Genomic DNA, 57,671 nt, shown 5'->3' with positions numbered 1-57,671 from the left:
TTCAACGACGAGTCGTCGTGGAACGACCTCAAGGTGTACGAGAACGTCGCCCAGGCCGCCGGCGGCGCCGCGTCCACCACGGGCTTCTGGGACGGCCCGCCGACCATCAGCGGCTCGGCCCTCGGTGACAGCAACACCGGCATGCACCTGCTGATCGGCCTGCTGACCGCGATCATCCAGCGCAACGCGACCGGTCTGGGCCAGAAGGTGTCGGTGTCCATGCAGGACGCCGTGCTCAACCTGACCCGCGTCAAGCTCCGTGACCAGCAGCGCCTGGCGAAGATCGGCTACCTGGAGGAGTACCCCCAGTACCCGCACGGCGAGTTCGGCGACGCGGTGCCCCGCGGCGGCAACGCCGGCGGCGGTGGCCAGCCCGGCTGGATCCTGAAGTGCAAGGGCTGGGAGACCGACCCCAACGCCTACATCTACTTCACGATCCAGGAGCAGAACTGGAAGCGCACCGCCGAGGCCATCGGCCACCCCGAGTGGGTCGAGGACCCGGACTACACGACCGCCCGTGCCCGCCAGCCGCGCATCATGGAGATCTTCGGCGAGATAGAGAAGTGGCTGGCCGACAAGACCAAGTACGAGGCGGTCGACATCCTGCGCGAGTGGGAGGTGCCCTGCGCCCCCGTGCTCAGCATGAAGGAGCTCGCCGAGGACCCCGACATGCGCAAGAGCGGCACGATCGTCGAGGTCGATCAGAAGGAGCGCGGCACGTATCTGACCGTGGGCAGCCCGGTCAAGTTCTCCGGCTTCAAGCCCGACATCAAGGGTGCGCCGCTGCTCGGCGAGCACACGGACGAGGTTCTCGCGGACCTCGGCTACGACGCGAACGACATCCGCAGGCTGCACGAGGGCAAGGTCGTCGCCTGACCCGCTGATCCGGTGATCCGGATCCGGTGATCCTCGTCCGGTGTCCGGTGATCCTCATCCGAGCGGCCGATTTCCCGGGTGCCCCGCGCGCGATCCCGCGTGCAGGGCACCCGTACGCGTGCGGGGTGCGTACGGGAGGACCTCCCGGCCCGGGACCGTTCCTAAGCTGTGACCGTTGCGGCTTCGCGAACCGGGAGGGCCCTGATGACCCGCGAGAACGGCAAGACCCACAAGAGCCACGAGAACGACGAGAGCTACGACGCCGTGGTGATAGGCGCCGGCGTCCTGGGCTGTTCCGTGGCCTACGCGCTGGCCCAGGACGGACGGCGCGTCTGCGTGGTCGACCGCAACGCCTCGGCGGGCAGCGGATCCACGAGCGCCTCCTCGGCGGTCGTGCGCTTCAACTACTCGACCTTCGCCGGTGTGGCCGGCGCCTGGGAGTCCGCGCGGATCTGGCAGAACTGGGCCCACCACCTCGGCGCCGAGGACGGCGCGGGCCGGGCCCGTTTCATCAGGACGGGCGGACTCTCCCTGGACGCCCCCGGCCAGGACCGGCGGAAGGTCCTCGCCCTCTTCGACCGTGTCGGAGTGCCGTACGAGGTGTGGGACGAGGCCCTGCTGCGCGAGCGGATGCCGCTGCTGGACACCGGACGCCACTACCCGCCCAAGGCGGTCACCGACGACGCCTTCTGGGACGAGCCCACCGGCACGCTCACCGGCTACTGGACACCGGACAGCGGCTTCATCGACGACCCGCAGCTCGCCGCCCGCGATCTGATGGCCGCCGCCGAACGCCACGGCGCCCGCTTCCGGTTCCGCTCCCCCGTCGTCCGCGTCGACCGCGCCGACCGTGTGACGGGCATCGCCCTGGCCGACGGTACGGTCCTGGCGGCGCCGGTCGTGGTGAACGTCGCCGGACCCCACTCGGGCGCCGTCAACGCACTGGCCGGGGTGGAGGACGGTTTCCGCGTCCACACCCGCCCCCTGCGCCAGGAGGTGCACGAGGTGCGCGCCCCCGAGGGGTACGGCCGGGACGGAGCGGGCCCGCTGGTGGCCGATCTGGATCTGGGCACCTACTTCCGGGGCACCCCCAGCGGCGGCGTCATCGTCGGCGGGACCGAGCCGGAGTGCGATGTCCTCCAGTGGCTGGACGACCCCGACGCCTACAGCGTCCACCCCAGCAAGGCGGTCTACGACGCCCAGCTCCTGCGCGCGGCCCGCCGTCTGCCCACCCTGACCGTCCCGGGCACGCCCCGCGGCACCGCCGGGGTGTACGACGTCTCCGACGACTGGATCCCGATCTACGACAAGACCGATCTGCCCGGCTACTACGTGGCGATCGGCACCAGCGGCAACCAGTTCAAGAACGCTCCCGTGGTGGGCCGGTACCTCGCGGCGATCGTCGCCGCCTGTGAGAACGGCCGTGACCACGACACCGACCCGGTCCAGGTGGAGCTGCCCCACACCGGTCACCGGGTGGACCTGTCGCACTACAGCCGGCTGCGTACCGTCAACCGCGACAGCAGCTTCAGCGTGATGGGCTGAGCACCCGGACCGCGGAAAGCGGCCCCACCGGCGAGGGGGTGCGCCGGTGGGGCCGGGGAGCCTGTGCGGCCGGGGGGGGTGGCCGCGATCTTGACTCAACAGTGCCCCTGCCCCCGGCCGGACAACATATGCGTGGCGGTCGGCCACTTGTTCTCGCGGCTTCTCCCGCTACTTCTGGTTCCTGGCCGTCTGGGGCACGTACAGCTTGATGTCCGTCAGGCTCGCGCTCCCCTCGTACACATTGGTGTACAGATCCCCGATGACGAAGGAGTCCGGGTACGCGGAGCCGGCCGGCCACTGGTCGGGCCACCGCGCGCTGCCGTTGTTGTCGTTCTGGACGAGCGCGTTGTTGAAGCGGCCGTCGTACTCGCCCGGCTTGACGTTGTAGTGCCAGATCGGCTGGTTGTTGACGACGAAGTTCCGGTGGAAGCGCAGTGTCTTCTGACCGACCCGGGCGAAGTTGCCGCTGGCCTCCAGGGTGTAGCCGGTGGCATCACGCTCGATGGCGAAGACATAGTCCTGGTTGGGCATCAGCTCGGGCTGGAGCTCCGCCGCCGAGGTGAGCTGCTGCTCCGCCACGCCGCCCGAGCAACTGGACATGAACCACTGGGAGTTGCCCGCGAGACCGCCCTTGCCCGGCGTCCAGTTCGGAAGCCCGCTGATCCACATGTTGACGGTGTTGAAGCTGCTGTCCCGGTAGTTGTAGTACGTGTTGGTGCTGGAGTTGCAGACCCGGCCGCCGGTGCCGCTGCCGACCCGGTCGGGATGCTGGGAGAAGGAGTCCATCAGCACCTTGCGGCGGTAGTGCCAGAAGTGGTTGTTCCGTGGCGCGGGATCCGCGAAGTCGACGATCGACAGATAGTGGAAGCCGTTGTAGCCGTAGTTGCCCTCGCGGACGTCCTGCCATTCGCAGTACGGCGCCGACGCGTCACCCTCCCAGCCGGGGCTGTTGGAGCCCTCGCCCCAGGGGTGCTGGGTCTTGCAGCCGTCCTTGCTGTATCCGTTGGTGCGGTTGTCGTAGTCGATCGTGCCATTCCGCTTCCCGCCGAAGTCGATGGTCTTCAGCCGGTATTCGACGCGGTACTGGTCGGGAAGCTGCTCGGTGGGGCGGAAGATGGCGCCACCGGTGTGATCGGGGACCTTGAGCTGGGCGACCGTCTTGCCGGCCGCCCTGCCGTTCGTGATGGACGGCGCCTTCTCGATTTGGCCGTCCTTGTTCCAGTCGCGGGCGGAGAGCGAGGCGGTCAGCCAGCCTCCGTCGCCCACCGGGAACTCCTTGCGATAGGTGTCGAAGGAGTTGAACGCGGTGTTCCAGGCGGGGCCGTAGTCATTGGCGTACCACTGGCCGTTGTCGTCCATGATCGTGTCGAAGGGCTCGGCGTAGGTCTCCCGCGTCCACGGGGCACCGCCGGGGTCGAGCCTCTTCGAGAAGTTCTCGGAGTGCAGCAGCCGCCAGGCGGCCTTGGGACTCTTGCCCTGCGGCTCCGGCGCCGCGGACGCGGTGTCGAGCGAGAGCGGCAGGAGGAGCGCGCCGCAGACGAGGCCCGTCAGCGCGTAGTGGTGCTTGCGCCGCAGCCGTGAACGGGCGGGGCTCGTGGGGGTATGGGGTGCGGGGGCGGGGCTCAGGGGAGTGCGGCTCATCAGAAGTTGCCCTTCGGGTCGTAGTATTTCTCCGCGTTCTCCTTGGTGACACGTGGTGAGGGAACGACCGTGTCCTTCTCGGTCTTCTTGCCGTCGAGGATGTCCACGGTCCTGTCCAGGCCGAGACTGCCGATCACATCGGCGTCGTTGAGGCCCGTGACCAGGTAGTTGGTGCCGTCGAGGATGGCCTTGAGCGCTTCCGCCTGGCCGTCGACCCCCGCCAGCACGATGTCGCCGTCGCGGCCCGCGTCCTTGATCGCGCGCTGCGCGCCCAGGCACATGGCGTCGTTCTCGCAGAACACGGCGTCGATGTCGGAGTGTGAGGCGAGCAGGCTCTCCATCACATTCAGTCCGCCGTCGGAACTCCAGTTGCCGAAGTCGGGCGCCTCGACCAGCTCGATACCGGGGGCGCCCTCCAGGGCCGCCTTCACCCCGTCCGTACGGGCCTGGCCGATGCTGTTGTCGGCGGGACCGCCCTTGACCAGGGCGACCGTGCCGCCGTCGGGCAGCCGGCCGGCCAGGAACTCCCCGTTCTGCTTGCCGATCGCCTCGTTGTCGGGGCCGATCCAGCTGCTGTACGTACCGGTGCGGAACTTGCGGTCGACCAGGACGGCGGGCTTGCCGGCCGCCTTGATGGAGTTGAGCACGGCGGGCGCCGACTCCAGCGGGCCGCCCGAGACGATCACCGCGTCCACGTCCTTGCTGAGCAGGTCCTCCACGTTGGAGGCGAGTTTGGCCGCGTCACCGCCCGCGTCGGTGCTGACGATCTCGACGTTCTTCTTCTCCGCCTGGGCCTTGATGGCCCGGTCCATACCGTTGAAGTAGGGCCCGCTGAGGGTGAAGTTGGCGACACCGATGGTGTACGAGCCGTCTCCCGCTCCCGCGTCGCTGCCGGAGGAGCAGCCGGCCAGGGCGGCGGCGAGGGCTCCGGTCACCAGCACACCGGACATTTTCTTCATGATCATGACAGTCTTGCCTTTCCGGGGTCCACGGGGTTCGGTGCGCCGGCCGTACGGGACCGTCCGGTGCGCTGTACGAGAATGACGGCGACGATGATCAGGCCCTTGAGCACCTGCTGCCAGAAGCTCTGCACGTCGTACAGGTTGAGCAGATTGTTGATCAGCGCCAGGACGAGCACTCCGGCGAAGGTGGCCCGTACCGATCCCTTGCCGCCCGCCAGACTGGCCCCGCCGATCACACAGGCCGCGATCGCGTCGAGTTCGAAGGCGGTACCGACGCTGGGCTGGGCGATACCGACCCGGCTGGCGAGGATGACACCCGCGAGTCCCGCGCAGGCGCCGCTGATCGTATAGGCGAGCACGATATGGCGGCGGACACCGATACCGGCCAGCCGCACGGTCTCGGCGCTGCCGCCGATCGCCACCAGCGAGCGGCCCGCCGGAGTGCGGCTGAGGAAGATCCCGCCGACCAGGAAGACGGCCAGCATGATCAGGGTCGAGACGGGGAGCGGGCCGAGCACCGCCGAGCCCAGTTCGAAGAAGCCTTCCTTCTCGGGCGCGACGGGTGTCTCCGAGTAGACGAAGGCCAGCCCTCTGATGGTGGTGAGGGCCGCCAGTGTCACCACGAACGGCGCCAGTTGGAACCGGGCGATCAGCGCCCCGTTGACCAGGCCGAAGCCCGCCCCGGCGGCCAGACCGATGAGCATCGCGAGCGGGACCGGCAGCCCCGCCGAGAGCCCCGCGGCGACGATGCCGGAGAAGGCGACCACCGAGCCGACCGAGAGATCGATGCCGCCGGTGAGGATCACGGTGAGCATGCCGAAGGCCAGCAGTCCCGTGGTGACCATCTGCTTGAGCAGATTGGTGAGATTGCCCTCGGTGAGAAAGGCGTCCGTGGTCGAGCCGGCGATCGCGACGAACGCCACGAACAGTACGGCGAACCCGGCCTCCAGGGTGAGATCGCGTCCGGCGACGACCAGCCGGGGCAGCCGGGGCGGCCGGCGGCCGGCCGGAGCGGGCCCGCCGGAGTCGGCCGGGTCCGCGGGCTGGGCGGAGGTGGTCAGTTGGTCGGTCATGCGGTGTGTCCGATCGCGTGGGCGAGGACGGTGTCCTCGGTCGTACGGTCAGAGGGGAGGTCCGCGGTGAGGCGCCCCTCACGCATCACCAGCACCCGGTCGGTGGCGCCGAGCACCTCCGTCAGATCGGAGGAGATGAGCAGAACGGCCATTCCGGCGCGGGAGAGTTCGTCGAGCATCCGGTAGATCTCCGCGCGGGTGGCCATGTCCACGCCCCGGGTGGGCTCGTCGAGCAGCAGCACGCGCGGCCCGGTGAGCAGCCATTTGGCGAGCACGGCCTTCTGCTGATTGCCGCCGCTGAGGGTACGTACGGGCAGCTTGGCGCAGTGCGCGGGGCGGATGTCCAGCCGCTCGACCATCGCGGTGACATCCCGCCGCCGTCTGCCCGTGTCCAGCAGCGGGCCCCGGGTGGTGGTACGGAGCGTGGTGAGCCCGATGTTCTCCGCGGTGGTCAGGCCGAGGACCAGACCGGTGCGCTTGCGGTCCTCGGTGACCAGGGCGAGCCCGGCGGCGATCGCCTCGCGCGGGGAGCGGAAGCGCCGGGCACCGCCCGGTGCGCCGAGGCCTTCGAACGTACTCCCGGACGTACCTCCGCCCCCGGACACACCGACGCCTCCGGACGTGGCGCCTCCGGACGTGGCGCTTCCGGACGTGGCGCTTCCGGACGTGGTGACATCCGCGGATGTGACGCCGCCGGAGGTGGTGACGCTTCCCGCGTGGGCGGGCTCGGCGCCGAAGACACAGCGCGCCAGTTCGCTGCGGCCGGAGCCGACCAGCCCGAACAGTCCGGTGATCTCGCCCGCCCGCAGGGTGAACGAGATGTCCCGGAACTCCCCCGGGCGGTGCAGTCCGGAGACCGTGAGCAGCGGCTCACCGGGGTCGGTGCGGCGGGCGGGATAGAGCCGGCCGGGCCCTCTGCCCGCCATCAGCCGGATGAGTTCGTTCTCGTCGGTGCGCTCGGGCACGGTCTCGGCGACGACCCGGCCGTCCTTGATCACCACGATGGAGGTGGCCAGTTCCGTCACCTCGGCGAGACGGTGCGAGACGTACACGATCAGCACGCCGCGCCGCTGGAGCCGGCGGATCAGTGCGAAGAGCGCCTCCAGATCGCTGCCCGCGAGCACCGCCGAGGGCTCGTCGAGCACCAGGACCCTCGGCTCGCCGCCCTCGCTCACCAGCGCCTTGGCGATCTCCACCATCTGCTGTCTGGCCACGGTGAGCCGGCCCGCCCTGGTCCGCGGGTCGATCGCGCCGTAGCCGATGGACTCCAGCAGATCGCGGGCGCGCGCATGGGCCGCCCGCCAGTCGATGAGACCGCCGAACCGCCGGGGGAAGTGGCCCATGAGGAGGTTCTCGGTGACCGACAGCTCCGGTACGAGCGTCAGTTCCTGATGGACGGTACGGATGCCGTGCGCGTGCGCGTCGTGCGGTGAGCGCAGTTCGACGCGCTCACCGTCGAGCCGGAGCTCACCGGCGCTCATCGGTTCGGCGCCCGCCAGGATCTTGATCAGCGTGGACTTGCCGGCTCCGTTGGCGCCGACCACGGCGAGCACGTCACCGGCCCGTCCGGTCAGGTCCACGCCGTGCAGTACCTCGGTGGAGCCGTACGCCTTGCGCACCCCGCGGATCTCCAGAGCGGTCCGGGCGGTGCTGCTCACCCGAGGGCCTCCATCACCACGACGGTCTTCTGCCGGGTGAACTCCAGGGCTGTGTCGTGCAGGCCCTCGGCGGAGCCTCCGGTGTCCCGGGGGCCGCCGAAGGGGAGGTTCTCGGCGCGCAGCGCGGTGGAGCCGTTGATGATCACACCGCCGACGTCGAGCCGGTGGGCGAGGGTGAAGGCGCGCTGGATGTCCCGGGTGAAGACGGCCGCCTGGAGTCCGTACGGGGACTCGTTGGCCATCCGTACGGCGTCCAGCGGATCGGTGAACCGGGCGACCGGCGCGACCGGGCCGAAGATCTCCTCGGCGAGCGCGGGGCTGTCCGGCGGTACGTCGACCAGGACGGCCGGGGTGCTGAAGGCGCCGCGGCGGGGGCCTCCCGCCACCTTGCGCGCGCCGTCCGAGACAAGGGCCGCGACCGCGGCCTCCACCCGCTCCGCCGCCTGCTCGCTGATCAGCGGTCCGACATCGGTGCCGTCGGCGAGCTGGTCCCCGACGGTGAGCTTGGCGGCGCCCGCCAGCAGGGCGTCCACAAAGGCGTCATGGACACCGTCCTGGACGTACACCCGTTTCACCGCGCAGCAGATCTGTCCGTTGCCACGGGCGAGCCGGCCGAGGACGACCGCGTTGGCGGCCTCCTCGACATCGGCGTCGTCGCAGACGATCAGCGCGTCGTTGCCGCCGAGTTCGAGATGGACCTTCTTCAGGGTGTCGGCGGCGCGGCGGGCGATCTCACGTCCCGCGAGGGTGCTGCCGGTGAGGCTGACGGCGGCCGTGCCGGGGCGGGTGGCCAGCTCCTGGGAGACCTGGACGCCGCCGGTGAGCATCTGGTGGGCGCCTTCGGGAACGCCGGCCCGTTCCACGAGCGCGCCGATCCGTAACAGGGTGAGCGGGCAGCGTACCGGCGGGTGGACCAGGACGGCGTTGCCCGCGGCGAGCGCGGCGGCGGCCTTGTGGGCGTACAGCTCGACGGGGTAGTTGAAGGGCACCAGCGCGGCGACCGGGCCGAGCGGTTCCCGGATGGTGACGGCGAGATGGCGCTCCAGGCCGGGGACGGCGCCGAGCGGGATCTGCCGTCCGAACAGCCGGGTCGCCTCGCCGGCGAAGCCCCGGAAGATCCGTATCGCCGCTGCGACCTCCTCGGTCGTCTGGAAGAGCGGCTTGCCGTTCTCGGCGGCGAGGAGCCGGGCCAGCTCCCCGGCCTCGGCCTCGATCAGATCGGCCGCGCGCAGCAGAAGCCGGGCGCGGTCGTAAGCGGGCATGGCGGCCATGGCGCGCTGCCCGCGCGCCGCGGCGGCGAGTGCGTCGACGACACGGTCGGAGGTGAAGTCCTCGATATCGCCGAGGTGCTCGCCTGTTCCTGGATTGTGCACGGACAGCGGTGCGGTACGGGTCGACATGCGTCGCTCTTCCTGTACGGGCTGTGGCAAGTGCGGGGTGCGGGCTGTGGCAGGCGGGTGCGGGTCGGGCACCGCCGGTCGGGCACTGCGGAAAGTGCTGCGATGGTGGCCCGCCGTGAGTAATTCGTCAACACCTTTAACAAAATGGCCGGAGGCCTGGCTCAAGGGCATCGCTCCGCAGGCGGGGGCCCGTACGGCACCCATGGCGCGGACGGACGCGCGGGCGGGGATTCCCGCCCGGAAGACGCACGATGAGTGACCGTCACGGTCCCGCCGACGCGGGCCGCGCCGGTGACCGGCCGCCGCGGGTGACGCCTGTGCCGTACCGGGTGCCGCCCGGTGACACGTCATTCATCGGCAGGCATCGACCCGGTGCGCGCCATCGGAAGGAAGCTAGGGTCCCGTCCGCCGGTCCGTCAACCGACCTGCCGGCACAGGGGAACACGGCCGCCAGAGGCCTGTACGCTCCGCAGCCACCGCTGCCGGCCGCCGGTTCCTGCCCGCCGCGACGGGCGCCCTCGGCATTTCGGCGTGATCAGGACTGGCGCGGGGAACGGCCTCCGTACTCACCGACGGCGGCCGGCGGGGCGTACGGGGTGCGTTCCTCGGCGGGAGGAGGGACCCGGGGACCCGTTCTTCCGTTGGCCGAAAGGCTTCTGTACGAACCTCACCGCCCGCACGGACCATCGATTGGATGGGCATACGGCACTGAGGTCGGTCGGAGCTCGCTGCCGCCCCGTGAGCCGTATCCAAGGTACCGGCCCACCCTGGAAGGTAGACATGGCCTCTGCGCGCATGAACATCCTCTTACGCACCCCGGCCCCGCGCGGCGACTCACGCGTGCCGAGAGGCCGGACCCTGATGATTCACCCGCCCTATGTGCACGACAACTACCTGGCCCGCGAGGACACCCCCTTCGCCCCGGACCGGCTTCCGTTCCTGCCGGTCGCCCCGCTCTACGCGGCCGAGCTGCTGGAGCGTCATGGGCTGGCCGAGCCGACGCTCTTCGACTGCCAGCTCCACGATCTGCGCGACATCGCGGACCTGGAGGAGTACGACTCCTTCGGTATCGCGGTCATGGGCGCCCAGAACATCGCCCCGGCGACCCATGTCCACCGCTATCTCACCGTCGGCCGCGGACTGCCGGCCGATCGCGTGCATGTCGGCGGGCAGGGCATAGAGCGGCTCTCCCGGGAGGAGTTCGGACGGATCTTCCCCGGCGCGCACAAGACCGACCGGCAGGCGCTGTCCGCGCTGCCCGGGGCCATGGACATCGATCTGGAGCGTCAGCTCGACAAGCTCCCCGAGTCCGACCTGCGTGTCTATCTCGCGCATGAGATGACTCTGCCGTTCAGCCAGGGCTGTATGTTCGGGTGCAGCTTCTGCGGGGCGCAGACGCGCAAGCGCGAGACCTTCTTCAACGTCCGGGCCCATCTCGATCTCGCCTGCCGGCTCGCCGGACGCTTCGGGGTCTCCTCGCTGAACCTGTACTGCACCTCGCTGGACTTCTTCCAGCAGGCCCTGCCCGGCGGCGACATGGAGCAGCTCACCGCGCAGCTCGAATCGGTCGTCGAACTCAAGGAGCGGCACCCGGGTCTGGACATCGGGCTGCACGCGCTCACCCGGGCCGACTCCTACAACGCCGCGATGGTCTCGGACCAGGTACGCGATCTGGTGCTGCGCGCGGGCTTCGACCGCTTCGGCTTCGGTGCCGACGGCGCGGCCTCCGTCGAGGTGCTGCGCGCGATGCGCAAGCACGCCGACAGCCTGCGCTCCGATCTCATCACGGCCTTCCAGCACATGGAGGAGAACGGTCTGGTCCCGGAGATCCTCTATGTGTTCGGCGTTCCCGAGGAGACCGCGGAGACGCTCGCCGAGACACGCGATCTGTGCGGTCTGCTGCTGGACACCTTCCCGACCTCCGAGTACCGCGGCTTCCCCGCGAAGAACGAGATCCCCGGCAACGCCAACTGGAACCGCGCGGGGTGGAAGGGCTCCGCCGCCCATCAGCGGCTGCTCGACGAGCCCGACCACTTCCTCAACCTCGGCTTCGAGACGCTCGCCAACGAGATCTCCCACGCGGACCCGGAGATGCGGATGATGGTGAACCGCTACGCCGTGGACATGAGCCGCCACGCGCACGACCTCGGGCGCGTGCGCAGCTATCTGACGGTCCCCGTCGCCTCGCCCGGCGCCCAGGTCATGGACGACCGTACACTGGACGGCTTCCGCGAGATCGTCGCCCACTACGCCCCGGAGGTGGCGGAGGGGCTGAACGCGGGCAACCTCGCGGAGCGCCGTGCCGCGCTCAACTCCGCGATCCCGAAGGACTACTGACCGGCGGAAAGGACCGCTGCCCGGCCGCGGGGCCACCGCCCGGCCGGGCGGTGACCGCCCGGCGGCCTCAGTGGGGCAGTTCGGCGTGCCGTTCCAGGAACGCGGCCACTTCCGCCGGGTCCTCCAGCGGGAGGGGGTAGACCACCAGCCGGTCGACGCCCAGGTCGGCGTACCGCCGTGCCGTGTCGGCGTCCACCGGGGAGAGCTGGGCGAAGGTGATCTCCAACCGGCCCAGCCGCTCGGGGCGTTCGACCTCGGCGGCGGCCTTGCGCAGCCCGGCGAGATGTCTGACGAGATCGTCCGGACCGTCTCCGTTGCCGAACCACCCGTGGCCGTGGACGACCGCCCTTCGGAAGGCGGCCGGGCTGTGGCCGCCGATCACGATCCGCGGTCCGTCCTCCCCGACCGGCCTCGGGTGCGCGTCGACGCCGTCGAAGGCCACGTACCGGCCCTGGTAGGACGGCGCGGGCCGGGTCCACAGTGCCCGCATCGCCTCCAGATACTCGTCGGTGCGCCTGCCGCGTTCCGCGTAGGGCACCCCGACGGCGGTCATCTCCGGTTCGAGATATCCGGCACCGACCCCCAGCAGCAGCCGGCCGCCGCTGAGCACATCGAGGCTCGCGACCTGTTTGGCGAGCACCAGCGGATTGCGCTGCGGCAGGATGACGATCCCGGTGCCGAGCTCCAGCCGTTCGGTGACGGCCGCGACATAGGCGAGATGCACCAGCGGATCGAGGATCGGATCCGTCGGCTCCATCGGCGCGGCCGGTACCCGTGGGCTGGGGAGTACGACATGTTCACCGGCCCACCACGACCGGTACCCCAGCTCCTCCGCCAGCCGGGCCAGCCGGACCGTCTCCGCGGGTCCCAGTGTGGCCTTGGCGTTCAGCCCCGTGACACCCAGTTCCATGGGCGCCCACCTCCATCCGATCCGGGCGGCAACCGGTGGGCGGCGTACGCCGGTTGCCTGTGCGTGTGCGTGTGCGCTGTGCTCCATCGTCGTGTGCTCCCTCATGGGATCACACGCGCGTTCCGGCCAAGAGCCGGGGACCACCGCGACGGCCGGACCCACCAGGGCCCGGCGTCGTCCTCACCGGATCGCGACCAGTACATAGCTCTGGCCGAACTGCCAGACGGGTGCGGCATGTTCGAACCCGGCCCGGTGCAGCAGTTCCGTATGACGGGACAGCGAGATCTCCTCACCGGCGCCGATGATCGGGCCACGGCGGGCGCGTTCGGTCAGCAGGTCCGCGAACTCCGGCTCCCGGGCCGCCGCCGCCCACCAGGACTCCCAGTCCTCATGGGCGAACGCCCGCCGGCGCCGGGCCCGACAGCGGCCCACATGTGCGGCGATCCGGGAGTGCCCGGCCTCGTCGTGGGGCAGGTGGTCGGCGTTGACGAGGACCCCGCCGGGGCGCGTCAGCCGGGCCAGCTCCGTGTAGGTACGGCTGAGGGCGGCCTCGGGGAGATAGTGCAGCGCGGTGGTCGAGACGGCCGCGTCCAGGGGCTGTTCCAGCGCCAGGGCCCGCGTCCAGCCGTCCGCCCCGATCTCCGCGTCGACATAGCGGGCGGCGTCCGCGTGGTGGGTACGGGCCAGTTCCAGCAGCAGCGGATCCATGTCCACCGCCACGATCTCCGCCCGCCGCAGCCGGGCGGCGAGCCGGGCCGCCAACGACCCCGGACCACAGCCGAGATCGAGGATCCGCGGACGCGGCCGTCCCTCCGTCACCCGCTCGACCACATCGGCGATCACCCTGAACCGCTCCTCGCGGTCGACCGCGTACCGCTGCTGCTGCCGCTCCCATCGCCGCACCCACGACTCGGCTGTCGCCATGCTCAGACCCATGTGACCGTGCCGCCCTCACTGTCTCGCTTGTCCCCGCGTCCGACCGACACCGCCAAATCTACATCTGAAAACGGTTCCCATTCTCCTCCGATGGGTGAGCTTCACTCCAGCGTGGCGAGAACGGCGAGCAGCCGGTCGATTTCCTCGGGCGTGTTGTACACATGCGTGCTCACCCGCACCGAACTGGTCTTCTCCCCGGCGGCGCCCTGGCAGTGGCCGTCGGTGCGCACCATGAAGCCATGGCTGAAGAGGATGAATCCCAGATCGCTCGCGCCGATGCCGTGATGCCGGAACGTCACGATGCCCTGTCGGTGCTGTACGCGGCTGTCGAGCGCCAGACTCCGCTGACAGCCGAGGATCTCGTAGGCGCCGAGATGCCGCAGCCCGTCGGTCAGCCGCAGCGCGAGAGCGGTCGTCCAGCGCTCGATCCGGTCCGGGCCGGCCTCCCGCAACCAGTCGAGGGCCGCCGCGAGGGCCGCGATACCCGTGGTGTTGGGTGTGCCGCTCCAGCCGCCGGGGACGAACCGGGGCCCGCGCGTCTGCCGGGCCCAGAGGGCACCGGAACCCGGCAGCGCCAGGGCCTTGTGTCCGGAGAACGCGACGAAGTCGACATCGAGGTCGGCGACGGAGACCGGCAGATGGCCCACGCTCTGGGCGGCGTCGAGACAGATCGGCACATCCGGCCCGACGGCCGCGCGGATGCGCTGGACGTTCATGTCCGCGCCGTACACATGGTGCACATGGGTCGCCGCGACGAAGCGGGTCCTGGGGCCGACCGTCGCGGCCAGCGCGGCCGGATCGTAGTCGCCCGAGGACGTCTGGTACGGCATCTCGCGTATCCGTATCCCGATCCCCCGGGCGGCCAGCAGTTCGCGGGCGTCCAGCCACGGGACCAGATTCGCCTGGTGGTCCGCGAACGGTACGACGATCTCGTCCCCGTCCGTGAGGTGGGCGGGCAGCCAGTCCTGTGCGACGGTACGCAGCCCCTCGGTGGTGCCGCTGGTGAAGTGGACGGTGGACCGCTCGGGGGCGGGGTCGCGGAGGAAGGACTTGATCCGCTCACGGGTCCGCTCCACCAGTTCGGTGGAGGCGTTGGCCCAGGGGTAGGTTCCGCGGCCGGCGTTGGCGTTGGCGGTGGTCAGATAGGTCTCGACGGCCTCCAGTACGGCCCGCGGCTTCTGGGCCGTCGCCGCGCTGTCCAGATAGACCAGATCCGGATGCCCCGTGATGATGGGGAACATGGCGCGCAGCGGACGCTGCCAGGGGATCAGATCGTCCGGAAAGGCGGCTTCGGCACGGCCGCGGGGGATCGTCCCGCTCATCGCGTCACTCCCTGACCAGGGGCGCGCCGGCATCGCGCCAGGCGATGATCCCGCCGTCCAGGCTGCGTGCGTCGGAGTGTCCCATCCGGGTGAGCAGCGCCGTGTACCGGGCGGATCTGTCGCCGACGGGACAGGTCAGCAGGACCGGTTTGCGCCTGCTGAACGGAAGACCGCCCCGGACCAGCTCGGCGAACAGCTCGTCGGTGATGTTGACCGCGCCCTCGATATGGAGCGCGGCATACGCGGACGGGCCGCGCAGATCGATCACCAGGGGCCGCTCCCGCGCGATCCACTCCCGCGCCTCCCGCGCTCCGATGGTCGCGGCGGACGCGATCTCGGCGGCGGACACATCCAGAAGCGAGTTCTTGCGGGCGGCGAGACCGATCAGTTCGGGACGGCGCTGTTTCACATAGCTGAGATAGCTCTCGATACGGTCGCAGACGATGAAGACGGCGACCTGGCGCCCGTCACCGTCGGCCAGCGCGGCATCGACGGGCCGCAGTCGGCGCACCGTCCCGGAATAGGCGGCCCCTCCGGTGGGTCCGGCGAGGATGCCGCAGCGGCGGGCCAGGGTGAGCATTCCGTCGATGGCCTCGTCGGCGGTGACCGTCTCCATCGTGTCGTAGGTGGCCGGATCGAAGAGACCGACCTCGTGCACTTCGTCGATGGTGCGGATCCCCGGTATGAAGTCCGACTTGTCCGCGACCAGCCCGACGACCCCGACCCGGGAATCGTGCTCGCGCAGCGCCCTGGCGACACCGGTGGAGGAGCCCGCGGTGCCCACACACGCGATGAACCAGTCGGGTACGCGTCCGTCCAGGTCCTTCACGATCTCCGGACCGGTTCCGAGGGCGTGCGCCTCGGTGTTACGGGCGTTGAAGTACTGGTCCGTGTGCAGATAGGCGCCGCCGGGGTCGGAGAGGGCGCGGTGGAAGAGCGTCAGCGGGTCCTCGGTGTCGGTCGGGTCGAGACACTCGCTCCGACCGGGCAGTTCCTCGATCTCGGCGCCCAGCAGAAGCAGCAGATCCTTGATCTCCGGGATCCGCATGCGGTTGGTGACGCTCTTGAACGACAGTCCGTGCATCCCGGCGATCACCGACAGCGCCTTCGCCGTGTTCCCGCTCGACAGTTCCACGAGCTGGCTGCCGCGCTCCACGGCGGTGGCGAGGCCGGGGCGTGCCATGTTCCACGCGGCCCGGTCCTTGACCGAACCGAAGGGATTGAGCATCTCCAGTTTGGCGTAGAGGTCGATGTGCCGCAGGCCGTGCACCTCCGGATCGATGCGTACCAGCGGGGTGTTGCCGATGACCTGGGTGATGCTGTCGTACCTCATGCCCTGCCCTCCTGGCACAGCGTCGGCCAGTACTGCTCGTCCAGACTCCATCGCCAGATGCCGTCGCTGTCCCGCCACGCGGCCACTTTCCGTCCGACGGGGAGGTGCTGTGCCCGGCTGGCCTGGAAGTCCATGCAGTAACCGGCGGTGTTCACAAAGCCCAGCAGATCGCCGGGGCTCGGGAGGCGCGGCAGGAAGACCATCCTGCGCGAGATCAGATCGGCCTCCAGACACAGGCCGCCCGCAAGATAGACCCCCACCGCGTCGCCGCCGCTGTCGGTCACGCGGCCCCCGTCACGCCCGATGACAACAGGGTCCATGACGATTCCATGGTCCTCAAGACCTATGTCGTCGGCCTTGGCGGCCAGGCGTACGAGGGGCTCCCCCGCCTCGGTGCGCCGCACTTCGAGGACCCGGGCGAGGGTCAGTCCGCACTGGTCGGCCAGGGCCCGGCCGGGCTCCGTGTAGAGGTCGTACAGATTCTCCAGGAGCACGGTGGACAGCGTCCGCCCGCCGAACGACGCGGCGGGGGTGGAGAGCAGTCCGTCGAGATAGTGTTCGGCCGCGACGGGACGGTGTCCCGGATAGAGCGCGAGCGACCCGCGCAGGGTGCCCGCCTCCTCGCGCAGGCCGTATCCGTGGCCGCGCCAGGTCATGGCCGGCCGCCGGCCGAGGACCGCCCTGGTGAGTTCGGTCGTGTACCGCTCCCACTGCTCCTGGTGCGCGAGGTAGTTGACGCCGTAGCCGCCCCCGATGTCCACGACACGTGGTCTCAAACCCCGGTCCCGCAGCGTGTCCATCGCCCTGACGCACCCTTCGAGCGCCACGGCCTTCTCGGCCACGCTGGTCGTGTCCAGGTGGAAGCCCACACCGAGGAGTTCGACGGCGTCCGCGTGCCGTTCGACGGCGTCCGCCAGGCCGTCGAGGTCCCCGACCGGGGTGCCGAAGCGACTTGTCCTGCTCAGCACCCTCACTCCGGGAACCTTCACCCCCGGTGCCTTCACCCCGGAAGTCCCGAACGCGGAGAGCCGCAGCAGGATCCGTACCCGGGGCAGCGCGTACGAGCGGACGATCTCCGCCAGGCCGTCCAGTTCCGCGCGTCCGTCGATATGGACGGTCACTCCCGTACGGGCGGCGAGCCACAGGAACTCCGGGCTCTTGGGACCGGTGGCCATGACCCGGTCGGGGGTGAACCCCGCCCCGAGCGCGTGCTGTAACTCGCCCACCGACGCGACATCCACGGCCGTGCCGGTGGCGGCGAGTCGGCGCATCAAGGCGCAGGAACGATTCGCCTTGTGTGCGAACCAGACCTGACCGCCGAGTCGGTGTTTCCGGTACACGGCGTGGAAGCGTTCGGCGTTGTCGGCCATCTGATCGGGGAGCACCACGCCGAGGGGCGACCCGAGCGCGTCGACGAGCGAGCGTGTGAAGTCTTCCGCCTGGAGCAGCGCCGCCAGGCGTGGCTCTGTGCGTGGCTCCAGATACAGAGGCTCCGGGTTGGGCAGAGCACTCACGAGTCCCCTCCTCGTACGGGCGTATCGGCCCGCCGTCCTCTTTACAAGCGACATTCATTTCCCTTTTCGGGAGCCGTTACGCGCCGCGCCGACGAGGAAGGCCGGGAGAGTCCGGCGGCGCGGGGGCCGTACGCGCGGAGCGAGCCGCTCCGCGCGTACGGGGAGCGGCTCGCCTCGGATCGTGGGCAGGTTCCCTGGGCCTGGGCTCAGTGGTCGTCCCAGTGCCCGTTGTGGTCGGCGTGCCGGTGGCCGTCGTGGACATAGTCCACATGCCCGTCGTGCGGCACGGCTACATGCCCGCAGCCCTCACCGTGGCGGTGCGGGTGCTCGCCGTGAGCGGTGTGTCCGGCGTGCTCGCACTCGTCCACATGGTCCGCGTGGACGCGATGCAGATGGCCGTCGTGCTCGTAGTCGACATGGCTCTCGTGCGGCACGGCGACATGCCCGCAGCCCTCTCCGTGGTGGTGCGGGTGGTCGGTATGAGGAGCGTGTGCGGTGGTCATGGCTCCTTGCCTCTCTCCCAGGGGCCCCGATACGGGCCACGCGGTCCTGGTGTTCCGGGCCAGTGGCTCAATGGCCAGTGGCTCAATACTGCTCTCCCGGGCGCGGTCCCGCAGTTCCCCTCACCCGCGGATCACCGTCCGTACACGGGGGCGCAGCCGGCGCGGCCCCGCCACCCGCCCCGAGCCCAGCCGACGGAACACGCGGCTCCGGCGCCGCGGCCCCAGGGGACAGGTCGTCTCGAATGGCCTAGCGGAGCGCGCATGCGTCCGGGATGCCGTATCCGTCACTGGGCCGGGCGAGTGGGATCCACCGGGGCGCACGGTCCGGCCCACGCCGGACACGGGGGCGAAGCCGGATGAGCACGCTCGTACGAGCCATGCCACGTCGCGACCGTGACGATCAAGGCCAACGCCGCGAGCAGCAACTGGACCGACCCCGCGTACGGATGCCCCGAACGGAGGAAGACCACGGCGATCACCAGCACGGCCAGCGTGAATCCACCGAACCAGAGCGTCGGCGGCCAGTCCATCGGCGGTGGCTCGGCGCGCACCTTGGCGGTCATGTACGCGTTCGACCGACCCCAGCCACGCAGCACCAGCGCCAGGCCCAGCATCAGCGCGACAGGGATCTCCAGAAGCAGCACGAGCAGACTGATACAGCCGCCCTCGAATCCGTCGCCCCGGGTGTCCGAGCGATGCGGGGGACGTCGGCCTCGCGGCGGACGGGGCACGGAAGGGCGGGGCGTCAGGGCCATGGCCGTACATTCGTACGGAACTCCGCGATCCGGGCCGGCGTTCGCCGAACCGAGATCAAGCCGTGCCGCTTCCGGGAGGAATCGGAACGGATGGCGTCCCGCATTTCCATGACGCCGCGCACGACACGGCTCCGGGGTGAGGCGTCCGGCCCCGGACAGCGGAGAGTTGCCTTCGGCGAACCGTCGAGACAGGTCACGCAAGGGTCGCGCCGCTCGGACATCACTCGGCGTGTCCACCCAACTGCCGTGCGCCGAGCCGCCATTGACAGCGTTGAAGAGTTGTCCAATCATCATCAACAGCGTGAAGCGGAATGACGCGAGGGACGCGAGTGAACCAACTCGCGTACCGAGCGAAGCGGTTGGTCGAGGGGCGTCGGTTCGCGGCCGGTACGCCCCGATGTGCGGTACACCGATCGGCCACCCGGGCCGGTCCGCCCGTGCGGCGTGGCGAGAGGAGCTAGTGCTGTGACGGTCGGCCCCGTGACGGGCCGGACGCCAGACGGAAGATCATCCCCCTTCGCACCGACCTCGGACAGTTCCCCGAGCATCCGCGCTGATTCCCGTACCGGTGGGTGGCGCATCCCGGCGTGACAACGATGTCCGCTCCGGCATGTCCCGGAGGCGTACGTTCTCCGCGCCCCTCCGTATCCCCCACCCCCGTCTCCACCGTCCCCCCACACTCCCGCCCGTCCTCAGGACTTCCCAGGACGACGGCGCCCCACTGTGATCCCCAACTCCGTACTGAGCCTCCCCCAGGGGAAAGGGCTGGTCTTGTCGGCGATACGCGGTTCTCAGAGCATGACCACCACACCGCCTCGCGCGGTACCGGTACCGACCACGGACGGCCCGCCGACGGACGGGCCGCCGACGGGGAGCGGAACGCCCCCGGCGCTGTCGTGGGCGCAGCAGCGACTCTGGGTACTGGCCCAGATGGACGGCGCCGGCGCGGCGTACAACGAGCCGATGGGCTTCCGTCTGCGGGGTCCGCTGGACCGCGCCGCACTGGACCGCGCGCTCGACGCGCTGGTCGCCCGGCACGAGACGCTGCGCACCCGGCTGGTGTCCGCGCACGGTGAGCCGTACCAGCGGATCGATCCGCCGGACACCGGCTTCGCCCTCGCGGTGGAGGATCTGACCGGATGCCGGGACACTGACGCGCGCCTCGCCCTGCGGCAGCGCGAGGAGTCCTTCACGCCGTTCGACATGAGCCGGGGCCCGCTGGCGCGCGGCAGGCTGCTCGTCCTGGGCCCGGATCAGCACATCCTGCTGCTGACGGTGCATCACATCATCTTCGACGGGCGGTCCCGGGACATCATGCTCCGGGATCTCGGCGCCCTCTACACCGCCTTCCAGCAGCGGAGGGAGGCCGAGCTTCCCTCCCTGACCTGGCAGTACTCCGACTACAGCCGCTGGCAGCGGCAGTGGACGTCCGGCGACGAGCCCGCCGGGCAGGCCGCGTACTGGACGGCGAATCTGGCCGGTGCCCCGCCGCTGCTGGAGCTGCCGACCGACCGGCCGCGACCGGCCGAGCAGGACTACAGCGGCGGCCGGGTGCGGCTCTCCCTCGACGCCGAACTCACCGCCGCGCTGAAGACCCTCGCCCGCCGGCACCGCGTCACCCTGTACTCCACCATTCTGACCGGCTGGTCCGTGGTGCTGTCCCGGCTGTCGGGCCAGTCGGACATCGTTGTCGGAGTCCCCACGGCGAACCGCGCGCGCGGCGATGTATCGGAGCTGATGGGCTTCTTCGTCAACAGCCTGGCGGTGCGCACCGATCTGTCGGGCTCACCGACGGGGACCGAACTGCTGGGGCGGGTGCGTACCGCCCTCCGGGGTGCCCTCAACCATGTCGACCTGCCGTTCGAGCGTGTGGTGGAACTGGTCGCTCCACCGCGCAGCACCGCGCACACCCCGCTGTTCCAGACCATGTTCGCCTGGGTTCCGCCGCTCAGGGGGCGGCTGTCTCTGCCGGATGTGGAGGTTGAACCACTCGTCGTGCCGCACGCACCCGCCAAGTTCGATCTGGCGCTGGCGCTGTTGGAGGAGGACGGCCGGGTGGTCGGCGATCTGGACTACGCCACCGCGCTGTTCGACCACGGTACGGTCGAGCGCTACGCGGGCTGTCTGACGCGGGTGCTGTCGCAGATGGCCGAGCGGCCCGACCGTGAGGTCGCGGATCTCACGCTGATGGACGCGCGGGAGCAGCGGGAGCTGCTGGCGAACTGGAGCGGCGTCGGGCGGGGCGCGCGACGGCCCGTCTCCCGGCCCGAGGGCGGGGAGGAGGGCGGGGAAGAGGGCCTGGGCGAGGAATTGGGCGCGAGCCTGGGCGACGGTCTGGGCGAGAGTTCCGAAGAAACGCCGGAAGAGGGCCTGGGCGAGCGCCTGGGCGAAAGCTCCCAACAAGCGCCGGAAGAGGGACCGGGCGAGGGCCTGATCAGGCGTTTCGAGGCCCAGGTCCGCACCCGTCCCGCCGGTCCCGCTCTCGTCCGCGGCGAGGAACGGCTCGACTACGCGGCGCTGGAGCGGCGTGCCAACCGTCTGGCGCACGCCTTGATCGCCCGGGGAGCCGGTCCCGACCAGGTGATCGGCCTGCACACCACCCGGTCGACGGCTCTGGTGGTCGGCGTTCTCGGCATCCTCAAGTCCGGTGCCGCCTATCTGCCGCTCGATCCCGGTCAGCCTGCCGAGCGACTGGCCGCCATGGTGGAGGACGCCGTACCGGCCCTGGTGCTGAGCGACGCCGGCGTACCGCCCGGAGGCTGGGAGGATCTGGCGGCGGTCGAGGCGGAGGGGGCGCGCGACGACGCCCCCGGGATCGCGGTCCTTCCGTCGCATCTCGCCTATGTCATCTACACCTCCGGCTCGACGGGCCGGCCCAAGGGGGTGGCGGTGACGCACGCGAGCGTCATCAATCTCTTCGACGACTGGCTGGCCCGGTTCGGGGCGGCCCCCGGCGAGCCGGCGTCGTTCTGGTCGAGCATCGGTTTCGACGCCTCGGTGCACGAGATACTCATGCCTCTCACCACCGGCGCCGTGCTGCACATGGTCCCCGACGAGCTGCGCGGCGACCCCGAGGCACTGATGGCCTGGATGCGGGAGCACCGGATCACCCAGGCGTTCCTGCCCCCGTCCTATGTCCGATGGATCGACGAGGATCCGGGCGCCCGGCTGGCCGGGCTGACACTGCGTCAGCTGCTGACGGGGGTGGAATCGCTTCCCGAGTCGGCGCTGTACCGGATGCGGCAGGCCCTGCCCGGACTGCGTATCCGCTTCGGCTACGGTCCGACCGAGACCACGCTCTACACCACCGCCTACGACGATCCGGGGCCTCGTGACCGGCAGTGCCCGATCGGCCGTCCGCTGGACAACACCCGTCTGTATCTGCTGGACGAGCGGCTGCGGCCCGTGCCGGTCGGGGTGGCGGGCGAGGTCTTCGTCGGAGGCGCGAGTCTGGCCCGCGGCTATCTGCACCGGCCGGATCTGACGGGCGAGCGGTTTCTGCCCGACCCCTTCGTGCCGGGCGAGTACGTCTACCGCACCGGTGATGTGGCCCGCTGGCTGCCGGACGGCAACGCCGAGTACGTCGGCCGCCGCGACGACCAGCTCAAACTGCGGGGCTTCCGGATCGAGCCGGGCGAGGTCGAGGCGGCCCTGCTGGCGCTGCCGGGTGTACGGGAGGCCGCCGTGGTGGCCGACCGCGAGGGTCCCGGTGAACCGCGTCTGGTGGCGGGGATCAGCTGGGACGACACGATCGCCGAGCCCGCCGAGCCCGTCGGGTCAGCCGCGTCCGCCGGGTCAGCCGCGTCCGTCGGATCAGCCGGATCAGCCGGATCAGCCGGATCAGCCGGATCAGCCGGATCAGCCGGATCAGCCGCGACGGCAACGACGGCAACGTCCGCCAGGTCACCGCACGAGTGGCGCGTGGCACTGTCGAAGCGGCTGCCCGACTACATGATCCCTGCGGTCTTCGTCGAACTCCCGCGTCTTCCCCTGAGCCGGAGCGGGAAGCTGGACCGCGCGGCTCTGCTGGAGCTGGCCCGGTCCGCGCTCCCCGCCCACCAGGTCAACACGGCCAGTCCGCGTGACCATGTCGAGATGGCGCTCTACCGGATCTGGCGGCGGCTGCTGCTCCACCCCGGTATCGGCGTATCGGACAACTTCTTCAACCTCGGCGGCACCTCGATCTCCGCGATCAAGATGGCCCACGCCGTCCGCGAGGAGTTCGGCGAGACCCTCCCGATACGGGACGTCATGGTGCATCCGACCATCGAGGCCCTGGCCGAACGGCTCAGGAAGGGGGCGTCGGGACAGCCGGACGGCGATCCGGGCCTGATCGAGTTCCGGGAGGGGGACGGCCGGCAGCGCGTCGTCTGCGTCCATCCGGCGGGCGGCACCGCCTTCTGCTATCTCTCCCTGACCGCCGCGCTGCCCGAGTCCATCGGCGTCCAGGGTATCCAGTCGCCCGGCATCAACGCCGGGGAGACTCCGCTGCCGACGATCGAGGCCATGGCGCGGGAGTATCTGAAGGCCGTCGATCCACGGCCCGACGAGTCACTGGTCGTGTGCGGGCTCTCGTACGGCGGACTGATCGCCCATGAGATGGGGCGCCTGCTGACACTCGCCGGGCACACCCGGGTGTGTGTGGTCCTGCTCGACACCTACGGGACGGAGGACCCCGCGCAGCGGGCCGCGATCGGGCCGGTCGAGGCATCCGAGTTCCGCGAGAAGCTGGTCAGGTTCAACGGGATGTACCCGGGCATCGAGGACGACCAGATCGACCGGTACTTCCGTATCTACAACCACAACCGGATGACGGCCCGTGAGTACGAGGTCCCGGAGTCGCCCGCCCGGCTGGTGTTCGTACAGGCCACCGAGGACGGTGAGGACGGGTCCGCGGTCGCCTCCTTCTGGGAACGGCGGGCCGGCGGCGGTCTTGTCGTCGAGCCGGTCGGCTGCGGCCACTGGGACCTGCTGGAGAGCGACGAGGTACCACGGGTGGCGGAGCTGATCGCGGGCGAACTGGCCCGGATGCCGGCCCCCGACCCCACCCCCGACCCCGACCCCACCTCCGCCCCTGTCACGGCCGTCGCCCCGTCCGCCGCTCTGGAGGCATGATGCGTTCCGGAACAACCGGCCTCCCCTCCGCTCCCTCCGCCGCTCCCCCGGCCAGGGGCCTGGCACACGCGGTGCGTGAACAGGCCCTGCGCACCCCGGACGCCCCCGCGCTGGTCGACGGCGAACGGCGGCTCGACTACGCGGCCCTCGACGCCGCCGGCGCCACGGTCGCCCACGCGCTGCGCCGTGACGGTGTGCGGCCGGGCGACGCGGTCGCGGTCGCTCTGCCGCGCTCCTGGCAGCTGGTCTGCGCCATGCTCGGCATCCTGCGGCTGGGCGCCCGGGTCGTACCGCTCGACGCCCAGAGCCCACCCGAGCGGCTGCGTCATATCCTGGCCGACTCGGGCAGTGTGGCGGTGATCCACGGCGGCAGCGCCCCCGACGACGGTGGGGCGGTGCCGGACGATGGCCTCGGGCCGGTGCCGGACGATGACCTCGGGGCGGTGCCGGACGGCGACGGCGGGATCGCGCCGGCCGGTGACAGCGGGATGGCGCCGCACAGCCGGACGGCGTCGCACTCCGGGGCGGTGCCCGACGGTCTGCCCGAGGGTGTACGACCGCTGCCGGTGGACGCGCTGCTCACGGCCGGACCGGGTGAACAGGGCGCCCACGAACCGCCGTTCACCGGCGCCCCGGTCTCCTTCCTCTTCTACACATCGGGCACCACGGGCCGTCCCAAGGGCGTCGAGGTACGGGACGCGGGCATCCTGCGGCTGGCCCGGCCGGGCTATGTCCAGCTGGCGGAGGGCGCCCGTTTCGCCTGTCTGTCCAACCCCGCGTTCGACGCGCTGAGCTTCGAGGTCTGGGTGCCGCTGCTGACCGGCGGCTGCTGTGTGATCCTCGACGACGAGACCGTCCAGGCGCCGCACGCACTGGCCGAGGCACTGCTGCGGCTGCGTATCGACACGATGTTCGTCACGGCGGCGCTGTTCAACGCGGTGGTCCAGACCGTGCCGGACTGTTTCGCCGGGGTCGGTCAGGTCCTGGTCGGCGGCGAGCGGCTCAACGCCCGTCTGATCAGCCGCTGGTACCGCCACAACGCGTCGAGTCCGACCCGGCTCCACAACGCGTACGGTCCGACGGAGACGACCACCTTCGCCGTGTCCCACCCCATCCCCCGTGACTTCGACGGGAGCGCCGTGCCGATCGGACGGGCGCTGCCGGACACCGGGACCCTGCTGGTCGTGCCCGGCACCACCCGTACGGCCGCGCCCGGCGAGACGGCCGAACTGCTGCTGTCCGGCGACGGTCTCGCGGCCGGCTACCGCAATCTGCCCGAGGAGACCGAGCGCCGTTTCGTCCGGCTCCCCTGGTACGACGGCGGCCGGCGGATCCACTACCGGACCGGTGATCTCGTACGCGCGGACGCCGACGGCCTCATCGAGTACCTGGGCCGGGCCGACCGCCAGGTGAAGGTCCGGGGTTTCCGTATCGAGCCCGGTGAGCTGGAACAGCGGATCATGGCGCATCCGGCGGTGCGGCAGGCGTATGTGTGCGCACGCCGCGACGGCGAGCACGGGCCGAACGAACTGCTGGCCCATGTGGTGCTCGGGGACGATCTGTCCTTCGACGAGTTCGAACGGCATCTCGCGACCGGGCTGCCCTCCTATATGCGGCCCCATCACATCCGTCTCGTCGACGCGCTCCCGCGCAACGCCAACGGCAAGGTCGACGAGGCCGCCCTGCTGCGTCTCGGCGGACGGCCCTGGCGGCGCGCGGACGAGGAGCGGACGGCGGACGAGGGGGAGACGGCGGGCGAGGAGGAGGCAGCGGTCACCCGCGGGCAGAGCGAGGTGCTCGCCCTGGCCGGGGAGATCCTCGGCACATCCGGACTCCGGCTCCGCGACCGCTGGATCGCTGTCGGCGGCGACTCGCTCAAGTCGCTGCGGCTGCGCTTCGAGGTGCGGCGCCGCTGGGGCTGCGAACTGCCGCAGTCGCTCGTCCTCCACGGGGACTTCGCCGGGATGGGCGACGCCGTCGACCGGGCGGGAACCTCCGGCGACTCGCCCTATCCGGTGCCCGCCGCCCCTTCGGGAGCACGTCGCGCACCGGCCACCAGCGAGCAGCAGCGCCTGTGGCTGCTGCAACAGCGCACACCTCGCTCCACGGCGTACAACGTGGGACTCGCCTTCCGGCTGGAGGGCGCCGTCGACGCAGGGGCGCTGCGGCATGCCCTGCGACGGCTGGTGGAGCGTCATCCGGCGCTGCGTACCGCGTTCGAGGCGGCGCCCGAGGGGCTGCTCCAGGTGGTGGGCGAGCCGTACGACCCCTGGACCGAGCCGGACCCGGAGTCCGTCGGCGACGAGACCGGCGGGCGTGCCTTCGCCGACCGGTTCTTCGCCCGGGGCTTCGATCTGGCGCGGCCCCGGATGCTGAGGACGAGCCTGCTGACGCGGGACGGCGGCGGAGTCCTGCTGCTGCTTCTGCACCACATCGCGGTCGACGGCTGGTCGGTCAACATCCTCCTGCGGGATCTGTCGGAGGAGTACGCGAAGTCGCTCCGGGACGCGAAGGCACTCCGGGACACGGAGACACTTCGGGACACGGAGGCACCGGCGGGGGCACCCGCGGGGGCGGAGTACGCGGGTACGCGGACACCGGCCGGGCCGGAACCCGCACCCGTACCTTCTGCCACCCCGCTCGACTACGCCGTCTGGCAGACCGACTGGTTCTCCCGGCCCGCCTATCTCACCCAGCGCGATGAACTGCGCGCCCACTACGCCGGGACCGCCGGAGCGGCGCAGCCATTGCCGCCGGCCGGCTCCGGGCCCTTCTCCGGGGGAGGGCTGCCGGGGACGCGGCTCGCGGAAGGACAGCCTCCGGGGGAGCGGGTTCCGGAGGGGCAGGTTCGGGAGGGGCGACTTCCGGAGGGGCGGCTGCTGCACACCTCGCTCGACACCACCCGTCGCGCCACCGTCGACCGGCTCTGCGCCGAGCTGGATCTGACCCGCTTCCAGCTGCTGCTCGGTGTCTTCGCCTGGAGCCTGTACGGAGTGACCGGGCTGACGCGTCCGCGTGTGGCGGGACCCGTGGCCAACCGGCCGGTGGAGGAGTTCGGCGCCGGCGTCGGCATGTTCGCCAACACCGTCCTGCTGCCGCTGACCGTCGCACCGCACGAGGATCTGCGCGCGCAGTCGCTGCGTCTGGGCGCCGGTGCGCGGGAGGTGCTGGAGCGCCAGGACGTGGCACTGGCCCATGTGCTGGCCGACCGCGAGACGGGCGCGGGCGCCGGCACTCGTCCAGGCGCGGGTGCAGACACGGACACAGACACAGACACAGGGGCAGGCGCAGACACAGGCATTCGTAGAGGCGCGGGGGGCGGCCCGGGTACGTCTCCGTTCGACTTCCTGTTCGTCCTGGAGAACACCGACTTCAGGGCGCTGGCACTGCCCGGCTGCGTCTCCCGTCCGCTGTGGTGGGCGCCCGCCGAGGCCAAGTGCCCGCTGACGCTCTCCGTGATCGAGCACGCGGACGGCTTCGACTGTCTGTGGGAGTACGCCGACGACCGCTTCGACGCCGCCGAGGCCGAGGCGATGTCCGGTCTGTTCCTGCGGGGTCTCGATCTGCTCGCGGCCGGAGGCACGGCGACCCCCGCCGAGCTCGCGGCCTCCTACCGGAGCACTCTGCCCGACCACGGCCGGGGCGCGGTGGCCGATCCCGTCTGGACGACGGTGGCCGACGGCTTCGCCCGGCAGGTCGCGCTGACGCCGGACGCGCCGGCCCTGATGACCGACGACGGCGCGGTCAGTTACGCCCGGCTCGACGCGTACGCGGCCGCCCTCGCCGCCGAACTGCGGGCGGGGCATCCGCTGCCGGAGGAGCACGACAGCCCGTGCGCCGTCGCGCTGTACTTCGAGCCCTCGGCCGAGCATGTCGTGTCGCTGCTGGCCCTGGCCCGGCTCAATCTGACCGCCGTACCGCTGGACCCGTCCTATCCGCCCGCCCTGCTGCGCCAGATCCTGGAGCAGGTGGAGCCGCTCTGTGTGCTGCTCCCGCCCGGCGGCACGGCGGCGTTCGACACCGTGGATCCGGGCGGCGTCGTACGCCACACCGTCACCCTGCCGGCCAACGAGGGACCGGCCGACGGTCCGTCCGACGGTGGACCGGCCGGACCCGCCGACGTACCGCCCGTACCGCCCGTACCGCCGCACCACGGCGCCCGTCCGCTCTACACCCTGTTCACCTCGGGCTCCACCGGCACCCCCAAGGGCGTGCGGGTCCCGGACCGTACGCTGTGCAATCTGCTCCAGTGGCAGACGGAGTCGGGCGGTCTGGCGGCGCCCGCCGCCACCCAGCAGTTCTCCATGCTCTCCTTCGACGTCTCCTTCCAGGAGATCTTCGGCACGCTGTGCGGCGGCGGCTGTCTGCATCTCGTACGGCCCGGCTGGCGCCAGGACGCCCCGGCCCTGCTGGAGCGGCTCGAATCGGCGGGCATCGAGCGGGTCTTCATGCCGTACGTGGCGCTCCAGCTCCTCGCCGAGCACGCCGTCCATCTGGGCAGATACCCCTCGCGGCTGCGTGAGGTGGTGACCGCCGGCGAGCAGCTCGTGTGCACCGACGCCATCCGCCGCTGGTTCGCGGGCATGCCAGGAGCCCGGCTCTTCAACCACTACGGCCCGACCGAGACGCATGTGGTGAGCGCCCTCTGCCTCGAAGGCGACCCGGCGCGCTGGCCGGAGCGCCCGGCCATCGGCCGGCCCGTCGCCGGCGCGGTGCTCCGGGTGGTGGACGAGGCGGACGAGGCCGTACCGCCGGGGCGCACCGGCGAGCTGCTGATCGGCGGGACGATGGCCGCCCGCTGCTATCTGGGCGACCCGGCGCTCAACGACACGCGCTTCGTCGAGCTGCCCGGTCTCGGGCTGTTCTACCGCAGCGGCGACCGGGCGTGCTTCGACCGCGAGGGTCTGCTGCACTACACGGGCCGGGACGACCAGCAGATCAAGCTGAGCGGACACCGGCTGGAACTGGGGCAGGTCGAGGCGGCCCTGCTGCGGCATCCGGGGATCGTCAACGCCGTGGTCGTCCATGACGGCGCCGAGTTGGCGGCCTGCGTCCAGTTGCGCGAAGAGACATCGGCGGACACACCGACGGCCGAGACGCTCATGGCCCATCTGGCACCCCTGCTGCCTCCGTATGTACGGATCGGCCGCTTCCGGCGGCTGACGGCGCTGCCGCTGACCCCCAGCGGCAAACTGGACCGCAAGGCGGCCCTGCGGGCACCGGGTGAGGAGCTGCGCCGGAGCCCCGAGGTGCTGCCCGCGCTCCCCGCGTACGAGGCCCGGCTGTCCGAGGCGTTCGAGGCGGTGACCGGCTCACCCATCGGCCCGGACCAGACCTTCTTCGAGGCCGGGGCGTCGAGCCTGGGACTGATGCGCTTCCACTTGCGCTGCACCGCCGAACTGGGTCTGCGCTTCACCGTCGCCGACCTGTTCGAGCATGTCACGGTACGCGCGCTGGCCCGCTTCCTGGACGGATCCGGCGTGCGGACACCCGTGGCGGAGGGCGGTACGGACGGACCCACCGTGAACGGGCGAGACGCGAACCGCACCACCGGCACCACCGGAACCACCGGCACCACCGAGTCACAGCACAGAGCGGACCGCGCCACGGGGAGCCGGCGCGACACGTCCCGTGCCCCCTCGGCCGACGAGCCGATCGCCGTCATCGGCATGGCGGTACGGCTGCCCGGCGCCTCCGGTCTGTCCGCGTTCTGGGAGATGGTGAAGGCGGGCGAACGCGGTATCGAGCACTTCGACGCCCCCGACGGCGTCGTCGGGGCGCGCAGCCAGATGGACGGGCTGCTGGCGTTCGACCCGGACCACTTCGGCATCAGCCGGCAGGAGGCCCGGCTGATGGACCCCCAGCAGCGGCATCTGCTGATGAGCTGCTCCGACGCACTGGCGCACGCCGGGATCGGCGACCCGTCCCGAGCGCGGGTCGGGCTCATCGCGGGGGCCGGTGAGAACACCTACTTCCAGGCCATGCTGCGCGAGGCGGACCCCGCTCATCTGCCCGACGGCTTCCGGCTGGCCCTCCACCACGAGAAGGACTTCCTCGCGACCAAGGCGGCCTACCATCTCGGACTGACGGGCCCCGCCTTCACCGCGCAGGCGGCGTGCGCGAGTTCACTGGTCGCCGTGCATCTCGCCGCAGCGCTGCTGCGCCAAGGCGACGCCGACGTGATGCTGGCGGGCGGCGTCCTGGTCGACACGGAGCTGACCGACGGCTACCGCTACCGGCCGCAGCACATCTTCTCCGTGGACGGGCACTGCCGGCCCTTCAGCGACGACGCGAGCGGCACCATCGGGGCCAGCGGTGTCGGTGTGGTGGTGCTCAAGCCGCTGGACCGGGCGCGGCGCGACGGTGACACCGTCTACTCGGTGATCACCGGCTCGGCCGTCAACAACGACGGCTCCGCGAAGCTGGGTTACAGCGCGCCCTCGCTCCCCGGCCAGCGGGAGGTGATCCGCTCCGCCCTGCGGCGCGCCGGCCGGAGCGGCGCCGACCTCGGCTATGTCGAGGCGCACGGCACCGGTACCCGGCTGGGCGACCCGGTCGAGGTGGGCGCGCTGCGCCAGGCGTTCGGGGTGGCGGAATCCGGCCGTACGGCCCTGACCTCGGTCAAGAGCCAGATAGGACATCTCGGCGCGGCGGCGGGCGTGGTCGGACTGGTCCGTGCCGTCCTCTCCGTCCACCACGGCCTCATCCCGCCCCACGCGGATTTCCGTGCCTTCAATCCGGAGATCGGACCGGACCCGGCGCCGTTCTACATTCCGGCAAGGGCGCGGCCCTGGCCCGCCGGCCGGGACCGGGTGGCCGCCGTGAGCAGCTTCGGTATCGGCGGCACCAACGCGCATGTGGTCCTTGAGGCGGACGGACCGGGCACGGATCGGGGCGGGTCCGCCGGGCCGACGGCCGCCGCGGTGCCCTGTCTGATGCTCTCGAACAGCAGTGAGGCGGGTCTGCGGGCGGACGCCACGCGTATCGCCGACTATCTGGCGGGCCGCCCCGAGGAGTACGGGAAGGTGCTGCGCCATCTCCAGGCGGGCCGTCCGGCGCGTCGCCACAGGATCGCGGCGGTCTGCCGGGACGCGGGCGCCGCCGTGGAGTGGCTGCGGAGCGACTGGACGGCCTACGACACGACGTCAGACGGCACAGCGGCGTACGGCACAGGCCCGTACGAGGGGTCGTCGGAAGCAGAGCCGACGGCCTCGGACACAGCGCCGGTCGCCGCACCGCTCCCGGCACCGGTCTCCGCATCGCTTCGGGGGCCGGTCCTCGCATCGCTCCTGGCGCCGGACCGGTCGGCGGAGGATCTGGCCGCCGCGTGGCTGACCCGCCGGACGATCGACTGGCCGACGGGCCCCGCCCAGGCTCCCTGGGACTTCCCGGCGCCCGCCTTCGACCTGGCGGAGTACGACTTCGTACGCGCGACGGGGGCGACGGCGAGCACCGCTGCGGCGGAGGCGGAGGCGCCTCGGCGGCTCCCCGAGGCCGACTGGCTGCACCAGCCCCACTGGGTGCGTCTGCGCCATGCCGCCCCGGGAGCCGGAACCGCGTCGCGCGTGCCGCGTCTGCTGGTGCTGATGACGGACCGTCCGGCTGAGGCGCCCGCCGTCCACGCCTTCGAGGCGGTCTACGACCGGGTCGTACGGGTCAGCGCCGCCGGCGCCTTCGCCCGGCGGGGTGACGATGTCTTCGAGGTCGATCCGGCCGACCCCGTATCGCTGGGTCTTCTGCTCGACGCGCTGACGGAAGCGGATCCGCGCGAAGGGGCGAAGCCCGGGGCCGGAGCGCAGGCGGGGACGGGGACGGGGGCACGGGACATCGACTGGCTGCACGCGCTGCCGCTGGCCGTCGAAGGACCGGTCGGGCCCGGCTCGGTGGCTCGCGCGCGCTGGGCGTGCCTGGACACGACGGCCGCGCTGGTGCGGGCGGTGACCGACGGCTCGGGGAGAGCGAGGCTGCGGCCCTGGTGGCTGTCGTATGGGGCCAGACCTGTCGACGGCTCCGTACAGCGGCCGGAGCTGGGTCTGCTGGCGGGGGTCAGCGAAGTGGCCCCGCAGGAAGGCCCGGTGGACGGCCACTGGCTGGACCTCCCCGGCGCCGGTCTCGTCGACTGGGCACCGGCGGTGGCGGCGCTGACGGCCGCCGCCGACACCACCGCTCCCGCGGCGGGGCTGCCGAGACATCTCGCGCTGCGGCAGGGGTTCTGGTGGGAGCGGGTCATCACGCCGGTGTCCTCCGTCGGTGCCTCCTCCCCGTGGGCGCCGCTCACCGGGGACGGAGTCCATCTGGTGCTGGGCGGTACGGGCGGTATCGGCTCGGCCGCCGCGGCCTGGCTGCTGGAGCGGACCGACGGCCGGGTGCTGCTGCTGTCCAGACGGGCCCGGCTCCCGAAGGAGCTGGCGCCCTGGGCCGGCCGGATAGAACTGGTCGAGGCCGATCTCGCCGAGTCGTCGCCCGAGGAGGTCATGTCCCTGATCGCCGGGCGGACTTCGCGGCTCGACAGCGTGGTGCACGCGGCCGGTGTGGCGGCGGGCGGTCTGATAGCCGGGCGTGACGCCCTCGGGATACGGGAGGCAACGGCGGCCAAGCTGGGAGGCGCGCTGCTGATCGAGCGGCTGATCGAGCGGTACCGGCCGACGGCCGCGGTCTACTGTTCGTCGATGTCGGCGCTGTTCGGCGGTGTCGGACAGTTCGACTACGCGGCTGCCAACGGCCTGCTCGACGGCTTCGCCCACCACCGGTCCGCCGACGCCGGGACCACCGTACGGATCGGTATCGACTGGGACGTATGGCGCGAGTCCGGTATGGCGGTGCGCGCGCTGCGAACGGACGCCCGTCATCAGGCGCATCTCGCGGTGGGGCTGACCGTGGACGAGGGGAAGCGGCTGTTCGGCCGGGCCCTCGGACTCCGGTTGCCGCAGCTCCTCGTCTCGACCACCGCCCTGGACGAGTCCCGCGCCTTCTACTCCGGGTCCGCTCCGGTCCAGGCGTCCACGTCCACGTCACCGTCTACGTCCGTGCCGCTGCCCGCGCCCGCATCCGCATCCGCATCCGCATCCGCCGCGGTGCCCGGCGGGGCCGTGGTTTCGCGGACCGCCGACACGGGCACGGCGGCCGAGCGGCTCACCGACTGGCTCCGCGCCTGGCTCGGCGTGGACCGTCTCGACCCGGACATCCCGCTGTACGACCTGGGCGCCGACTCGCTGACCATGCTTGATCTGATCAGCGAGGTCAAACGGCACTTCGACATCGAACTCGAACTGTCCTGGCTCAGCCACCGGGTGAGTCTCACCGAGATCCTGACCCGGCTCGGCGCGACACCCCCCTCCGGAGCGTCGCAGGCCGGAGCGGCGGCGGTCGGAGCGGCACCCGACGACGACATACCGCTGGAGATCTGGCAGGAGGGCACCGGGCACGATGTGCTGTGCCTGGTGCATCCGGTCGGCGGCGACATCCAGTCGTACCGGTCACTGGTGTCCGCGCTCGACCCGCGACTGACCGTCTGTCTCATCGCCGACCCCGGGCTGCGGACACCGGAACCGCTGCCCTGGACGCTGGCCGAGCGGGCCCGGCGCTACCACACCGCCCTGCGCGCCCGCTTCCCCGACGGGATCTGGCACCGGCAACTGGCCGGGTGGTCCTTCGGTGCCTGGGTGGCCATGGAGATGGCCGCGCAGGCGGAGTCGGCGGGCCGGCCCGCGGACGCGCTCCATCTGCTCGACCCGCCGCCGCCCGGTGCCGGGGCGCTCTTCGAGACCTACGACGAGAGCCAGTTCGAGGCGGTGTTCGCCAACGAACTCGGCCACAGCGGGCAGGCGCCGGCCGGTGCACCGGCGCGGGCCTACGCGGAACGGCTCGCCCGGTGCTGCCGGGCCAATCTGCGCGGGATGACCGGCCACCGGGTACGACCGCTGGCCGCCACCCCCAGCCATCTCTGGCTGGCGGAACAGCCGGTGACGGGTCTGCCGGCGCTGGGATCACCGGACGAGCAGTGGGCGCTGTGGCGTCCCCATCTCCCGGAACCGAGCGCCTGGCACCGGCTCGACACCACGCACTACGGAATCGTCCGACCGCCCCATGCGCACGCGGTGGCCACGGCGATCAACGCGGTCTCGCGGCCCGTCGCCGGTCCCCGCTGACCCGTAGGCGCCACGGCCACGGCTTGCGGGCCACGGGCCGTGGCGCCTACGCACCCCGCCTCCGCACCCCGCACCCCCGCTCCCTGTACCTGTACCTGTACCTGTTCCATGTCCACCTCAGGAGGATCGCGTGGAGAGTTACGAACTGGAAGCCGTCAAGCGCGTCACGGCAAGGCCCCGGAGGGAGTACACCACCCTCGCGGTCGACTCCCTCACCCCCGTCATCGGCGCCGAGGTCTCCGGCGTCGATCTCTCGAAGGAGCTGTCGGAGGAGCAACTGCGCGATCTCAAGGCGGCGTTCCTCGACCACCATGTTCTGGTCTTCCGCGACCAGATCCTCACCCAGGAGCAGCACAAGCGTTTCGCCGGTCACTTCGGTGAACTGCGCCCGGTGAACCCCCCGCCGCCGGAGGGCGATCCGTACATCCTGGAGATCAACACCACCCCCGAGGCGGCGAACGTGGCCGGCAACGGCTGGCACGCGGACGGCACCGCCGACGCGGAGCCCTCGCTCGGATCGATGCTCCACATCACCCGCGTACCGGAACCGGGCAGCGGCGGGGACACCCTGTTCGCCAATATGCATCTGGCCTACGAGATGCTGTCGCCCGCGATGCGCGGTTTTCTGGACGGTCTGACCGCCGTGCACGACGGACTCGTCGCGTTCCAGGGCTATACCCCGCCCCCGGGATATGTCGCCCCCAAGAGCGAACACCCGCTGGTGGTACGTCATCCCGAGACCGACCGCAGACTTCTCTATGTCAACAAGGCGTACACCGCGCGCATCCCTCAGCTCTCGTCCGACGAGAGCCGGGCGCTGCTCGACATGCTGTTCGATGTGGTCCCGAGCCGTCCCATGCTGACCTGCCGCGTCCGGTGGACCCCCAACACGCTGGTGTTCTGGGACAACCGCTGTGTGCAGCACCACGCGACGTACGACTACTACCCGTTCACCCGCTACGGCCAGCGGGTCGCGATCAACGGCGGTCCCCCCAAGGGCTGAGCGGGGCCCTGTCCGTGTCCCCGCCGGGGGCCCGCCGGGAGCGGCGGGCCCCCGGTGTCCACGTCCGCGTGGTCACGGGCGTGGTCACGGTGACGAATGCGGGCACAGGCATGAGCGTGGGCACGGGCGAACGAAGTGTCAGGATATCTGTCGATGTGGACGACTATCCGTGGAGCTCCGATGAACCCCGCACCAGGTGACCGGCCGGCCGATCGCCGTACGACCGGCGGAGCACCCGGTCCCGGCCCACGCCGACGCCATCGGCCGACGCGGGCCGAACTCGAAGCCGCACACGATGCCCGCCTGCCGGATCTGATCGCCGACGGTCTCACCGTCCTGCTGGTCGGGATCAACCCCGGTCTCTCCTCCGCCGTGGCGGGCCATCACTTCGCCACGCCCGGCAACAGGCTGTGGCCGGCCCTGTACCGGGCGGGCTTCACCCCCCGGCTGCTCGACGCCACCGAGGAGGACCAGCTGCTGGGACTCGGGATCGGCATCACCAGCATCGTCCGCAGACCCACGGCACGCGCCGCCGAACTCACCGCGCCGGAGTACGCGGCAGGCGGCGGCCGACTGCGCCGACGGGTCCTCGCCCGCCGCCCGTCCTGGCTCGCCCTCCTGGGCGTCACCGGCTACCGCGCCGCGTTCGGCTCCCCCGACGCGACCGTCGGCCGCCAGCCCCTCACCATCGGCACGACACAGGTCTGGGTGCTGCCCAACCCCAGCGGTCTCAATGCCCACTACCCGCCGTCGGCCCTGGCGGTCGAGTTCGCGAAGCTACGGGTCGCGACCGGCCTGCCCGACCGCTCAGGCCTCCTGGGCGACGGCCCGTTCCCCACCGGGCCCTAGGGCTCTGTCCGGCGGATCGCCTGAGCGTCGGCGTGGGCACGGAGCGATGTACGGCGGCCTGAACCACGGCCGGATCGACGTCGATCGGCTGCGGACGGTGCCGGCCAGGCTGTCGCTGCCGCGTTTCGACGGCGGGCGTCTGTTCCTGGCGGTCGATGTGTCCCCGTGGCTTCGCTCTCACCCGCCTGGCCCGGGTCCTGCGGGACCTTCCTGGGACCGGGGCCATCCGAGTCTCACCCACCGCTCATCCTGGCTCGACCACAAGGCGAACCACCCTTGGTCGAGGGGTCGTTGACGCGGTTGGAAGTCGAGCATCCGTCGAAGGACCGAGATGCCCCGCCGGTGTGGTCATGGTCCTCCAAAGCCGGCGCGACCCCGGCACCAGGGGATTCTCGGTCCTACCGCGCCGGTGGACCGTCGAACGCACCTGGGATGGCTGATGCAGCACCGCGGTCCGGCCCGCGACGCGGAATGGCGTCAGTGAGGTATTGCCAAGCCAAGATCGCACCCATAACATCACATCCGTGAGGTGAAGGCCGTGAGGTTACTAGGACTCATGGCCACCGCAGGTGAATCCATCCGGTTTGATCAAGGGAGACCGATATGAACATCGTTGATCTGCGTCCCGACTTGCGCATGGTGCTCGACAACGGGCCCGGACAGGCCTACCTGCTGCGCCGCGGGTCGGACGCGGTGCTGATCGACACCGGCATCGCCGGGCAGGGCGATGTCATCACCGAGGCGTTGCGTGGTTGGGGTCTGGACCGGGAGTCGCTGACCCACGTCGTATTGACGCACTGGCATCCCGACCACGCCGGGTCGGCCGCCGAACTGGCCACCTGGCCCAATGTCCGTATCTGGGCGCACCGCGGCGATGCCCCGATCATCCGCGGGGACAGCTACAGCCCGCTTCCCGCCCTCACCCACGCCGAGGAGGAGCTCTACGCCCACATCGCCGGCTCCATCCCCGACGCCGCGCCTTCTCGGGTCGACCGCGAGCTCGACGACGACGAGATCCTCGACGCGATCGACGCCCGCGTGCTGTCGACTCCCGGCCACACCGACGGCAGCATCGCCTTGCACTTCCCGAACGAGGCCGTCCTGTTCACCGGTGACATCGCCACCGAGCACCAGGGCCAGGTCATACTCGGGCCGTTCAACCATGACCGGGCGCTGGCCCGTGAATCCTTCCGCCGCTTCGCCGACATCGACGTCGACACCGTCTGCTTCGGCCACGGTCAACCGCTACGCGGTGACGACACCGCCTTGCTGGGCGCCGCGGCCACCGCCGACGAGGTCCCCGACCCTCTCGGCTGACGCACGTTCGCACCGATCCGGCGTCGGTGTAAGGTTACGGCCGTGAGCAAAGAGGCTGCCGGGAGCAGACGGCGCAACGCCCGGGGTGCGGGGCAGGCACTACGCGACGACATCGTGTCGGCCGCCCGAGAGACCGTCATCGAGGACGGCTACGCGAGTTCGGTGACCCTGCGTGGGCTGGCGCGGCGGATCGGCATCGCACCGCAGTCGATCTACCTGCATTTCGCCGGCCCGGACGAGATCGTGCAGGCCGTCACCGTCGAGACCTTCGCCCAACTGGGTCGCTTCATCACGGATGCGACACAAGGAATCGAGGCGCCTCGGGACCGGCTCATCGCCGGCTGCCGCGCCTACATGGCGTTCGGGGTCGACAACCCGAATCTGTACGGACTGCTCTTCCAACGCAACCGGCTCCTTCGCGGAGCGGAACCCCGCCCCACCCCCGCGGACGAGCCGGACAACCGCGACCCCGACGCCGGGCCGTTCGCCTATCTCATGGACGGCGTCCGACTCTGCGTCGCCGACGGATCCTCCGGCGTGAAAGACGTCCTGTCCACCGCAACGCAACTGTGGGCGGCCATGCACGGCTTTGTTCTGTTGCGCAACGGCTACGAGTTCCCGTGGCCGGACCTTGCCCAGGCCGAGGTGGAGCTCATCAGCTCGATCGCGAGACTCCGCGAGCCCGGCTGACCCGTGCCACGATTCCTCATCCTCAACAGGCCCGGGTCAGCGACCGAACGGGAGTCGGCGGGATCATGCCGGGGCGCCAGGTGTATCCGGCACATCCCGTCGGACCCGTGGCGCGGGCCGGGCTGGCCCGTCCGGCTCCGGGGCGGAAGCGGGGGCGTCAGGTGGCGTGCCAGCCGGACCAGTGGGTCACCGTGATCTCCACCACGGGCCCCTCCGGAGGGCGGTCGGCGTACTGCCGCCGGTACTTCTCCGTCAGCAGATCCACGTACCGATCGGCCGCCGCCGATCCGCCGGCCGGCGGCAGTACGGAGGCCGTACCGTCCGCGCGGGCCCACCACAGGCGGTCCCAGTCCTCGTCGTAGCCGTCGACGAGGAGACAGACCTCGGGGTGGGCGCGGATGTTGGCCAGCCGCTTCAGCCGGACCGACCGCTTCGGCTTGTGGTCCACGGCGAAGGCCACGGTGTCACCGGTCAGGGCGAACACCATGGGAACCAGATGCGGTCGGCCGGAGGCATCGACGGTCGCGAGGCGGGCGATCCGGGACCGGACGAAGCACTCCCGGGCCCGCTCGCCCGTCATCACCGGCACCGCGGCACCGTACGGCTCACCGGAACCGGCCCGCGGCATCGGCGAGCCGATCGAGGTGGGCGAGTGTCTCGGCCTCCGGCCTCGTCGGCAGACAGAGCAGCGGCCGCTCCACGTCGAGGTGTGTGTACTCCTCGACGATCTCCGGTTTCCCCGACACCGCGTACCCGGTCACCGGCACATCCCGACCCGCGGCGCTCCGCTTCCGAGGGAGTCGGGCCCCCGCTCCTCGACGGCGCGCCCCAGCGCGGTCGGCGCGATGCCCTGATCGGTGATGAAGGTCGATACACCGAACTTCACTGGCGGCTCCTTCGGTTCAGGTTCCGTGTGCTGGGTGCTGGGTGCTGGGTTCCGAGGTGTGTACCGAGTTCTGGTCCGAGCACCCGGTTCCGGGTTCGCGGACCAGCGGTTCCACGCTCGCGGGCGCATGCGCGGGCGCGATCACGGTCGCGGTCCATGGCCAGGTACCCCGATCGGACCCGCCACAACAGTCCCTGCGCCCGACCGGGCTATCACCGGACTCACGCGGGGAACGGACGACCGCTCCGGACGCCTCGCCCGGATGCCCCCTCAAGACGGCCCGCTCCGGACGGCCCACCCCTGGCACCCCGCTCCGGGCCGAGTTGTTCACCCTGGTTTGGTCCGTGGTTCACCCGGGCCGTCGTCCGGTCGCGAAATGCTGTCGACGGCTGTGGCGAGGAACGTGCGCCGGGGGACAGCGGGGGAGGGTGTCCGTGGTCATCGGGGAGGGACCCGTCATCGAGGAGCCACGGCTGGACGTACGACGGCCGTCGTCCTCCCGGTGGTCGCAGCGCCGCTTCCTCATCGTGTTCCTGCCCCTGCTGGCCGCCGTGCTGACCGGTGCGATCACGCTGGCCGTCCCGGGGAGAATGCTGCTGCCCTTCGAGCGGATCACCACGCTGGAGGGCAAAATGGCCTCCAAACGGGACTTCTTCGAGGACCCGGAGGTCGAGCGACTGCTCCTGAAACACCGTATCCGTGTGCACATCACCAGTTCGGGCTCGCGCGAGGTGGCCGTCCAGGACATCTCCTCGTACGACTTCGTGTTCCCCTCCGGGCAGCCCGCCGGTGACCTGATCACCACTCAGCTCGCGGCGGAGAACCGGCGGGCGAAGGTGCACCGGCCGTTCGTCAGCCCCATCGTGCTCCCCACCTACCGCGCGTACGCCGAGACCCTCCAGGACGCCGGGATCGCCACCGCGCAGCGCGGCTCGGGGCCGGGGGCGCCGCTGTACTACGTCCTGGACATGCGCAAGTTCCTGGACAGCGTCGACCGTGGTCGGCGGTGGAACGAGATCGGCATCCGCGACCACGGGATCAGCAACGCGAACCGGATCGTCGTCCAGAGCTCCGATGTCTGCGACTCCAACTCGGCGGGGACGTATCTGGGGCTGGTCGCCTTCACCTGGCACGGCGAGGGCGACGAGGTGCCCGACACCGACCGGGAGGCGGACGAGCGGGGGCGGGCCATCAAGCCGCTGCTGGACCAGGGCCTGCCGGGCGCGGATGTGTTCCGTACCTACATCTCGCCCGAGGGCAAGGGGATAGCGCCCGTGGTGGTGGCGTACGAGCACCAGTACCTGACCTATCAGGCGCAGTACCAGGCCGAGTCGGGGAAGCTGGACTCCGACCGGGTCCTGCTCTATCCGTCGGGGCAGTTCGTGACCCAACCTCAGTTCATCGCGCTCAACGAGCGGGGCGACCGGCTCGGCGAGCTGATCACGCGTGACCCGGAGCTGCGCCGGCGGGCGATGGAGCTGGGCTTCCGGATCCTCGATCCCACCGGGGAGGTCGCGAGCGACCAGCTCGCCACGTTCCTGAAGGACCGGAACATCCCGGTCCCCTCGATGGAGGGCGACAACACCCGCTCGTCGATGCCCAGGCTCCGGTACCTGGAACGGATGATCTCGATCGTGGGCGGCTGTCCGGCCGCCGGGACCCCGGACGCCGGAACCTCCCCCGCCGAGACCCCCACCGGGAAGTCCGCCGAGACCCCTGCCGGGGAGTCCGCCGGGGTGCCCGAGTGAGGATCCGGCGCCCGCCGACGGGCCTCGTCGCCCTGTGTCTGGTCTGGATACTGCTCGGCACCGCCGTCACCGCGTGTTCCACGGACACCCCGGAGCCGGTGAGGCTGCGCGTGCTCGCCAGCTCGGAGCTGGCCGACATGGCACCGCTGCTGGAGGATCTCCGCCGGGAGACCGGGATCACCCTGGAGATGGAGTACCGGGGCACGGTGGACGCCAGCGACGCGCTGGCCTCGGGCGAGTACCGGCACGATCTCGCCTGGCTCTCCTCCGACCGCTACTTCCGGCTCGAACTGAAGGCGGCCGGGAACCACGGCGAGCAGCCCCTGTCCACGGCCGTCATGCGCTCTCCCGTCGTGATCGGGATGAAGCCCGCCATGGCGGAGCGGCTGCGCCGCACCGCGTCCGACGGCCAGATCTCCTGGGCCGATGTGGCCGACGCCGCCGCCGACGGAACCCTGCGGTTCGGTATGGCCGATCCCCGCCATGCCAACAGCGGTCTCGCCGCGCTCGTCGGAGTGGCGACCGCCGCGGCGGACACGGGCGGCGTGCTGCGCCCGCGGGACGTCTCCTGCGACCGGCTCCGCGGCTTCTTCGCCGGACACCGGCTCGCCGAGGACTCCTCCGCCCGGCTGGCCGACGGATTCGTACGCGACCAGGACAGCCTGGAGGCCCTCATCACCTACGAGTCCGAACTGCTCACACTCAACAGCGGCGGAAGGCTGCGCGAGCCACTGGAGATCGTCTATCCGAAGGACGGCATGGTCCTGTCCGACTATCCCCTGCTCCTGCTCGATCCGGCCGAACGCGCCGCGTACGACCGGCTGGTGGAGTGGCTGAAGAGCGGACCGGTCCAGAAGAAGATCATGGAACGTACCCTGCGCCGGCCGATCGACCCCGCCGTGCCCCGGGTGCCGCGGCTGCGTGAACCCATCGGCAACGCGCTGTACTTCCCCGACGACCAGCGGGTGGTCGACCGGCTCCTCGCCGACTACGGCGATCCCCGGCGCGACGGACGCGCCCGGGTGATCTTCCTGCTCGACTTCTCCGGGTCGATGCGGGGCGAGCGCATCGCCCGGCTGCGCGCCGCCTTCGACGGTCTCAGCGGGGGCGACGACTCACGCTCCGGAAAGTTCGTCAGGTTCTACCGCGGCGAGTCGCTGACCGTCATGAGGTTCGCCGGGCGCGTGCTCGACGAGCGGAGTGTGACCTACGCGAGCCCCCGGGATCTCGACCGGCTGCGCGGCTTCGTGGCCTCCGAAGGCTTCGGCTCCACCACCGCCGTCTGGTCCGCGCTCGACCACGTGTACGAGAAGGTCTCCGACGAGATCCGGGAGCACCCCGGCAGGACCGTCTCCATCGTGGCGATGACGGACGGTGAGAACAACGCGGGGATCGACCTCGACACCTTCATCCGCCGCTACGAGGCACGGCCGCCGGCGGTCCGTGCCGTACGGACGTACACCGTTCGCTACGGCGAGGCAGGTTCAGCGGCACTCGACCGGGCGGCACGGACGACCGGCGGTCATATGGCCGACGCCACCGTCCAGTCGCTCCTGAGCGCTTTCAAGGAGATACGTGGGTGTGACCAGTGAGGCGTGGTGGGACATCTGGTGGCCCTGGATGCTCGTATGGCTGCTGACCGCGGCCGGCCTCGTGGCGCTCCTCGCGCTGACGCTCTTCCGGCTTCTGCGTGACCGGCGGCCCGGCGGCCAGAAGATCATCCCGGGCATCTGCTTCTATCTGCACGACAGAACCGTCATGGACCACTACCAGATGCGCGGTTACGCGGCGGCCCTCCGCAGGGAGGTGGAGCAGCGGACCAGCGACAGCAAGGACGGAAGCGTCCATGCCAAGGTCTTCGGGCTGAGCGCGGGCGGTGGCAAGCGCGACAACAGCGAGATCGTCAGCAAGTATCTCGAAGTGGCCGAACCCATCTCGGTGATCGGCATCATCATGGACGTCCTGGAGGAGAAGGACGTCATCGTCCATGTCGATCTCGTCAACCGGACCGTCAGACGCAACGGCGCCCTGGTCAACGCGCTGGCCACCCTGCCCGGTGCCGGGACGGGGGCGAGGGCGGCGACGAGGCCGGGGGCCTCGCGGGAGACCGTACGGCTGCGGGACATCGAGGACTTCGTACTGATCAGAGGGCGGTTCAGGAAGATCGCCGAATCACCCGAGACGACGGTCTTCCTCGCCCCCTACGGCGACCCGAACGATCCCGCCGAGGGGCCGCACGTACGGGTCACCTGCGCGACGGAAGGACTGCGCACCGAGGTCGGGCAGGGCACCTTCTCGGCACGCTGTCTCGGCAAGGTCCAGGACTGGAACGCCACCGACGCGGTCCTCGAAGTGCAGGCCATGGCGATCTTCCGATAGCCGGCGGGCCCCGGGCGAACGGGCGGAGGCGGAGGACGGGGCCACTGAGGACGGGCCGGGGCGGGCCGGAGGACGGTCCGGGCGGCCGACCCGCCGCGTCCGTCCTCCGGCCCTGTCCTCGGGCGGTGGGGGTGATCAGGCGGCGTGGGCGCTCAGAGGCCGTTCTCCTTCCGAATCTCGGGTGAGGTCTTCGATGGGCAGGTGTGAAGTAGCTGCTGCCGCGGGAGCCTCGACTTGTTGCCGGTCGGGATGTTGTGGGGGTGGCGGATGCCGTTGATGCGGGCGGTTTTGGAAGCGCGGCGGAAGGCCGCGGCGGTGCGGGTGGAGGAGCTCGAAGCCGAGCTGGTGCGGGTGCGGGCGGCTCTGGCGGATGCCGAGGAGGTGCACCGGCGTCGGGTGATCGGCCTGGAGCAGTATCTGGAGGCGCTGGCCGAGGAGGAAGCACCCGCGGTGGTGGCCGTCGGGTCGTCGCGGGGGAAGCCGGTCGGACCGCGACGCGCGGTGCCGCACCGGGAGAACACGGGCGGTGTCGAGGACCTGTCGGTGGACTACCAGGCGTTGATGGCCGCCGCGGTGGAGGCGGGAGACGATGGGCTGGGTGCCCGGCGGGCGGCGGTGGTGCTGGGCTGGGACAGCGCGTCGGTCTCCCGTGTCGAGGGCGCGAGGGCACGGCTGAAGGGGCTGGTGGAACGGGGCTGGCTGGTCGAGGGGAGGCCGGGCAGGTTCACGCTGTCTCTGCCGGCCTCGGAGCAGGACGCTGCTGGTGCTGGGCGGCCAGGCGCCGGCTGCGCAGGAGCCAGGCGAAGGATCTTTCCACGACCCAGCGGCGGGGCAGGACCTGGAACCCTCGGGTGTCGTCGCTGCGGCGGACGACGTCGAGAACGAGTCCGAGGCGCTGGACAGTCCAGTCCTGGAGGTGGCCGCGGCAGCCGCCGTCGGCCCAGACCCGCGAGAGCCGCCGCAAGCGACTGCTCGCCGCGGGCAGCAGGATGCGGGCGGCGTCCCGGTCGGTCGTCGACGCCGACGTGACCAGCACGTCCAGCAGGAGTCCAAGCGTGTCGGTGAGCAGGTGCCGCTTGCGTCCGTTGATCTTCTTCCCGGCGTCGTATCCCCGCGAACCGTGGGCGACGGTGGCGTCCGCCTTCACCGACTGCGAGTCCATGACCGCCGCACTCGCCTCCTCCTCGCGGCTCTCCGCCTCACGGACGGCTCCGCGCAGCCGGTCGTGCAGTTCGGCCACCGGGCCCGCGTCCCGCCAGCGGGCGAAGAAGGCATACACGCGTGGCCAGGGCGGGAAGTCGCAGGGCATCGCCCGCCACTTGATGCCGTTGTCCACGAGGTAGCGCACCGCGTCGATCATCTGCCGGTGGCAGTAGCCCTCCGGCCGCCCACCCCGGCCTGCCAGCCATCCCGGCACCGGCAGCAGATCCCGCACCAGAGCCCACTCGGCATCGCTCATGTCCGAGCCGTACCGGGGCCGGCGCCCCGGCCGGTCGGCCGCGTTCCCGAACCTGTGGGCGAGACAGTCACACCCCCAGGAGTGAACGGACTGGACCCCGCAACCGCCACCACGCGACACTTCGACAACAGGGCCTCTTGCTCCTCGCTGGACTCGACAACCGCGAGCTACCAAGAGGCCCTTCCCCCATGCACCATCACCCGCCAACTCACCTGATCCAACACCCCGTTCGAACCCCACCGACCACCCGAACGGACAGAGAACAGCCAGTAAGACGCCATCTCATTTGGGCTGTTCGATAAGCTTCAGGTGTGGGGAGCGTTGAACGGCTGGTGCCGGATGAGCCGTGGGAGTTGTTCCAGCAGGTGGTGCCGAAGGCGTCGGCACGGGACCGGGAAGTGCGGGCGGCGCGCTCATCATGGCCCCCTGAAAACATGCCGGTTCATCCGCGAACCACGGGCCTCGGGCTGTCCGGCATGCGGCGGCCGCCCCACCCCGCTGTGGGCCGGCCGAGCACACCCTCACCGAACCGGGGCATGCCCTACGGGCGACGTCCGATGAAATGTACGGTCGGCCCCGCCAGTCCCCGGTCACATCGAGGTCTCCTACCGCAGCATCGACGCCTGACGGACGCTGGCGGCCCCGCGCCCAGAGCTTGCCGGAACGCCGGTGTTCCGTGCCTGAGTACATAGGTCCGGCTGACGACGAAGCAGTCCTGGCCGCCGACCGATGCGTGGATAGGGTGGGCAATTTGTTCGGGGCGGTCCGACAGGAGGGCTCCAAGTCCTTCGTCGGCATGAAGCCCGCGAACGCCACATCGGATCTCAAACCGAATGAGCAACTCAGGACTCGGGGACCTCTCCCTTGTCACCCGGCTGGGCTGTTCTGCTGCTCACTTCAGCACTCGCTCTTTCTCGCCACCAGGAGACTGAAAAAGGCTGGTGTAAGAGTGATTCCGTAGGGTAGAGCGTCCATTCTTGCTGGCGTCGAGTTGTATTTCGTGGACATTTCCTTACCAGTGACCTTTGCGTCTGAAATGCACTACTCGAGTTCTGTTGGAAGGGTGCGGAAGCGGAGCGACCGCTTCTGGATTCCAACGCTGCCTCCCTGGTCATCGCTCGGCCGGATCAAGGCATACCAAGGTCAACTGAGTCTGTAGGTCCAACTGATTCAGGTCAACGCTGGCCGGTTCCGCGATATTCAAGCCCGCATAGCGCCAACCGTATGTAGGTTCGACTACGCACCAAGGTGATCGGGGGGAGGCGCCTGTGCGTCTTTGCGTGCGCTCCATGCCCCGGATCATGACTCGACGAAGGCCATGGCTTCGCGATAACTAAGGGGTATCACGCATGAAGCACAGCAAGATTGCCGCCGCAGCGCTCTTCGGTGCGGCCATGCTCATCGGAGGAACCAACGTGGCCATGGCGGCCCCGGCTGGTTGTGAGTCGGGCTGGGTCTGTATGTACCGCGACGACGACTACGCGGGTGGTGCTGTCAACCTCACCAACAGCACGACGGCCATTCCGAACCTCGGCAGCAATGGGTTCAACGACGAGATGAACTCCTGGTTCAGCAACTTCCAGTACGATTCCGCCTGGTACTACGACGCCAACTATGGCGGCTCGAGAAAGTGCATGAACAGCAACAGCTCCAACCACAGCCTCAGCCTCGCCGACTATGACGAGGCGACTTCGGCCAGGAAGCTCACCACCACGACTTCCTGCTGACGCTCGAGCAGCCGAACCCAGTTGTGGAAGCGGGACGGCCGCATTGCGGCCGTCCCGCGGTACGAGAGAGAAGGCGTTACGTGTTACCGGAAACAGCAGTGACGGCCCGAAAGGTCAGCAAGTCTTTTCTCATGGCCCGTCAGGCTGTGCCCGCCCTGAACAAGGTCTCACTGGAGATCCCGGCGGGCACGATGACCGCGCTGGTAGGACCGAGCGGTTCCGGAAAGAGCACACTGCTGCACCTCATCGCGGGTCTGGAGAGCGTCGACTCCGGCGAACTGGATGTTCTGGGGCGTTCCGTGCACACGTGCGGGCAGAGGGAACTGGCCGCGCTTCGACTGCGTGAGATCGGCTTCGTCTACCAGGACTTCAGTCTGCTCACGGACCTCACCCTGGCGGAGAATGCGCGCCTGCCGCTCGAAGGCGCCGGCATGGCCAGGAAACAAGCGCATGAAGCGGCGTGCGCCGCGATGGCGCGGGTGGGGCTGGCGGGACTGGAGGAACGCTTCCCCGCCGAGGTGTCCGGCGGGCAGCAGCAGCGGGCGTCGATCGCCCGCGCGATCGTCGGTGAGCGCAAACTGGTGCTGGCAGATGAACCGACAGGATCCCTCGACTCCAGGACCGGGGCCGAGATTATGGACATTCTGGGCGGACTTCGCGACGACGGAGTCACCGTCGTCCTCAGCACGCACAACACCGCCAATCTTGCCTACGCGGATCAGATCGCGGAATTACGCGACGGCGCACTGATCTCGGTCTCGGCACGCACAGGTTCCGGTGTAAGCGGATGAGCGGGTCATGGGGCCATCTGCGCCTCCTGGGATGGCGGACCGTCGTCGGCCGGGGAAAGCGACGGATCGGACTGCTGGCGCTCCTGGCACTCCCGGTATTCCTGGCCACGGTCACGGCGGGGACCTTCAGCTCCACGGCGGCCTCCGCCGAGCAGCGTGCCAACGAGATCATGGGCCGGGCCGACGGCTTCGTCAGCACCTCGGACACGGCCGCCGCCGACGCCCTCCGCGCGGACCTGGCACGGAAGCTTCCCGGGCTGACAGCGCTTCCCGTGGCCGGAAACCCTGAGTTCCCGGTGTGGGCCAAGGACCGTACGATCGACGTCCGCTACCAGGACGTGGACTGGTCGCATCCCCTCCTGCACGGCAAATACCGGCTGACCGAAGGCCATTTCCCCCTCAAGCACGGCGAGATCGCCATCAGTTCCGCCCTCGCCGCCGACCTCGAACTGACATTGGGGGATGTGCTCCCGTACCGCTGGGAGCGCGCGAACCCCGCACGCATCGTCGGAGTGGTGGAGAGTCCCCTCGCACAGAAGAGCCACGACTATCTCGCAGCGCCCGGCCAATTGAGGGCCTGGCCGAGAACCGGCACCGACACCACCAACGTCATGGTCTCCGACCACGGCCTGCTGCTGGCCGGCGATGCCAACCAGATGGACGCCGCACAGACGCTGATCGCGGAGCGCGGCCTGCTCCTGACGACCCGAAGCGGCATTGCCGACGCACGCTCCTTCGTCGAGCGGGAGCCGGGCCTGCTCCTGGCACCCGGGGTGGTCCTGCTCGGAGTGGTCGCCGCCGGGGCCTTCACCCTGCGGATGCGCCGTATCCGGGGCGAGTTCGCTCTCCTCGCGACGCTCGGCTTCGCCGACCGGGCGCTCCGGACAGCCGCCCTGTCAGGTGCCCTGGCGGCCGGCCTGATGGCGGTTCCGCTCGGCTGGCTCCTGGGTACCGCCCTCGCAGCCGCGGCCCGCCCCCTCCTGCCTGCCCTCACCCACCGGGAAATCTCCCCCTACAAGCCATTGCTGGCCGAGGGGCTGGTGACGATCGTGCTCTCGCTCGCGGTCGCGACGGTGACCGCGGTACTGGCGTCCCGGCATCCCGCAGGCACTCCGGCCCGCGCCCGCGCGCGTACGACTCCCAGGGACACTGCACGGCGCGGTTCCACGGCCGCCCCCGTCCTGGCAGGACTGGGCGCGGTATGTCTGGCCCTCTCCGGAGCCGTCCTGGACCGGGATCCGGCCGCCTGGTGCGCGGTGGCCGGTGTCGTCTTCCTCTCCGCCACCGCCCTGACCCGGGCCGCCGCGATCCTGCGGCTCCTCGCCCGCCTCGGTGACCGGTCCTTCAGCGGCCGCATAGCCCTGCGGGCTTTCGCCCGCGACCCGCGGCGCCCTGTCTCCGCCGTCGCTGTCGGCTCCGTGACCATCGCTGTCGCGGTCGGTCTCCTCGGAACACTGTCCAGCGTCGCCGCCCAGGAACGCGCGCTTTACGTCGGAAGCCGTCACCTGGGCCAGGTGGAGGCCCTCCTCTACTCCGGAAGCAAACCGGCCGCCGTGGAACAAGCCCTGGCCTCCGCGCTGCCCCAGGGCACCCCGATCGTCCGGGGCACCACCCCGACCGACCAGCGGAGTCTGGCCAAGGCGACCACCCCCGCCCTGGCACCCGGCTGGAGCATCGCCCCACGCCCCGGAAGCGGCGACGAAGCCCGCATCCAGCCGATCGAAGTCGTTGACACAGGCCGCAAATTCGAAGCTCTCACCGGCCGGAAATGGACTGGCCGGGAACGTGAGGCTCTCCAGAGCGGCAAGGTACTCGCTCTCTCCCCCGAGTACCTCGACGGCGACCGCGTCGGCCTCGCGCTGCCCCTCGACGGCTCGAAATACGACACCAGCCGCCACGTGAACGGCGCCGCACTGGCCGAGCCCGTCGACGACACCACCCGCAGCCGCGCCGCGGCCTACGTCACCTCCGCCACGGTCCGTGGTTGGGGTGCCAAGACCGTGGACTACTCCGTCATCGCCACCACCGGCGACCAGGCTCCGCCGGCCAGCCTGGACGACGAACTCGCCTCGGTACTCGAACCGGTGGACGTCCTGATGTCCGACGTACGGATCGAAAGAGGCCCCGAAGGGCCCGCGCCCATCCTCTGGTACATCACGCTCGGCCTTGCCTTCGCCGCACTCGCGGCCACCCTCGGCACCGTCGTCACCACCTCGGCTGCTGAACTGCGTCCCGACCTCGTGCGCCTCCACCGCCTCGGTATCGCCCCGCGAGTCATCCAACGCGTCGTCATCTGGCAGTCCTTGGCCATCTCCCTCCTCGCCGTCCTGCTGGGGCTGGCCGCCGGAACGGGGCTCGCCGCCGCCCGCGTCTGGCCGTACGACGCGCCGGTCGTCCTGGACTGGACCGCCATCGGCCTACTCGTCGCCGCGATCATCGCGCTCGGAGGCCTCTACGGCGCCATGGCCTCCCCACGCCACCTCGGCAACACCCTCTACCGCGCCGAGACATGACATCCCGGGTGCGACCGGAAGGGGCGGCCACGGATACCGTGGCGGCCCCTTCCGGTCGTACGGAGAGTCCGCGGGGAAAGCCCAACGCTGTCGGGTCCCTCGTCCACCAGGCGGGTCAACCGTCGCAGTCCCGCCGTGGCCGGGCACATCTGCCAGCACTGGACCGCTAACTGGCTGTTCTCTGTCCGTTCGGGTGGTCGGTGGGGTTCGAACGGGGTGCTGGATCGGGTGAGTTGGCCGGTGATGGTGCCGGGGTGGGCGGCCGGAGGGCTACTGCCACCGGCAGATGATCGACGCGGTGCGCTACCTCGTGGACAACGGCATCAAGTGGCGGGCGATGCCCTGCGACTTCCCGCCCTGGCCACGCGTGTATGCCTTCTTCGCCCGCTGGCAGGACGCGGGCCTGGTGGCCGAACTGCACGACCGGCTGCGCGGAGCCGTCCGTGAGGCGGAGAGCCGCGAGGAGCAGGCGAGTGCGGCGGTCATCGACTCACAGTCGGTGAAGGCGGACGCCACCGTCGCCCACGGCTCACGGGGATACGACGCCGGCAAGAAGATCAACGGACGCAAGCGGCACCTGCTCACCGACACGCTTGGACTCCTGCTGGACGTGCTGGTCACGTCGGCGTCGACGACCGACCGGGACGCCGCCCGCATCCTGCTGCCCGCGGCGAGCAGTCGCTTGCGGCGGCTCTCGCGGGTCTGGGCCGACGGCGGCTGCCGCGGCCACCTCGTCGACTGGAGCGCAACGCAACTCGGAGTCGTCCTCAACGTCGTCCGCCGAAGCGACGACGTCAGTGGCTTTGAGGTCCTGCCCCGCCGCTGGGCCGTGGAAAGAACCTTCGCCTGGCTCCTGCGCAGCCGGCGCCTGGCCGCCCAGCACCAGCAGCGTCCTGCTCCGAGGCCGGCAGAGACAGCGTGAACCTGCCCGGCCTCCCCTCGACCAGCCAGCCCCGTTCCACCAGCCCCTTCAGCCGTGCCCTCGCGCCCTCGACACGGGAGACCGACGCGCTGTCCCAGCCCAGCACCACCGCCGCCCGCCGGGCACCCAGCCCATCGTCTCCCGCCTCCACCGCGGCGGCCATCAACGCCTGACAGTCCACCGACAGCTCCTCGACACCGCCCGCGTTCTCCCGGTGCGGCACCGCGCGTCGCGGCCCGACCGGCTTCCCCCGCGACGACCCGACGGCCACCACCACGGGTGCTTCCTCCTCGGCCAGCGCCTCCAGATACTGCTCCAGACCGATCACCCGACGCCTGAGTACCTCTTCCGCCTCCGCCGGAGCCGCCCGCACCCGCACCAGCTCGGCTTCGAGCTCCTCCACCCGCACCGCTGCGGCCTTCCGCCGCGCTTCCAGAACCGCCCGCATCGACGGCATCCGCCACCCCCACAACATCCCGACCGGCAACGAGTCGAGACTTCCGTGACAGCCGCAAACCCATGTCCGACCAGCGAGATCCGCACACGAGGTTCGGAAAGAGAACGACATCTCAGGCGTTGGGGTCGAACGGGATGTTCGCCGGCTTGGCCCGCTCCAGGTGGTAGTTGAAGTTGCCGTCCTTGAGGCCGAAGACGGCGCTGCCGAAGTTGGCGTTGCTCAGCTTGTCCCGCAGACCCTCGGGGTAACCGTTCCAGCCGACGAGCCGCGGGAACTGCCAGCCGCGGTAGTGGTTCTCCGGCGGCTCGTCGTTGTTGTTCGCGGGACGGAAGCAGTGCGTGCTCGCGCCGTCCTTGTGGTAGACGACCTTCGGGTGCGTCCCGTCCCAGCGGATCTGGTCACGGTTGTAGATGTTGAAGTTGCCGTGGGCGGAGGTGGAGACGTACTTGGCCTCGTTGTCCTGCACCCACACCACGACATGCTCCCAGTCGTGGCGGTGCCCGCCGAGCCCGCTGCCGGCCACGGCCTGGTCCTTCTCGAAGTAGAGGCCGTAGATGATCGCGCACCAGCCGTTGTTGCACTTGTAGCGTGCGTATCCGTTGGTGTTGTCGAGGTCCCAGGAGTCACGGCACGAGCCGTTGACGGCCCCGGTGGTGTTGAGACCGGGGGAGATCGTCCCGTCGGGGCCGATGGCGGGAGTCGGGTAGCAGCCGTCCGTGTCGTAGTCGTACGCCGGCTGGAACGTCTGCTCCAGTCCGTCCGCGTTGGCGGGCAGAGCCCTGGGGGGATCGGCCAGTGCGCTGCCGGGCAGGGCGATGACCAATGCGATGGCGCTGGTCAGGGTGAACGAGACCTGACGGATGCGCGAGCTCTTCTTCACTGCGTCCTCCTGATCGACCGCGGCGTGGGGCACGCGGTCCGAGGGCAGTGTGACGGCAGTGACGTCCGAAGTGAAGGCGGCCAGGACCGAGTTGTGCGCGGATGCGCGGTGAATACGGGTACGGCCACCGGTACCGGGCCGTTTCCGGGACGGGATCCGAGCTGAATCCGGCCCGGGTCCGGCACCTCCGGCGAGGCGGACAGGCGGAGAGGCGACCGGACGAAAAAGGCCGCCGGAAAAAGTTGGCGGCTGATGTCATCCGACCCTGCGGCAAACGGAGTTTGAAGGGGTGGAGAGGCGCCCTCCCAGCCGTTCGACCTCAAAGACGCACAAGGAGTTGTCCGTTCATGACACGGATCAAGAAGTATGTGGCCGCCGCCGCGGTCACGGCGACGGTGCTGAGTGTGCCGACAGGCGCCTACGCGTTGACCTCGGGCGGGACATCCTCCGCGTCTTCGCCGTCGGCGCCTTCGGTCTCCGTGCCGTCCGGCACGTCCGCCGCGTCCGGCACGTCCGCCGGCGCGGATGCGCGGGCCGCCGCGCAGACGTCGTCGTCCATACGCGTCGTCGCTCCGGGCGAGCGGGTGAAAGCCGCGCCGGGCGTCCGGCTGTGGCTGACCAGGGAGGGCAAGTACTGGTCCACCCCGGACTTCGACGAGCAGTTCCGCAGCGTCGTCGACGGAAACCTCGACCTGAGCACACCGGGTGTCTCCCGTCAGTCGGAACCGGCGGGCAACCTCTACTTCCACTCCGGCGTCTACTACGGCAGCCGCGCCGCGGCCCGTGTCGAGGTCACCACCCTGACCGGCAGGACCGTACGGGCCTCGATGGTGGAGCTGCCGGGCAAGCCCGGCTGGGGCGCCTGGTACACCACCACCGAACTGCCCCCCGTCACGACAACGGTCCTCGGACCCGAAGGCGCGGGCACGGGTAAGGACGCGGGTGGACCGGTGGACTTCATCCGCAGCGTCACCCTGTACGACTCGGCGGGCAGGATCCTGGCCTCCCTGGCCGGCTAGGCCCTGTCCGGTCGATCTTCGTGGATCAGCCCGGGGCGGCTGGTGCGGTACATCGCAAGGCGGAGGATCGCCCGTGTACTGGACGTACTCGGGCGACTCCGACAACGCGGCGAGGTGCCGTGTCAGGCGTTCCGGGCCCGCGAAGATCGGCCGGACAGGGCCCAAGAGCCGGGTGGGGGCCTTGGCCGCTCGGGGGAGCCCAGGCCCCCACCCGTACCGCCGCACCTCATCTCAACTTTCCGCTCGAACCGAGGGACCGCCGGTTGTGCCGTACACGAACGACGACTTCGCCGAGTACGCCGCAGCGGCCTGGCCCCGCCTCGTACGCGCCGCGCATCTGCTGACCGGCGACTTCCACGAGGCCGAGGATCTCGTGCAGACCACCCTCGTCAAGGTCTGTGCGCGCTGGCGGCGTATCCCCCGTGAGCAAGTCGAGTTCTATGTACGCCGGTCGCTGATCAACAACAACCTCAGCCGGGTGCGGAAACGGCGTGTCATCCATCTGCTGACGCCGTTGATGCCGGAGAGAGTGCACGGCCGGCACGCCGGGCACGCCGAGCACATCGAGGAGCGTGCCGCGCTCGCCCAGGCCCTGGCGACGCTGTCGGCCCGGCAGCGGGCGGTCGTGGTGCTGCGCTACTGGGAGGATTTGAACGAACAGGAGATAGCCGAGGTGCTGAACTGCTCGGTCGGAACGGTCAAGACCCATGCCCGGCGTGCACTGGAGACCCTGCGCGCCCATCCCGTCATCGCCCGCCGGCTCCCCGGAGCCGGAGCCGCCCCTGGCCCGAGGGCCGTCCCCGGCACCGGAGCCGGGACCGGAGCCCGCCCATGAATGCCGCCTCCGGTGCCGGACGAGAGCCGGACGACAGGTCCTCCCGCGCACACCACCGCGCGTACGAGGACGTACTGCGCGACAGCGTCGCCGAGGCCGCGAACGCCGTCACGCCCTCCCCCGTCCCGCTGGCCGCGATCGAACGGGCCGGCCGCGCCCGGCGCCGGCGCGGCAACGCGGCCCTGGCGGTGGCCGGTTGCGGCCTGCTGCTGGGCCCGCTGGCCGTCGTCCTCGTACGCGGCACTCCGCCGCCCGACCCCGCCCCCGTACCCGCGCCGGTTCTCACCGCGCCGCCGGCGCCCTCGCCCGCCCCGGAGCCGGTCCGTGTGGTCCGGCCGGGCCAGCGTGTGAAGGCCGCACCGGGGACGGAGGTGTGGCTGACCGAGGACGGCAAGCACTGGTCCACTCCTGAGCAGCCCGACCAGTTCCGCAGTGTGAGCGACGGCAATCTCGATCTGAGCGCGCCGGGCATCTCCCACCAGGCGGAAACCGCGGGCAACCGCTACTTCCACTCCGGTATCTACTACGGGACGCGCGACGCGGGACGTGTCGAGATCACGACCCGGAACGGCAGGGTGGTGCGCGCCGAGCTGCTGGAGCTGGCGGGCAGGCCCGGCTGGGGCGTCTGGTACACCACCACCGAACTGCCCCCCGCCGGAACGGCCCTCGGGCCCGAAGGCGCGGACGCGGGCACGAGCGCGGACGCACCGGTCGACTTCATCCGCGACATCACCGTCTACGACTCCGCGGGCGCGGTCGTCACGACGCTCTGACCGGCCATGACACCCAGGGCGACAGCGCGGGCAGGCGGAACGGCCTGCCCGCGTACGGCAGGGGACCGGTGCGACCGGCCGTCACACCGCCCGGTCTCGCGGGGCCCTGTCTCGCGCGGCCCTGATCCGCGGTCGGAGGCCGCCCCGCCCAATGAGACACCAATTGGTGTCCATGGACAGTCGCCGACGGCCGTCGCCAGGATGTGCAGCATGCTTACGACGCACCCCGGTGTGATGTGCCGCTACGTGGATCTGCGGCGCACCCGCAGCGCCCTCTGTCGCTGACCACCAGCCGCCCGCGGCCCACCGTCGCCTGACCGCCCCCGGCAGCGGCGACCGCCGCCCGCCACCCGGCTGATCCGCGCCCGACGGACCGGCCGCCCGCGCCTCGCGGTCCTCGGAACCGCGCTCGTCACCCTGCTCGTCCCCGCGCTCGGCGCCTGCGGCGGCGACGCCTCCTCCACGGGCGCCGGCGCCACCCTGCGTGCCAACCTCGGCCTGCCCGTACCGGCCAACCGTCACACACTCGGGCCCCAGCTCGTCAACGACTGAGGCCCGCGCCAGAACCTGCTGCTCAACCGTGCCGCGTACGGCTTCGACGCCCCGACCGACGAGGTGCGGCGCCCCTGGGGCGAACGGCGCCTTTCCCAGGGGCCTGGACAGGGATGAGGCGCTGCGCCGCTTCCACTCGTTCTACGGTCCGCCCGAGGAGATCGTCGTGGCGCTCGGGCAGGAGAAGGTCCTGCCTGTCGCGACCGGCCTGATCACCCGGTTCAACCCCGCCGTACCCGGCCACGACGCCGCGATCCGTGCCCTTGAGCCGATCGCGACCGAGGTGGCCCCCGCCCTGGGCCGGCAGCCGGCGGCCAGGCCCGGGTCCGGGTCCGGGTCGGGGTCCGGGTGTGTGCCGCCGTCCGATGCCACAGCGCTCACTCCCCCGGGGGAACGGTCCCGGTCGGTCCACGGCTCCGGGACCCGCTCGCACGATCATGACGACGGACCCTGCCCTCGGCCGGACCGGCCCGGCAGGCGTCCGTCACGCGAACCCGCCTCAGCCCGAAGGGGAACGATGCAGCGCGCAAGCATGTTCGTCCGGACCACCAGGATCGCCGCCGCGGTGACCGCTCTCGTCGCCGCGTGCGCGATTCCCGCGTCCGCAGAATCGCCCCGGCCGGCCGGAGAACACCAGGGCCCCGTCTTCGTCCAGACCGACAGCACCAGCGGCAACAAGATCGTCGCCTATCACCGTGCCCCCAACGGCACCCTCCACAAGCGAGCCGTCTACGCCACCAACGGCAAGGGCGGGATCCTCGGCGGCTCCGTCGTCGACCATCTCGCGTCCCAGGGATCCCTCACCTACGACCGTCGCCACAAACTGCTGTACGCGGTCAACGCCGGCAGCAACTCGATCACCGCGTTCTCCGTCGACGGTGAGCGGCTCCACCGCCGGCAGGTCATCTCCTCCGGCGGCACCTTCCCTGTCAGCGTCACGGTGCACGAGGACCGCGTCTATGTCCTCAACGCACGCAACGGAGGGTCCGTCCAGGGCTACCGGCTCACCGAGAAGGGTCTCCACCGCGTCCCGGCGTGGCACCGCGCCCTGCGTCTGAACACCTCCACCGCGCCGGAGTTCCTCCACACTCCGGGGCAGGTCACCTTCACCCCCGACGGGTCGCGGCTCGTCGTGAGCACCAAAATGGGCGGCAACAGCATCGCCGTCTTCCCCTTCGACAGCTCCGGCACCCCCTCGGCCCGGCCCGTCGTCAGCAGCAAGGCCGGCTCGGCGCCCTTCGGTCTGACCTTCGACCGGCAGGGCCGCCTGGTGGTCGCGGACGCGGGTCCCAACGCCGTTCTGACGTTCCGTATCGAGAACGACAGTGACATCACACTGCTCGACGACATCCTCACCGGCCAGCAGGCCAGCTGCTGGGTCACCCGCGCCGGAAACCGCTTCTACGTCTCCAACGCGGGCAGCAACACCGTCTCCGGGTTCCGGCAGACCCGGGGAGCACGCCTCGCTCCGCTCGGCAACACCCCCACCGGTACGGGCACCGTCGACAGCGCCGTCACACCCGACAACCACTACCTGTACGTACAGACAGGCGGCGTCGGGGCCGTCGACGGCTTCCGTATCAATGACGACGGCTCCCTCGCCAAGATCAGCACCACCCCCGTGCCCGACGCCGTCGGTGGCGAAGGCATCGTCGTCCTCTAGGACGTGCCCCTCGGCTAGGACGTGCCCCTCGGCACTCCACCGCCGGACAGATCGCGGGCGGCCCCTCACTCACCGAGGTGCCGCCCGCGAGGCGGGCGGCGGCCGCGCGGCCGCTCCGCCGCGGCTTCGAGGAGACCGTGCGCCTCGAAGGCTCAGATCCGCTGGAGACCCTTCGTCTCCTTCCCGGTACGCAGGAACAGCGCGGCCATGATCACTCCGGCCAGCACGATGAGCGCGTTGACCAGCACGGCGGCACTCACACCGTCGAGGATCACCTCGGGGTCGGCGGACCCGCCGACACGCGCCGTGACGATGGCGCTCATGATCGGTGTGCCCATGGTGATACCGATCTGCTGGCTCATCGTGGCCATACCGGTCGCCATGCCCTGCTCCGCGTCGGGCAGACCCGAGGTGGCGGTCACCATGAACCCGACGATGACGAGCATGTTCCCCACACCGCCGACGAAGGTCGCGGTCAGCAGCAACCACATCGAGCCCCGGCCGTCGCCGAGACCGACCAGCGCCACCGTGGCCACCGCCTGCACCAGGCCGCCTGTCACCAGCGTCGGGGTGGTGCCGATCCCGCCGATCACCCGGGCCGCGGTGACACCGCCGACGACGGTGCCCAGACCCAGTACACCGAAGGACAGACCGGCCGCGAGCGGTGAGAACCCGAGCACCTTCTGAAGGTAGAGGGTCATCAGGAAGACGAGGGACGTCTCGGTGACGAAGGCGAGCAGACCCGCCAGGTTTCCGAAAATCACCGAACGCCGCCGGAGGATACGTACCGGAACGAGCGGCCGGGGCACCCTCTTCTCCACGAAGTAGAAGACCACCAGCAGCACCACGCCCAGGACCAGCCCGGCCAGGGCCTTCGGGGCGCCGAATCCATGCTCGCCCGCCATGGTCAGCCCGTACACCAGCGAGAGCAGTCCCACGGTCACGGCCAGCGCGCCCGGCAGATCGAGCCGTGCCCGGTCCTCGCCCCGGCTCTCGGAGATCACGGCCGGCGCGATGATCAGCACAGCCAGCGCGACGGGCACATTGATCAGGAACGACCAACGCCAGCTCAGCAGATCGGTGAGTACACCACCGAGCACCGCGCCGGTGGTGAACCCTGCGGACATCAGCGCGCCGTTGAGACCGAGCGCCCTGGACCGCAGCGGGCCCTCGGGGAACG

The 57,671-nt window shown here is 70.7% G+C and carries 38 protein-coding genes and 5 pseudogenes (2 of these 43 cut by a window edge); 23 read left to right on the top strand and 20 right to left on the bottom strand.

Annotation, left to right across the window (positions count from 1 at the left end; translation table 11 throughout):
- Positions 1–876, top strand: partial view of a formyl-CoA transferase gene (frc, locus tag ACWGDX_RS09110; RefSeq protein ID WP_453623719.1) — the 3' portion only. The gene continues 381 nt to the left of window position 1, outside the view; only the last 876 of its 1,257 coding nucleotides appear in the window; the start codon falls outside the window, past its left edge; the stop codon is at positions 874–876.
- A 204-nt stretch (positions 877–1,080) separates the two neighbouring features.
- Positions 1,081–2,421, top strand: coding sequence for an NAD(P)/FAD-dependent oxidoreductase (locus tag ACWGDX_RS09105; protein ID WP_453623717.1), 1,341 nt, complete (start codon positions 1,081–1,083; stop codon positions 2,419–2,421).
- 168 nt (positions 2,422–2,589) lie between these two features.
- Here ACWGDX_RS09105 and ACWGDX_RS09100 read toward each other — a convergent pair whose 3' ends face one another.
- Genes ACWGDX_RS09100 through ACWGDX_RS09080 form a run of 5 tightly spaced genes read right to left on the bottom strand, consistent with a single transcriptional unit; the run spans position 2,590 to position 9,155 of the window.
- Positions 2,590–4,062: a mucin-5B gene (locus ACWGDX_RS09100; protein WP_453623715.1), complete on the bottom strand. Its 1,473-nt coding sequence runs from the start codon at positions 4,060–4,062 to the stop codon at positions 2,590–2,592.
- Positions 4,062–5,021 carry a substrate-binding domain-containing protein gene (locus ACWGDX_RS09095; protein WP_453623713.1) on the bottom strand — a complete coding sequence of 320 codons (960 nt, stop codon included), beginning with the start codon at positions 5,019–5,021 and terminating at the stop codon, positions 4,062–4,064. The genes ACWGDX_RS09100 and ACWGDX_RS09095 overlap by 1 nt, the downstream gene beginning before the upstream one ends.
- A 2-nt stretch (positions 5,022–5,023) precedes the next feature.
- Complete coding sequence (locus ACWGDX_RS09090) at positions 5,024–6,097, bottom strand: ABC transporter permease (RefSeq protein WP_453623711.1); 1,074 nt, start codon at positions 6,095–6,097, stop codon at positions 5,024–5,026.
- Positions 6,094–7,755: a sugar ABC transporter ATP-binding protein gene (locus tag ACWGDX_RS09085; protein WP_453623709.1), complete on the bottom strand. Its 1,662-nt coding sequence runs from the start codon at positions 7,753–7,755 to the stop codon at positions 6,094–6,096. The genes ACWGDX_RS09090 and ACWGDX_RS09085 overlap by 4 nt, the downstream gene beginning before the upstream one ends.
- Positions 7,752–9,155: an aldehyde dehydrogenase family protein gene (locus ACWGDX_RS09080; RefSeq protein ID WP_453623707.1), complete on the bottom strand. Its 1,404-nt coding sequence runs from the start codon at positions 9,153–9,155 to the stop codon at positions 7,752–7,754. Before ACWGDX_RS09080 ends, ACWGDX_RS09085 begins: the two co-directional genes overlap by 4 nt.
- An 861-nt stretch (positions 9,156–10,016) precedes the next feature.
- Here ACWGDX_RS09080 and ACWGDX_RS09075 point away from each other — a divergent pair.
- Entirely contained in the window at positions 10,017–11,492 is a 1,476-nt protein-coding gene (locus ACWGDX_RS09075) for a hypothetical protein (protein WP_453623705.1), read from the top strand.
- A gap of 67 nt (positions 11,493–11,559) precedes the next feature.
- On the opposite strand, the gene ACWGDX_RS09070 is transcribed toward ACWGDX_RS09075, so the two are convergent.
- The 7 genes from ACWGDX_RS09070 to ACWGDX_RS09040 form a co-directional block, all read right to left on the bottom strand.
- Complete coding sequence (locus ACWGDX_RS09070) at positions 11,560–12,402, bottom strand: LLM class F420-dependent oxidoreductase (RefSeq protein WP_453623703.1); 843 nt, start codon at positions 12,400–12,402, stop codon at positions 11,560–11,562.
- Between the two features lie 180 nt (positions 12,403–12,582).
- Complete coding sequence (locus tag ACWGDX_RS09065) at positions 12,583–13,338, bottom strand: class I SAM-dependent methyltransferase (protein ID WP_453623701.1); 756 nt, start codon at positions 13,336–13,338, stop codon at positions 12,583–12,585.
- 101 nt (positions 13,339–13,439) lie between these two features.
- Positions 13,440–14,660, bottom strand: a complete 1,221-nt coding sequence (locus ACWGDX_RS09060) for an aminotransferase class V-fold PLP-dependent enzyme (protein WP_453623699.1) — start codon at positions 14,658–14,660, stop codon at positions 13,440–13,442.
- A gap of 4 nt (positions 14,661–14,664) precedes the next feature.
- Complete coding sequence (locus ACWGDX_RS09055; RefSeq protein ID WP_453623697.1) at positions 14,665–15,993, bottom strand: pyridoxal-phosphate dependent enzyme; 1,329 nt, start codon at positions 15,991–15,993, stop codon at positions 14,665–14,667.
- A complete protein-coding gene (locus tag ACWGDX_RS09050) occupies positions 15,990–17,498 on the bottom strand; it encodes a Y4yA family PLP-dependent enzyme (protein ID WP_453623775.1) in 1,509 nt (502 codons plus the stop codon). The genes ACWGDX_RS09055 and ACWGDX_RS09050 overlap by 4 nt, the downstream gene beginning before the upstream one ends.
- Before the next feature lie 215 nt (positions 17,499–17,713).
- On the bottom strand, positions 17,714–18,010 hold the full coding sequence (locus ACWGDX_RS09045; protein ID WP_365905915.1) for a hypothetical protein: 297 nt from the start codon (positions 18,008–18,010) through the stop codon (positions 17,714–17,716).
- Positions 18,011–18,294: 284 nt separating this feature from the next.
- Entirely contained in the window at positions 18,295–18,654 is a 360-nt protein-coding gene (locus ACWGDX_RS09040; RefSeq protein WP_453623695.1) for a DUF6234 family protein, read from the bottom strand.
- A gap of 909 nt (positions 18,655–19,563) precedes the next feature.
- Between ACWGDX_RS09040 and ACWGDX_RS09035 the strand changes: the two genes are divergently transcribed.
- The 8 genes and pseudogenes from ACWGDX_RS09035 (at position 19,564) to ACWGDX_RS09000 (ending at position 37,887) form a co-directional block, all read left to right on the top strand.
- A complete protein-coding gene (locus ACWGDX_RS09035; RefSeq protein ID WP_453623693.1) occupies positions 19,564–23,880 on the top strand; it encodes a non-ribosomal peptide synthetase in 4,317 nt (1,438 codons plus the stop codon).
- The gene (locus tag ACWGDX_RS09030; RefSeq protein WP_453623691.1) at positions 23,877–34,028 is read left to right on the top strand and encodes an SDR family NAD(P)-dependent oxidoreductase; all 10,152 of its coding nucleotides are present in this window, start codon (positions 23,877–23,879) and stop codon (positions 34,026–34,028) included. Before ACWGDX_RS09035 ends, ACWGDX_RS09030 begins: the two co-directional genes overlap by 4 nt.
- A gap of 130 nt (positions 34,029–34,158) precedes the next feature.
- Positions 34,159–35,031 (top strand): TauD/TfdA dioxygenase family protein, encoded by an 873-nt coding sequence (locus tag ACWGDX_RS09025; protein ID WP_453623689.1) that lies wholly within the window; start codon positions 34,159–34,161, stop codon positions 35,029–35,031.
- 180 nt (positions 35,032–35,211) lie between these two features.
- Complete coding sequence (gene mug / locus ACWGDX_RS09020; RefSeq protein WP_453623687.1) at positions 35,212–35,880, top strand: G/U mismatch-specific DNA glycosylase; 669 nt, start codon at positions 35,212–35,214, stop codon at positions 35,878–35,880.
- A gap of 19 nt (positions 35,881–35,899) precedes the next feature.
- Positions 35,900–36,270 (top strand): annotated as a pseudogene (locus ACWGDX_RS09015) (transposase); the annotation flags it as partial.
- Positions 36,246–36,352 (top strand): annotated as a pseudogene (locus ACWGDX_RS09010) (IS5 family transposase); the annotation flags it as partial. The pseudogenes ACWGDX_RS09015 and ACWGDX_RS09010, both read left to right, overlap by 25 nt.
- 131 nt (positions 36,353–36,483) lie before the next feature.
- Positions 36,484–37,197, top strand: coding sequence for an MBL fold metallo-hydrolase (locus ACWGDX_RS09005; RefSeq protein WP_453623685.1), 714 nt, complete (start codon positions 36,484–36,486; stop codon positions 37,195–37,197).
- A gap of 42 nt (positions 37,198–37,239) precedes the next feature.
- A complete protein-coding gene (locus ACWGDX_RS09000; RefSeq protein ID WP_453623683.1) occupies positions 37,240–37,887 on the top strand; it encodes a TetR/AcrR family transcriptional regulator in 648 nt (215 codons plus the stop codon).
- Positions 37,888–38,044: 157 nt separating this feature from the next.
- On the opposite strand, the gene ACWGDX_RS08995 is transcribed toward ACWGDX_RS09000, so the two are convergent.
- From ACWGDX_RS08995 to ACWGDX_RS08985, 3 genes and pseudogenes are all read right to left on the bottom strand, one after another.
- Complete coding sequence (locus ACWGDX_RS08995; RefSeq protein ID WP_453623681.1) at positions 38,045–38,476, bottom strand: TIGR03668 family PPOX class F420-dependent oxidoreductase; 432 nt, start codon at positions 38,474–38,476, stop codon at positions 38,045–38,047.
- A 16-nt stretch (positions 38,477–38,492) separates the two neighbouring features.
- Complete coding sequence (locus tag ACWGDX_RS08990) at positions 38,493–38,648, bottom strand: hypothetical protein (protein WP_453623680.1); 156 nt, start codon at positions 38,646–38,648, stop codon at positions 38,493–38,495.
- 32 nt (positions 38,649–38,680) lie between these two features.
- Positions 38,681–38,773, bottom strand: a pseudogene (locus ACWGDX_RS08985) (LLM class F420-dependent oxidoreductase); the annotation flags it as partial.
- 434 nt (positions 38,774–39,207) lie between these two features.
- Between ACWGDX_RS08985 and ACWGDX_RS08980 the strand changes: the two are divergent.
- From ACWGDX_RS08980 to ACWGDX_RS08965, 4 genes and pseudogenes are all read left to right on the top strand, one after another.
- Complete coding sequence (locus tag ACWGDX_RS08980) at positions 39,208–40,521, top strand: hypothetical protein (RefSeq protein WP_453623678.1); 1,314 nt, start codon at positions 39,208–39,210, stop codon at positions 40,519–40,521.
- Positions 40,518–42,113 (top strand): substrate-binding and vWA domain-containing protein, encoded by a 1,596-nt coding sequence (locus ACWGDX_RS08975; RefSeq protein WP_453623676.1) that lies wholly within the window; start codon positions 40,518–40,520, stop codon positions 42,111–42,113. Before ACWGDX_RS08980 ends, ACWGDX_RS08975 begins: the two co-directional genes overlap by 4 nt.
- Positions 42,103–42,900, top strand: a complete 798-nt coding sequence (locus ACWGDX_RS08970; protein WP_453623674.1) for a hypothetical protein — start codon at positions 42,103–42,105, stop codon at positions 42,898–42,900. The genes ACWGDX_RS08975 and ACWGDX_RS08970 overlap by 11 nt, the downstream gene beginning before the upstream one ends.
- A gap of 276 nt (positions 42,901–43,176) precedes the next feature.
- Positions 43,177–43,686 (top strand): annotated as a pseudogene (locus ACWGDX_RS08965) (hypothetical protein); the annotation flags it as partial.
- On the opposite strand, the gene ACWGDX_RS08960 reads toward ACWGDX_RS08965, so the two are convergent.
- Complete coding sequence (locus tag ACWGDX_RS08960) at positions 43,625–44,359, bottom strand: IS5 family transposase (protein WP_453623672.1); 735 nt, start codon at positions 44,357–44,359, stop codon at positions 43,625–43,627. The pseudogene ACWGDX_RS08965 and the gene ACWGDX_RS08960 sit on opposite strands and share 62 nt — an antisense overlap.
- Positions 44,360–45,708: 1,349 nt before the next feature.
- On the opposite strand from ACWGDX_RS08960, the gene ACWGDX_RS08955 reads away from it, so the two are divergent.
- From ACWGDX_RS08955 to ACWGDX_RS08940, 4 genes and pseudogenes are all read left to right on the top strand, one after another.
- Positions 45,709–46,086, top strand: coding sequence for a peptidase inhibitor family I36 protein (locus ACWGDX_RS08955; protein ID WP_453623670.1), 378 nt, complete (start codon positions 45,709–45,711; stop codon positions 46,084–46,086).
- 131 nt (positions 46,087–46,217) lie between these two features.
- Complete coding sequence (locus tag ACWGDX_RS08950; RefSeq protein ID WP_453623668.1) at positions 46,218–46,877, top strand: ABC transporter ATP-binding protein; 660 nt, start codon at positions 46,218–46,220, stop codon at positions 46,875–46,877.
- Complete coding sequence (locus ACWGDX_RS08945; protein WP_453623666.1) at positions 46,874–49,390, top strand: hypothetical protein; 2,517 nt, start codon at positions 46,874–46,876, stop codon at positions 49,388–49,390. The genes ACWGDX_RS08950 and ACWGDX_RS08945 overlap by 4 nt, the downstream gene beginning before the upstream one ends.
- Positions 49,391–49,676: 286 nt before the next feature.
- Positions 49,677–50,222, top strand: a pseudogene (locus ACWGDX_RS08940) (IS5 family transposase); the annotation flags it as partial.
- On the opposite strand, the gene ACWGDX_RS08935 reads toward ACWGDX_RS08940, so the two are convergent.
- Positions 50,185–50,760, bottom strand: a complete 576-nt coding sequence (locus ACWGDX_RS08935) for a hypothetical protein (RefSeq protein WP_453623664.1) — start codon at positions 50,758–50,760, stop codon at positions 50,185–50,187. The pseudogene ACWGDX_RS08940 and the gene ACWGDX_RS08935 overlap by 38 nt on opposite strands.
- 121 nt (positions 50,761–50,881) lie before the next feature.
- Positions 50,882–51,649 (bottom strand): NPP1 family protein, encoded by a 768-nt coding sequence (locus ACWGDX_RS08930; RefSeq protein ID WP_365905902.1) that lies wholly within the window; start codon positions 51,647–51,649, stop codon positions 50,882–50,884.
- Between the two features lie 347 nt (positions 51,650–51,996).
- Here ACWGDX_RS08930 and ACWGDX_RS08925 point away from each other — a divergent pair, with 347 nt between their 5' ends.
- From ACWGDX_RS08925 to ACWGDX_RS08915, 3 genes are all read left to right on the top strand, one after another.
- Positions 51,997–52,668, top strand: a complete 672-nt coding sequence (locus tag ACWGDX_RS08925) for a hypothetical protein (RefSeq protein ID WP_453623662.1) — start codon at positions 51,997–51,999, stop codon at positions 52,666–52,668.
- A gap of 265 nt (positions 52,669–52,933) precedes the next feature.
- Entirely contained in the window at positions 52,934–53,503 is a 570-nt protein-coding gene (locus ACWGDX_RS08920; protein WP_453623660.1) for a SigE family RNA polymerase sigma factor, read from the top strand.
- Positions 53,500–54,276 (top strand): hypothetical protein, encoded by a 777-nt coding sequence (locus ACWGDX_RS08915; protein ID WP_453623659.1) that lies wholly within the window; start codon positions 53,500–53,502, stop codon positions 54,274–54,276. The genes ACWGDX_RS08920 and ACWGDX_RS08915 overlap by 4 nt, the downstream gene beginning before the upstream one ends.
- 693 nt (positions 54,277–54,969) lie before the next feature.
- Here ACWGDX_RS08915 and ACWGDX_RS08910 read toward each other — a convergent pair.
- Complete coding sequence (locus ACWGDX_RS08910; protein ID WP_453623657.1) at positions 54,970–55,200, bottom strand: hypothetical protein; 231 nt, start codon at positions 55,198–55,200, stop codon at positions 54,970–54,972.
- 145 nt (positions 55,201–55,345) lie between these two features.
- On the opposite strand from ACWGDX_RS08910, the gene ACWGDX_RS08905 reads away from it, so the two are divergent.
- Positions 55,346–56,491, top strand: coding sequence for a lactonase family protein (locus ACWGDX_RS08905; RefSeq protein ID WP_453623655.1), 1,146 nt, complete (start codon positions 55,346–55,348; stop codon positions 56,489–56,491).
- 152 nt (positions 56,492–56,643) lie between these two features.
- Here ACWGDX_RS08905 and ACWGDX_RS08900 read toward each other — a convergent pair whose 3' ends face one another.
- A protein-coding gene (locus tag ACWGDX_RS08900) for an MFS transporter (RefSeq protein WP_453623653.1) crosses the window boundary here: on the bottom strand, positions 56,644–57,671 show its 3' portion. It continues 421 nt past the right edge of the window; 1,028 of the gene's 1,449 nt are visible here — the last part of the coding sequence; its start codon lies beyond the right edge, outside the window; it ends in the stop codon at positions 56,644–56,646.

Source organism: Streptomyces sp. NPDC055025, from assembly GCF_053608565.1.
The sequence above is the reverse complement of the archived record's forward strand: the minus strand, read 5'-3'. Positions and strand labels throughout refer to the sequence as shown.

Coding starts and splice junctions, on each gene's coding strand:
- ACWGDX_RS09105 (WP_453623717.1), top strand. CDS start 1,081: ATGACCCGCGAGAACGGCAAGACCCACAAGAGCCACGAGAACGACGAG.
- ACWGDX_RS09100 (WP_453623715.1), bottom strand. CDS start 4,062: ATGAGCCGCACTCCCCTGAGCCCCGCCCCCGCACCCCATACCCCCACG.
- ACWGDX_RS09095 (WP_453623713.1), bottom strand. CDS start 5,021: ATGAAGAAAATGTCCGGTGTGCTGGTGACCGGAGCCCTCGCCGCCGCC.
- ACWGDX_RS09090 (WP_453623711.1), bottom strand. CDS start 6,097: ATGACCGACCAACTGACCACCTCCGCCCAGCCCGCGGACCCGGCCGAC.
- ACWGDX_RS09080 (WP_453623707.1), bottom strand. CDS start 9,155: ATGTCGACCCGTACCGCACCGCTGTCCGTGCACAATCCAGGAACAGGC.
- ACWGDX_RS09075 (WP_453623705.1), top strand. CDS start 10,017: ATGATTCACCCGCCCTATGTGCACGACAACTACCTGGCCCGCGAGGAC.
- ACWGDX_RS09070 (WP_453623703.1), bottom strand. CDS start 12,402: ATGGAACTGGGTGTCACGGGGCTGAACGCCAAGGCCACACTGGGACCC.
- ACWGDX_RS09065 (WP_453623701.1), bottom strand. CDS start 13,338: ATGGGTCTGAGCATGGCGACAGCCGAGTCGTGGGTGCGGCGATGGGAG.
- ACWGDX_RS09060 (WP_453623699.1), bottom strand. CDS start 14,660: ATGAGCGGGACGATCCCCCGCGGCCGTGCCGAAGCCGCCTTTCCGGAC.
- ACWGDX_RS09055 (WP_453623697.1), bottom strand. CDS start 15,993: ATGAGGTACGACAGCATCACCCAGGTCATCGGCAACACCCCGCTGGTA.
- ACWGDX_RS09045 (WP_365905915.1), bottom strand. CDS start 18,010: ATGACCACCGCACACGCTCCTCATACCGACCACCCGCACCACCACGGA.
- ACWGDX_RS09035 (WP_453623693.1), top strand. CDS start 19,564: ATGACCACCACACCGCCTCGCGCGGTACCGGTACCGACCACGGACGGC.
- ACWGDX_RS09030 (WP_453623691.1), top strand. CDS start 23,877: ATGATGCGTTCCGGAACAACCGGCCTCCCCTCCGCTCCCTCCGCCGCT.
- mug (WP_453623687.1), top strand. CDS start 35,212: ATGAACCCCGCACCAGGTGACCGGCCGGCCGATCGCCGTACGACCGGC.
- ACWGDX_RS09005 (WP_453623685.1), top strand. CDS start 36,484: ATGAACATCGTTGATCTGCGTCCCGACTTGCGCATGGTGCTCGACAAC.
- ACWGDX_RS08960 (WP_453623672.1), bottom strand. CDS start 44,359: ATGAGCGATGCCGAGTGGGCTCTGGTGCGGGATCTGCTGCCGGTGCCG.
- ACWGDX_RS08955 (WP_453623670.1), top strand. CDS start 45,709: ATGAAGCACAGCAAGATTGCCGCCGCAGCGCTCTTCGGTGCGGCCATG.
- ACWGDX_RS08950 (WP_453623668.1), top strand. CDS start 46,218: ATGGCCCGTCAGGCTGTGCCCGCCCTGAACAAGGTCTCACTGGAGATC.
- ACWGDX_RS08945 (WP_453623666.1), top strand. CDS start 46,874: ATGAGCGGGTCATGGGGCCATCTGCGCCTCCTGGGATGGCGGACCGTC.
- ACWGDX_RS08935 (WP_453623664.1), bottom strand. CDS start 50,760: ATGCGGGCGGTTCTGGAAGCGCGGCGGAAGGCCGCAGCGGTGCGGGTG.
- ACWGDX_RS08925 (WP_453623662.1), top strand. CDS start 51,997: ATGACACGGATCAAGAAGTATGTGGCCGCCGCCGCGGTCACGGCGACG.
- ACWGDX_RS08915 (WP_453623659.1), top strand. CDS start 53,500: ATGAATGCCGCCTCCGGTGCCGGACGAGAGCCGGACGACAGGTCCTCC.
- ACWGDX_RS08905 (WP_453623655.1), top strand. CDS start 55,346: ATGCAGCGCGCAAGCATGTTCGTCCGGACCACCAGGATCGCCGCCGCG.